This is a genomic window from Anabaena sp. UHCC 0187 (assembly GCF_009712035.1).
In the GTDB taxonomy this organism is placed as follows: Bacteria; Cyanobacteriota; Cyanobacteriia; order Cyanobacteriales; family Nostocaceae; genus Dolichospermum.
Window position 1 is genome coordinate 57,672 of record NZ_VILB01000003.1, and the last position, 57,671, is coordinate 115,342.

Genomic DNA, 57,671 nt, shown 5'->3' on the forward strand with positions numbered 1-57,671 from the left:
TTCGTCTATTTGTTTGGTTTTATAGTCGAGAAATTGAGCGATCTTTTCTTGTTCATTTAGTGGAGGAATTGTAATAAATAGATTACTATATTTTTCAGCACTAATATTTTGTATTGTTGCTTGTATAAAAATACTTTTAACCCAATCCCAATAAAGTTTTGATTGAAGGAATTTATAAATAAAATCACTATTATTTTGACCAGAAACACGCGCACGAATTAAGTATCCTGCATAAGCAGCCTTACCCCAAGATTTACGATAAATAAAAGTTTTCCCGACTGTTGCACCACTACGAGCTAATAAAATATCACTTTCTTCTAAAATATAATCTTTTGCAATTTCTTCAGGTAAAGAACGAAAAGTATCATCTCTTAAATTTCCATCGTCTTTTACATCGGTAATTCTTATGTATCGGGGCAAATTTGGATCATCTATTTCTGCTGCTTCATTTGCACCATATTTAAAAGGTTCAGATAGTAAAAACTTAAACCGTTTAACTTCCCAATGTTCTGGAATATCACCCAGCCACTCAACACCAGAATCTTTATACTTTTGATAACCCTGATAATTACCCATTATTCCCCCTCCCAATCTTCAATTTTTAACCCTTCAGTTCTGCTAAACTCTCTCACATTATGAGTCACTAATATTAAATTATTCGCTAAAGCAATAGCAGCAATTTGGATATCATTTGAACCAATAGGAGTTCCAGTATTTGCTAAATCAGCCCGAATCTTACCATGAATTTCTCCACAAGAATCATCAAAGGGTAAAGATACAAACTGCTGTAAAAATGATTTTTGAATCTTCAAACTTTTTTGAGGGTTATTACTCCTCATAGATCCATAAAATAACTCAGCTTTCACCACAGAACAGACTGCAATTTTATCAACCTCTAGATTGTCAATATAACGATTAATACTAAGGGATCTACCCTTGAGATACATGATACATACATTCGTATCTAGTAAATAAATCAAAGAATTATTACTCATCAAACACCCCAATTAAATCATCATCCATATCATCAGAAATTCCTAGATCATCTTCCTTAAACTCAATATCAGCACAAGCACCATATAAATTAAGTATCCCCTGAGAATGAAGCATATTTTTTTGCTTTAAAAATTCCTGGAAATCAGTCTCAGAAAAAAAGTTGAGCATATCTTTCATCTCATCAAAATTAATCAAGCCATCTTTAAAAGCATCTAATACAAGATTAGCCAAGATTTTTTGGGATAAATTACCCCATTCATCGGGTATTTTATCTGTTAAATTATCTGGTAAATCAATTGTAATTTGCATAATTTGAAAATCTCCTAACTCTATATTTCTATTTTAGTCCTTAAACTATTTCCGCTAACATCGCCATAATATCCGACTCTAACGCCTTAATATCATCCTCAATTACATCCAACGCACGGGGTGGCTGATATACATAAAAATGCCGATTTAAGGGAATTTCATAACCTACCTTAGTCTTATCAAAATCAATCCAAGCATCTGGAACATGGGGTAAAACTTCCTTTTTCAAATACTCCTGACAATGTTCCTTGACTAACTTAACTAACTCATCTGCACTCGTATCCTTGCCATAATCTAAAGGTAAAGGTAAAGCAATATCATCGGGTAAAGGAACAATTTCCGTGTCTCGCAAATTACTATCTGGTTCAGGATTCCCTTTACTATCTCTACAGATTTTCGCTTCTGGATCTGCTGCTCCCAATGCTGATAAAATCGCTTTTTTAACAGGTGCTTTTAAATTTAAACCTGCTTTTTTTAATACCTGATTTAATTCTTTGTCAAACTCATCACGGGACAAGTAAAGTTTATTTGCATCTATTTTCTGCAAAGCCTCAATAATCTGAGTTTGGATATTTTCACCCTCTAAAATTTCTAATTGTTGTACCTTTTCATCTTTGCGCTTTTTAGTGGTAGCTAAATTCTGAAAAGCTGTTTGTTCCCAAAGTAAAGCTAAACGTTCTGGACTAACTTGAAAATTTAACCTTAATGGACGTTCCACCGTAATCTTTAAAAATCCAAATTCCCGATTAGCAAAAATCTTAGAACAAATCGGATTTTCTATTTTGCCATCATTTTTAATTTCACTAATACCATTCTCCTCAAAATTCCCATACAGTCGCACCAGTTCGGTAATATGTTCAGGTGATAATTCATTGCGCTTATTACCTAAACTCTTTTTCATCTTTTGGAAATGGTGAGTACCATCAATAAGCTGCACTTTTCCCTGACGATTTAACCTTTTTTTATTGGTGACTAACCAAATATAAGTAAAAATTCCTGTGTTATAAAACATCTGGTCAGGTAAGGCAATAACCGCATCTAACCAGTCATTTTCAATAATCCAACGGCGGATATTACTTTCCCCACTTCCCGCGTCTCCTGTGAACAATGGAGAACCATTAAAGACAATGGCAATTCGTGAACCATCACCGCCATTTTCTGGAGAGGAGTGCATTTTGGAAATCATGTGTTGGAGAAACAACAATGAACCATCATTAATGCGTGGTAAACCTGCGCCAAATCTGCCATTAAATCCTAAGCTTTCATACTCATCTTTAATAAAATCTTCTTCTGGTTTCCATTCCACTCCAAACGGGGGGTTTGCAAACATATAATGAAATTGTTTATCAGGATGTCCGTCCTGGGGTAAGAAATTATTACTTTTACTTTTGGCGTTTTTAACTCCTAATGTGTCCCCATAAATAATATTGTCAATCGGTTCATCTTTAATCAATAAATCAGAACAACAAATAGCATAGGATTCGGGATTATATTCTTGACCAAATAGCCCTAAATTCGCATAACATTATTAGATACAACACAGAAAAAGTTTCCAATACCCTCTAATAAAAATTGTGTTTACTCTCTGCGTCTCTGCGCCTCTGCGTGCAAAAAAAAATTTATTCACCCAAAAAAAAGAAGCCCAGAAATAAATTTCGGGGCCTCTCATTTCCCATCTTTAGGGTGCAAGGGCGTTACCACGAATTAAGCTACCAAGGGTTTTGGCAGTAATTTTTAATTGAGTGAAGGGATTAGCAGGAACTACAGTTTTATAAAGATAACTATCAAAAGTTAGCTTTTGTACATCCATGTCATCACACATTTCTACAAATGCTTCACGGGTAGCATCGGAACGATAGAAGACGTTTTGGAGAATGTCTAATACTTTGTAGGTGAGTCCGTATTTCCTATCCCAACGCTTCAGGTATACCTTGAGGTCGGCTTCTGTGGGAATCCGCGCCCCACCGTTAGCTGCTTCCACAATGGCTTCAGCGCACATTCTGCCAGATTTAGCCGCAAAGTAAATACCTTCACCAGAGGACTTGGTAACATAACCAGCAGCATCCCCTACCAAGGCAATGCGGCCGACAACGCGACGGGGGCGGGGATGTTCAGGGATGGGGTGTGCCTCTATTTTGATGATTTCACCGCCGGCTAGTTTTTCAGAAGCACGGGTGCGAATACCAGCTTGGAATTGTTTGATTCTGGCTTTGTTGATGTGCATTGTGCCAGTACCTACCGCTACGTGATCATGTTTGGGGAATACCCAAGCGTAGAAGTCGGTAGAAACATCATCGCCAACGTACATTTCGGCGAGGTCGTTGTAATAGTCCATTTTGTCTTGGGGAAGACGAATGCGTTCTTGGAAAGCGATCGCATAATTGTAATCTCCAGCACCCATATCCTTAGCAATGCGGGAATTTGCCCCGTCAGCGCCAACGATTAAGTCTACCTTGAGGGTTTTTGTAACTCCCTGTACCCCTTCTCCTGAATGGTCAACGTAGTGGATTGTATAGGGGTCAGACTTGCCGGTAGGGATATCAACTTTATGAACAGTGGCGTTAATTAAATTTGCCCCTAATTTTGCCGCCCGGTCCCGCAAGAAACCATCTAGCACTTCTCGGCGGCACATTCCTATATATTCATCTTGATTTATCAAATTGATATCAACCTCACGATTAGAGGGAGAAATCATTTTCATCTTCCGCACCCGACGGTCAATAATTTCTGGAGGTAAGTCAAATTCACTCACCATACAGAGGGGAATAGCACCCCCGCAAGGCTTGGCGTAATCTAGCTTGCGCTCAAATAAATAGGTTTCAATTCCAGCTTTAGCTAGTGTTTCAGCAGCGCATGAACCCGCTGGGCCAGAACCAACAACAGCAACCCGTAGTGTCAAAGGTTTTCTCCCAATTATAAATATTTTCCCAAAGTATCCTATCACGGACTTTTGGCGGAATTCCCCCTTGGGCTTCAGGTTTTGCGAGAAATGCAATATTCCTTAACATTTCGACACAAAAACTGTATATTCTATATCTTATGAGTAAATATTAGTCAATGGTAACTAAAATAATAACTAATCATCAAATATGCAAACTTCTGTATTTGATAGTTTTTCCCGCCGTATAAGTATAACAGCTATTACGGGATATCAAAGATACATTTCCCCCCATAAAGGGTTTAGGTGCGCCCACCGTGTGTTACATGGTGGAGAATCTTGTTCTGGGTATGTAAAACGACAAATTACTGAACATGGGTTAAAAGCTGCTTTGATCAAGTCGCAACAAAGATTTATAGCTTGCAAACACGCAAATCAAATTTTGCACGCGCAAATTGAAACCCCCGAATTACCAGAAGAAAACGCAGAAATAGAAGCACAAAATCCTAAAAAAGCACCCATAAAAACTTCTCAAAATTCCTCATTCTTCAATACTAACCAGATTGATTGTGTGGATTTGGGTTGTAATTGTGCTGAATTATTAAATATAGTTCCTGATTGCAGTTTAGCTGATTGTAGCCTTCCTGATTTTGCTGCTGTTGATTGCAGTTCTCTAGATTGTGGTGCTGCTGATTGTAGTTTTTTAGATTGTGGAGGATGTAGTTGGTAAATTTAAAATTAAAAGCAGAAAATTAAAAGTCAATAAATTCCAAAATTTTTAAATTCAAAATTAAGCAGATTTTTCTTCTACTCCCTTTCCAGTCTTTCTTCTTTCTTATTCTGACTCCTGACTCCTAACTGGTCACTGAGCGAAGCCGAAGTGCTAACTCCTGACTCCTAAACTACTTATCTTCCTGCATACTTCTCACAATTTTTGTGACAATTTTCCTAGGAATAAATCTGACACATTTGGACATGAGTTTATTCATAAAACCAGGAATAACAATTGTTTTTCCCTGCATTAGAGCATCATAACCAATTTGGGCTACAGTTTCCGCATCCATCATCTTTTTACCCTTCAGCAGTTTAGAATCTGCCATTCCGGTTCTTTCATGAAATGCGGATGTAGTAGAACCTGGACAAAGAACAGTTACGGTTACACCTGTACCTTCTAATTCATTAGCAATCGCTTCTGAAAAAGATAAAATATAGGCTTTAGTCGCAAAATAAACTGCCATTAAAGGACCTGGTTGAAATGCAGCCGCAGAGGAAACATTTAAGATTTTACCATGACCTTGTTTAACCATTTCTCTGAGAAATAACTTGGTTAAATGAGTCAAACAAACTAAATTTACCTGCAACATTTCCAATTCAGTATTGAGGTTAGTTTCATTAAACAAACCATAAGTACCAAAACCTGCATTATTTACTAAAATATCAACTTTTATGCCTGCTTGTTGTAACTCTGTAAAAATTTCTTCTGGAGATGTGGATATAGATAAATCTTTAACAATAGGCTTGACAAAAATTCCAAACTCTTCTTCAAGTTCAACAGCTATTATTTTAAGTCTTTCTCCCATCCTATCTACCAAGACAAGATTATAATTTTCATGAGCAAAAATCCGGGCGAACTCATAACCAATACCACTAGCTGAACCCGTAATTAAAACAGTTTCTCGACATTTTACGTTCATTTTAAAAAAGTGAGTTTGTATTAATAAAATAGGCACGGATAAACCGTGCCAACACCATTAAGCAAGACTTAAGAACCCAGTTTGCACTAAATAAGATGTGTAAGTCATCAACAATTGAGAATCAATAGGAGGACAAACAATAGAACTGCCTTTGAGTGCTTCTAGAGTTTCTTCACAACTAATAATTGGTCTTCTCGCTTGTAAATACAAATCAGGAATAGTGATTTGTTCATCTGACCAACGTTCTAGTAAAAATGGCCGCAAAGTATATAAAGGATTGTCTTGAGATGTGACATTATTAATTAATTCTGCTTGCCATTCTTCGTAGGGAATCATCTTCAGTGAGAATCCGAAAGAACGTACCCAATCAACTAAAGATTTTAAGGAAGCAGGTTGAGGATGTTGTAAATGGAAAGCCTTACCTACAGATGTTTCTTGTCGAGAAAGATAAACAACTGATTTACTGACATAATCAACAGGAGACATATCTAACATATAATCTACATCAGGGAAAGAACCCATTTGTAGACAACCCTTAATCATCAAATTGATGAAATCATGGGTGTTGCAAATCCCAGTTTTACTATCTCCAGAAATTAACGGAGGTCTGTGAATTGTGATAGGTAATCCTCGACTACCAGCAATTTTTACTAATTTTTCTGCTACCCATTTAGTTTGGGAATAACCGAGGAAAATCCCTTCCCAGTCATGGAAATCATCATCTTCTTTAACTAACTTACCAGCATAGGCAGTTGATTCAAAAACAGCCACACTAGAAACATAATGAACTGGCTTAACTTTAGTTTGACAAGCTAACCGCAAAACTTCCTGTGTACCCAAAACATTCGCTGTTTTTAATGCTGAGTAAGGATAAACATAATTCAGTAAAGCTGCACTATGATAAATAGTATCAATATTAGCCGCTAGACTTTCAAATTGTTCTGCACTAATCCCCAAATGTGGCTGTGCTAAGTCACCAGTAATAGGGATAATTCGGCTACTATATTCATCTTGCCAAATGCCATATTGTTGCAAATTATTTTCTAATTTGCTTTTACCTTCTTCCAAATTACTAGCACGGACTAAGCAATAAAGAGTTGCGTCAGATACTTCTAGTAATTCCTTGATAATGAAAGCGCCTAAATAACCTGTTCCCCCGGTTAAAAAGATATTTTTAGGGTTAGTAACAGAAACAGCAGTACCTATGGGCTGAATAGTGGGGTCGAGGACAGCTTCCGCAGCTAAATCCAGAAGAGGAGGAGCAAAACTAACTGGAGAATTTGTCCCAGAACCTGCATCTTTCACTTGAGAATCATCACTTGATTCTTCTGACAACCGCTGAGAAAGGGCAGCAATGTTAGGATAATGCCAAAGTAAAATAGGAGAGGGTTTAAAACCTAGCAACCCTTCTAACTTACTAATAATCATCATGGCTTGAGCAGAATCCAAACCATAATTTTCTAAGTTTTCGTCAACGTCAATTTCTACGGTTTCAACTCCGACAACTTCCGCAAGATGAGAAACTAGAAATGCTTGAATACTTTCAGCATTATAAGACTGTTTTAAATTCATTTTTACTTCTCCAATGTAGAAGGAATTGGCTGATATTGACTGTAGTAAGTAGGCATTTGCAAACCCTGCATTTTTAAACTGTGGCTGCGGTATAAAAACCCTGCCCCTTTCATAATTTGGTCAGCAACATCAACCACATGACGCTGATTAGGTTCTGACAAATATGAACCACGCACCCAGTCATTAAAGCCACCCATAGCTGGTCCGCACCATATTTGATAATCGACTTCCCGACCTTTTTCACCAGTGCTAGACCAGCGAGAAGATAACCCTAAATACCAGCGAAAGATTACAGCCATTTTCAATTTAGGATTGTTAACTGCTTTACCCAATTTTTCCGGATTCTTTTGGGATAAATAAGCTGCTGCACTTTCCCAAACTTCCGCAAGACTTTTACGGAAAATTTGTTTTTCTAGTTTCTCTTTTTCTGCTAGAGGAATCTGTTCAATAGAGTCGTAAGTGCGGTACAATTCATACAGTTTTTGCGCTCGCATAGGGAACATTGTCCCCCGTTTGAGAACTTGTAATTTGACTCCCATTTCAAACATATCGGCTGCGGGAGCCATTGTCATATCTGCCATTTCTGCTTGTGCTAATAACTTTTTAGTATGTTCACAAGCACCAGATTCCACACAAGATTGATTAATTGAACCCGTGACTATATAAGCAGCACCCATCATAAAACCAGCTAATGCTGATTCTGGTGTACCAATGCCTCCAGCTACTCCGACTCTAATAGGAACTGAGTAATTATATTGCCCTTGAATTTCGTCTCTCAGGGCAATAATTGAAGGTAATAGACATACTAAAGGACGATTATCTGTATGACCACCAGAGTCAGCTTCAACGATAATATCATCAGCCATTGGCACTTGTCTCGCCAAATTGGCTTGCAATTCTGTAATGAGTCCTTGCTCAAGTAATTCCTTGAGAATTCTTTCTGGTGCAGGTTGCAAAAATTTAGTAGCAACTTCCCGACGGGAAATTTTAGCAATTACCTTATTTCTGATATCAATTTGATTAGCTGCATTTAATCTTAACCCCGCAACTCGATAATAAACGATGTTAGGAGTTAAGTCTAAAAATGCTGATGCTTCTACAGTTCTCACACCGTATTTCAAATATAAATCTACAGCCCGACGTTCAATAGCTGGTTCGTTAGGACTGTGAATTAAATTGAAAGCATAGGGACCATTAGGTAATGCTTCTTGAATACGATTAATTGCGGTTTCTAAGCGTTCTGGAAGCAAACCACCTGCACCAAAGGAACTTAAAATTTTCTCTTTTCCCAGAGCAATTACCATTTCTTCGGAAGCAATACCCCCAGCCATTGCTCCGGTCATATAGGCATACTTTACACCATAAGTAGCGAGAAAACTAGGGTCGCCAAGTTGTTGTAATCGTAGGGGAGGGAGTGAAATTAAAAGTTCTGCTTGTCCAAATGAACTATTATCACTAGGTGCTAAATAACCATCATTAGTAGCACCAATTCTCCCTGCTATTTTAATAATATGACAAGGTTGATCTAATGTTAATAGTTTATCTTTGATGGCACTTTTTTCAAAGCTAACACAATCTAATGAACCTTTCCAAATTTGGTTTTGATGATTACAGGTAAAAAAACCTAGTCCATTATCATGTTTATTTAGTACCGTCTCGATTGTTGTCACGGTAGTTATTCCTCAATTTATAAGCGAAGGATGTGAAATGAAGAATTTAGCTCACGCAGAGGCGCAGAGGTACAGAGAAAGAGCGTTGATCTTTTTACATCTCGATGTAATTTTCAGGCTATTTCTGAATACAATTTTTTCTTCCCTCTGTGTCCTCTGTGCCTCTGTGGTTAGTTAAAAAAGAGCTTTACACTTAACACTAAGTGGATTATTTCTCTTCGTTTAGTAGGTTCTGAGCGCAAGCTAGTTGCAATTGGATGATTTCGCTCATTTGTTGACTAAAATCTTGTCTAGCTGCTAAGAAACTTGTGTGCGTTTTAGTTAATTTCGCAGTGTTGTTACTCAGGTTTTGATACTGAGCAATTTTTAAATCATTCATGCTAATTTTTCCACTAGATTCTTGATTTATGTTTTGCTTAATGATTTTTGTTGACTCAAAGAATTTTAGTTTCTTTGACAATTCTAAACCGTTCTCCATGATCGTTTTCATGGTATTTTTCTGTGGTTTGGGTTGGGGTTTGGGGTAAATTTCTGTGGGTGCTATTTTCTCCGATGTCTGTAGGGAATTGATGATTTTATACTCTTGATGAGTAGGATTTGTTTGCTTGTGGTTATTAGCAAAAATTTGGCGATTTTCTGCATTCAAAATTGCAGAAGTCATGGAATTACCACCTAATGTAACTTTTCTCAGTGCAGCTTTTTTCTGTTGGGTGTTTTCTGAGGATAGGTTATATAAAGGAGCAAGATTCAAGTTTACTTGATGACTCAATAATTTTGCTAATGCTTTAATTAGGGAACTATGATCATCTGTACCCCGTCGGTTTAGGGATACGGTAAGATGTTCTTGATTACCTAAGTTTTTATCTATCCAGCGTGAACAAATACCACCAGCACCGGCTTCAATAAAGATTTTTGCTCCGTCACCATAGACGCGATTAACTAAGCGGGGAAAGTCGAGTTGTTGACATAATCCTGTGGCAATATTGTGGGCAATTTGGTTGCTTTCAATTTCAATTGATTGATATTCAGCCGCAGAATAAAACTTAATTTCGGGTATTTTTTGCGCTGGTATAGTGTATAATTTTTCCAATTCTTGAGACTCTGATTGCATTGCTTGACAATGAATCACATGATCAAAGGGAGCAGGAAAAGAATTACAACCCAGGGTTTTAATTACTCGTTCACAAGCTGCTGGTTCTCCGGCAATTAATACTTCTTCTGGGGTATTAATCTGTGTTAGGTAAACACGGGTTTCATTTTTTAAACATTCTCTAACTTGGGCTGGAGTAGCCATGAGAACGTAGTTAGCCCACAACTTATTCTCTGGATTTATGTCAGTTTTTGGTAGTCCCCAATACTCACGGACAGCATTTTTGGGTCCTGATAATCTATCTCCAAATAAAGCTGATGAATTGAAGGTATGACTAACTTCATAAAAATTGCTCCATACTCCTTGAGCAACCATCATGCTAGTTTCACCTAAACTATATCCGAAAATATATTTAGGTTTAATTTGAAAATCCTCGGTAATAATTGTGGAGATTAATCTGGTAAAAAGCACTTCTGCTTCAAACATTGCTAAGGAATCATCCAGCAATTTCTTTTCTAGGGTTTCTAATTGTCGAGTTGACAATTTACTCAAACTTCTCGGAAATACCAGTTTTTCAACATCTGCTGCTCGTTCGTCAAGACTTTTGATAATGACATCATCTAAGACTTTAGGAAATAAACGGAAAAGACTCCGACCAATTCCTAAATAAGTATTAACAGCAGCGGGATAAACAAAGGCAATTTCTCCATCTTTACCCAGGGGTTTGGGTGTGAAATAACTACCTATGGGAGTTTGCCAATCTTTGCCATTTGCAAAGGCATTAGTTACACCTTTTTTGGCGGAATTAATTTCTTTGATTAATTCTTTTTGGTTGCGTCCAGTTAGGGAAAGTGTATATTTGCTGTCAGAGTTTTGTTGAAATTTAACAAAGGTTTGACTAGCGATATCTTTGAGAGAATCAGCATTTTCAATTGTTGCTTGCAAATGATCCAATGCTGCTAATAAGCTAGATTGATCATCTGCCGCAATGGGTAATAAATGCAAAGGTCTGGATTCTAAATATGTGCTGGTGCGTTCTGGTTGTTGGGTTTCTTCTGATAAGATGATATGGGCAAAAGAACCGTCACAACCAATACTATTAATCGCGGAAATTCGAGATTTGACCTCTTTTTGCAAAAACCAAGGTCTGGACTCAGTAGCGACGTAGAAAGGACTACCTTCCCATACTTGCGGTGTTTTCACACCAGACCAATTGGGAGTTCCGGGAATATATCTGTGATAAATACTCAGTGCAGTTTTAATTAAACTGGCAATTCCGGACGCAACGAAGGTATGACCAATATTAGCTTTAACGCTACCTATAGCGCAGTGTAAACCATCTCCAACGGCAGGATAAGCTTGAAGAATACCGTTAATTTCGGCTTCGTCTTCTGCGGGAATACCACTAGCGCAGACTTCCAAATAATTAACTTTTGTGGGTTCAATTCCTGCTTGTTGAAAAGCCTGTTGACAGACTTGGGTAATGGTATGGCTATCTACAGCCATTGAGGGAGATTGACCAATGCTAATACCATCAATTACTGCATAGATTCGTTGATTATTTGCTAACGCCGTATCATGACGTTTAAGAACAACTGCACCTGCACCTTCTCCCACATTCCAACCATTAGCTTTTTCGTCAAAACTTAAAGTATTGACTCCTGTATTAATTGTCCCAAATTGACTTCGCAACAAGACATTTTCTACACCTCCTGCTAAGTCAACAGCACCCACAACTACAGCATCTACTTCATGAGTATCTAGCAGCATTTGCGCTAATTCTAAAGCTTTAAAAGCGGCTGTTTCGACGGCACTAATAGTAAAAGATGGGCCAGAGAAATTCCATAAAGAGGAAATCCGACTAGCCATAATATTGGTAACGTAACTCAGATATTCACTCAATTCAACTTGATGATGAATACTATCTTGAACAATGCCTTCTAATTGATTAACTTTTTCTGGTGATAAAGCAATTTCTGCCCCATTCAAACCATCTTTAATTTGCCAAGATGAATTCCATCTTTGCTGGAGTTGGTGTACAGATAATTCTGTATCTGCGGCAATAATTACCGCTACGTTACTATTAGGTGAAAGTCCCGCATCTTTGAGGGCGCGGTCAGCAACTCTTAATAATAAAAGTTGTTGAGAGTTGATTTTTTCAACTTCATTGGGAGGAATTTTGTAAGCTAAAGTATCAACTTCAAAATTATCAATATACGCTCCTTGTGGGACTTTTCCAGCTTCTAAACCATACTCGCGCAGTAAAGTTTCTTGCTGGTCAATACCATGCCATCTTGATTCTGGTAAGGTGACAAAATGCTGTTTTCCATCATAGATACTGTTCTCAAAGGCATCTAATTCTTGACATTCACCAAAAAAGGCATCCATTCCTACAATCGCCATTTTTGCAGTCTTATTTTGCTGAATATTCATTTGCTTACTTCCCCTGTTCTAAAATGATATGAGAGTTTGTTCCACCAAAACCAAACGCACTTAAAGCTACTCTTTTAGTTCCTTGACTCGGCCATTTCGTAGGCGTTCTGACAATGTTTTTTGGAGAGACAACATTGTTTTCAGCACCTATGGGTTGAGTCACATGAATAGTTGGAGGAATAACCCCATGAGACATACTTAAAATTGTCTTGGTTATGCCTACCATGCCAGCAGCAACTAATAAATGACCAACATTTGTTTTGGTTGAACCTACTAATGGTGCTGCTTTATATGGACTAAAAAAGCCTTCAATTGAGTTACATTCTGTGGTATCTCCCAATAGAGTGCCGGTAGCATGGCACTCTAAATAATCAATAGTTTGGGGGTTAAGTTCAGCCTCTGAATAAGCTCTTTGATATGCCAGAGTTTGCCCTTGAGGATTAGGACTAAGAAGGTGCTTACCTTTACCATCATTAGATAAACCATTGCCGCAAATCGTTGCCAAGATTTTGTCACCATCTCTCACAGCATCACTGTATCTTTTGAGCATTACCATTCCAATTCCTTCGGAGGTAATTAACCCGCGTGATGACTTATCTAGAGGACGACTAATGCCATTATCTGGATATCCTTGAATACCAGAAAACAACATTCTGATAAATAGTGGATCTGAACAACTAATTGCACCAGCTAACATCAAATCAGCTTTGCCAGATTGCAGATAATGGGATGCTAATTTAATGGCATAAAATGATGACGAACAGGCAGCATCTATACAGAAATGAGTTGCAGATAAAGAAAATGCTTTGGAAACTATAGCAGCGGGTAAACCGGAAACCATAGCATTGTATGGAGAGACTTTTGTGGAGGTTGATGAACCACTTAAATGAAAGTCTTTTTCCTGTAATAGTTCACCAATTGCAGGTTCAATATTTTGCTGATAAATAGGAGCAAATAGGCTATTAGAAGCTTTGGTTGGTAATCCCAAAGTTCCTAAAACTACGCCACATTTTGCCAGTGCAGTTTGATTTCCCCAATAACCACTTTGGACAATGGCTTGTTTGGCAGCATACAATGACCATTTAAAGGTATTATCTAGGCTTTCAACAAATGCCCCAGGTAAGTTATACTCGTTGGCATCAAATTTAAAGTCGCGGATAAATCCACCTTTTTGAAAGTAGAATTTTTCCGGTTTACCTTTGGTTTCATCGTAGAATATAGCGGGATCTATTCCCAAATCCGCTACAGTTATAGATGATGTTGAATCTTTTTCTGCGGTGAGATTCTGCCAAAATTCTTCAGGATTATTAGCATCGGGAAATAGGCAAGATAACCCGATGATTGCTATTTTTTCCAATTTGAAAATCCTCGTTGGGGCATAAGACGTGACTGAAAAGGATTTACGCTATTCCCCCAATCGGCAAGGATTAACAACTTGCGCTGTTATTCGGTAAAAATTCACGAATGAAACGAACCGCAGAGACGCAGAGGGCGCAGAGGTAGAGGATGAAGAGATGTTATTTATTCTGCATTTTTTTTACTTTTTATTTAACATTTTCATTGGCCAAATTACGGCTTTTGCTCCTAAGATTTTGGAGTAGATTTTTCCTTGACTATCATGGATAATGAAGTTCACGGTTGCACCTGTGTCGGTTTTGGTTATGATTTCACAGGAAACATAAAATGGGACGTTGAATGGTACTGCTAGATACTGTTCACAGTATGTTAATTGTCCTGGTAAACAAACTTCTTTATGGATATAATTTAACCATAGCCATAATGTTTGGGTACTCAAATCAATGATGTAAGGATTATGCCATTTTACGGGAAATTGTCCTTGTTCTTTGGCTGTGATTTCTTGCCAACAACATTCGGCTGTGAGTTTTTCTGGACTAATATTTAAAACTTTGGTAATTTTCTGGAAAGCTGGTCCATGAAATAGGGATAAATCACCATTTTGATAGAAGTCTTTGGCTGTATCAGTGACGATATTATCTTCTCTGAGATCCATTGCTTCATAAATGGGTGCTTCTGGCATATTTTTTACCAGTTTTATCAGAGAACTAAAGTGATAATGAGTTCTACCTTCGGGAGTTTTACTCAATATTTTGGTCTGAAATTCGACAAAATCACCATCAACTTTGGCAACTTCTTGAATTTCTAGAATATGTTCTTTAGCCAAGGTAGAATTAAAGGTTATTCCTTTTAAAACTTTGAAGTCTTGGCAACTGAAATATGTATAACCTGGATAAATTTCTTCACAGCCATTTACCATCCATGATTTAGCACAGGTTGCTGGTAAAACTGGTGAACCGGCAATTGTATGATCATGCAAAAATGGATTTTCTGCTAATGTCATTCTTCTGCGAATGCGATAGCTACGAAGTTCTGAACCTAAAGGAGCAGGTGGTAGTTTCATGGAACTACCAATGACAACTTGTGTATGATCTTGATAAGCTGGATGTAGTTCATTAACTAACATTTGTGTGCCAACTTCTACTGGAATAATACTAATTCCTCGTTCTGCAAATGCTTTTTTTAATTGTGGTGTTACCATGCCACTATCCCAACCTCCCCAGTTAATTGCCACTACATGACAATTGGGGTTATATTGTTTCATTAAATGGGCTGATTTACTGAGAATTTCGTTAGCGATCGCATAATCACTTTGACCGATATTACCATAAAATCCAGTCACGGAAGAAAACAATACTAAATGTTGTAACTGCTGAGGATTGACACAAGATAGGAGATTTTCTAAACCCTGAACCTTAGCAGTGTAAACTTTCTCAAAATCATCTTCTGTCTTTTTTTCAATTAACTTATCTGCTAAGTTACCAGCACCGTGAATAATTCCGGTAATTTGACCAACTTTTTGAGAAACTTCTTGAAGTTTAGCTTGCAAATTCACAGTATCAGTGACATCAACACTAATATATTCAGCCGTTCCTCCTGTCGCTTCAATAGCTGCTAAAGTCTTCTTAATTTCCCGACTAGAATTGATTTGATTAAATATCTTTTGTACCATCATGGGTGTTGGTTTCTCACCTTGAGAAATCAAATTTTCCATAATGCGTTTTTTTAAAGCGGAATCTTCCAAACAATCACGTACATATTCCGGTTCTCTAGTGATTTCCGAACGACCTAAAAGAATAAACTTACAAGGTTGTTGTTGTGCTAATTTAATAGTACATTGAGCAGTGATTCCCTTTGCGCCACCACTGACAACAAAGACAGAAGATGGACTAACTTGAACTGTTGCAGTCATAACTATGATTTATGGGATTTATTTGATTTGGATGATTAATTAGTCTTAACTATGATTTATGTGATTTGTTTGATGGGGATGATTTATTGATTGATGAGAAAATAAACAAGAAATGAATCCAGTAAACTCAGCAAATAATTCAATCAAAAAAATCAAACTAATCAAACAAATCACAGTTTAGACATTACTCACTTTTTGCCACCAGCGTTACCCGTCCTTGATCACCATAACCAACCTCGCCAATATAGCGATTAGAATCATGCAATTCAGCAACGATATATTCAGCAGATTCGTGAGGATCTAAAGTGGGATTCAGGTCAATTGCTCGGAAGAATACCTGTGGCCATTCCCAGCGCAAACTCTTCGTTAAACCAAACAACCCGGCACCAATTGCACTAAAATTACCTTCATGTCCTAAGCCAAATTCACCGTCCAGATGGGCAACTGTGCAAAAGCTTGTTCTTCCTGCTAATGATGCGGCATTATTCAAAGTTGCCTTCAGATGTTTAGCCATTAAAAACACTTGTTTAAGAATTGCCTTTTCTGCTTCTGGATAAGAAATATGCCCAGGTTTTTCAGGAGTAAATTGAGGATGTAAGTGAATAAATGCCCCAATCGGTCCATGTTTAGTAGTCACACTTTGCAATAATAATTGCAGATGTTGTTCACTCATGTTTGCCAAAGTTACACGGGTAACACCTAGAGGTAATGGCAATTGTTCGGGAACTAATGATTGGGGGAAACTCAAAACTACAACTTTCCAACCTTGTTCTATCAGTGCGTAGGCTAGTTTGGTGGTAGTTAAAGAACCATCATCAGTGATTAAACCAATGTGTCCTTCTGCTAACTGCGCTTCTAAAAAATCTGGTCTAGGTAAGGTTTTGAGTTGAGCGGGACGACGGGGAAGATTGGGGTCTACTATTGGTGGTGGGGTTAAATCAACCACATCTGGGCGGGGAGACCCCGCCCCTACGGTGGGTGGGATGAGGTCAACTACCGGGTTAACATCAATGTGCGGCTTTTTTTTTTCACCTCCCACCAGTGATTGGAGGTAGTTAACGATTTGTCCGATTGTCCGTAGGTCGCCTAATTCTTCTATATTAGGTTTGGGTAAGTCAGGATACGCTTCCTGCATTGCTCCCAGTATTTCTACCCGTTTGATGGAATCTATGCCTAAATCGGCTTCCATGTCCATGTCCAGTTCCAGCATTTCCACTGGATAACCTGTTTTTTCACTGGTGATGTTTAGCAGGGTTTGTCCTAAATCTTGGTACTGGGGACTGGAAACTGATTCTGGTATTACTTCCTCTATCACTTGTGTTTGGACTTGAGGAATTATCACTGGTTCAGGTATTACTTCCTCTTTCACCTCTACACTGTCACCTGTCACCTGTAACCTGTCACCTGTTCCCTGTCCTTGCAGATATTCGACAACTTGACCAATGGTGCGTTTTTCTGCCAGTTCTTCGAGGTTGGGTTTAGGTAAGTTGGGGTATAATTCTTGCAATCCTCCCAGAATTTCTACCCGTTTAATGGAATCAATACCTAAGTCTGCTTCCATATCCATATCGAGTTCTAGCATTTCGATAGGATAACCAGTTTTTTCGCTGGTGATACTTAATAGATTGTTAGCTAGATCATCAAGATTAAGATTGTTATTTGCAGGTGCAGGTTCTGGTATGAATGCAACTGGGGACTGGGGAATAATAATTGGTTCAGGTTCAATTACTGGTGCAGCAATTACAGGTTTTACAACTTCAATTACTGGGGGAACAGGTTCTTCTAATTGAACTTTTGGCTCAATTACTGGTACTGCTTGAGGGGGAATAATATTAACGGTGGGGGTAGGGCGGGGAGACCCCGCCCCTACAGAGGCGACTGCTTGGGTATCAGAAATGAGTTGAGAATATTCTTCTTGAATGAGTTGGAAAAAGTGTTTGGTATATTCTATCTGTTCCCGCAGATATTGTTCATGAATGCGGAGGGTTTCACCTTGTTGGGAATGAAACTGGATCATGCTACGCTCTAAGCTTTCCATGATCACTTGCTTAATTTGAGCGGCTTCAGCGGAAGATTTAGCATTAGCAAATAAGGTGTTTTGCTGCTGCATTAATTGGAAGAAGGTTTTCGCGTATTCTATTTGATGATTTAGATATGTGCTGTGAACTTCTAAATTCTCGCTTTGGTTATGTTGAAACTTACTCAGAAGTGTTTCTAAACTAGTGAGAATTTGTTGGCAATTTACAAGATTATCTGGTGTTTGCATCTTCTCTCTGGATTGCGGCGCGAAGAATTCTGGGTTGGGTTCTTTGGTGATGGTTGCAGTAGTCATTTGTGGCTGTAACTGGGTTTCAATGACGGGTGGTTTTTTATGTCCGTTACCGTTGCCGTTATGTCCGTTGGTTGGGGGAATTTTGGCAATTACGGGAGTCTCTATTTCTAAATTCTTGAATTCTTGAATTTCTGCCACATTGGGCGCGGAGACAGCGCCCCTACTGTCCTGAATTCCGGAAATTTTATGTCCGTCCGCTAATGCTTCTGGAAAGGCATTTTTGGTTTTATCGGAAACGTAGTTAATGCCGGTTAGTTTGACGCTAAGAGTCTTTTTGGTGGAAATGGGAGGCAATACGGCAGGGAGTTTATAGGGGTCAAGATTGCCCAAATTCATGCCGATAACTCGCAACTGCACTGCGGCTTCTCGCAAAGAGCGATCGCTGTTTTTGGAGGCACTAGGATTTAGAGATATGGTAAGATGGGGGCGATCTCCTAATGTATCTTTTACCAAGTTACTTAACACCCGTTTTGGTCCAAATTCTACGAAGCAATAACCACCAGCCGCATAGATATTTTCAATCTCTTGTTTGAACAGTACAGAACTAGCCAAATGGCTTTCTAAGTTCTTTTGAATTGCCGCTGCATTTTGTGGATAATGTTTACCAGTGACATTACTAAAAACCGGAATTTGGGGATTGTGGAAAGTTACCGATTTAGTCGCAATGGCAAAGGATTTTTGCGCGAATGCTATTAATGGAGTATGGAAAGCCGCAGACACAGGCAATAAAACCGCACTGTATCCTAACTTTTCGCAAGCAGCTTGAACTTTTTGAATTTCTAACTTTGGTCCCGCTAAAACAATTTGAGTAGGAGAATTAAAGTTAGCAATACTTACTTTTGGAAACTGCTTCAGTACCGGTTCAATTTTGCTGATATCTTCCTTCACCGCTAACATACTACCAGCATCATGATCTGGATCTTTGGGTGCGGCCATGGCCTGTCCTCTAGCTTTCACTAGGAACAAATAATCAGCCTCACTCAACACTCCCGCAGCCCACAAAGCGGTTAATTCACCAAAACTATGACCGGCGGCGAAATCTGCTTTAAAACCAGCCTGTTGCAAAATTCCATACAACCCGGCACTAAATACCCCAATTGCCGGCTGTGCATATTCCGTTCTTTGCAAAGTTGCAATTTGGGCTTTTTTCTCAACTTCATCAAAGCTAGAACGAGGGAAAACAACTTCAGAAACTGGTTGCAAATTACCTTGCTTGAACAGATGATCCATCTTGCCATATAACTGTCGCAAGCTGGGGAAATTCATCACTGCTTCTCTGCCCATTTCCAAGTATTGAGAACCTTGTCCAGAGAATAAAGCGACAACTTTTCCACCTAAATCCATACCAGAGGAACGGTAATAAATACCTTGAGGATGTTCCCAAGAAATTGCATCCGGCTTACTTTTGAGTAAACCAAGACTAACTTGCAGTAACTTACAAGCTTCTTGTAAATTCTCAGATACAAACCCAATTCTGAGGGCAGTTTTAGGGATAGCTAAAGATTGACAATCTAACAATAATTGAGAATAGAATCTTTCGCCCTCGTTAGCTTGCAAATTATTTAAAGTTGCTTCTAACTTGCTAATTAATTCAGCATGAGTAGCACTAAATAATAGCACTTCACCGGCTGCACCATGTAAACGATAGGAACTTTGTTGTTCTGGTTCGTATTCTTCCAAAACAACGTGATAATTTGTGCCACCAAAACCAAAGGCACTCACCCCCGCACGTCGGGGAGTTTCACCTTCTGCCTTTATCCAAGGTCTAGTTTGAGTATTAAGATAAAAGGAAGAATTTTCAATATTTAATTTGGGATTTGGTTCGGTAATATTGATAGTTGCTGGCAATACTTTATGATGCAATGCTAGGGCAGTTTTAATTAAACTAGCAGTACCAGCAGCGGCTTTTGTATGTCCAATTTGTGATTTTACACTTCCCAAAGCAATATGTTGTTTTTGGGTGTCATGTTTACCGAAGAAATCCTGTAAAGAACTAAATTCTACGGGATCTCCTGCCATTGTTCCTGTACCGTGTGCTTCCATTAAACCCACAGTTGCCGGAGAAAATCCAGCATCATCATAAGCCCGTTCTAAGGCTTTAACTTGTCCTTCTTTTCTAGGGGCATAAATACTCTTGTAGCGACCATCGCTAGAAGTACCAATTCCCTTGATTACCGCATAGATTTTATCCCCATCTTTTTGGGCATCTTCTAAGCGTTTGAGGAGAATCATCCCAATACCTTCACCTAACATCATCCCATCAGATTTAGCATCAAATGGTTTGACATTATCGCTAGGAGTTAGTGCAGGAGTTTTGCTAAAGGAAATGTAACCCATGATCGTGTTATCGGTGTCTACTCCACCGGTTAACATCATATTGCTACGATGTTCAACTAATTCACTAATGGCCATTTTTAATGCGCCAAAGGAACTAGCACAAGCCGCATCAACTACACAGTTTGTACCGCCAAAATTGAGGCGATTAGCAATTCTGCCAGCCACCACATTTGCTAACATTCCAGGGAAAGCATTTTCATCCCATTTCACATAAGCAGATTTAATTTTATCAACAATCTTTTTCGTATCTTCGTCAGATAAACCACTGCTTTTGAGAACCTTTTCCCAAACCGGATATTCTAATCTGGCAGTTAAGGGCATTCCCAATTGTTTGCCCATAGCTACACCCAAAATCACGCCGATATTTTCACGGTTAAATTCACGGGAGTCGCTATAACCAGCATCTTCCATTGTTTCTTTAGCAACTACTAAACTTAATAGTTGAGAAACATCGGTAACTTCTAAAATGCTAGGAGGAATACCAAATTCCATGGGGTTAAAATCAACTTCAGGAATAAAACCACCACGTTTACAATAGGTTTTATCTTCTGTTGTTCTGGGATTAGGATCGTAGTAATCTTCTACACTCCAATGGCTAGAAGGAACATCAGTAATACAGTCAATTTTATTAACAATATTTTGCCAGTAATCCCTTAATGTTCTCGATTGAGGCATTAAGGAAGCCATGCCAATAATAGCTATGGGAGTTGTGTGCAGTTTTCTATTAATTTCCTTAGTTGACATGGAATTTATCGAATTTTCTAAGTTTCCTGAATTCATTTTTCCTTCCTCTATAAACTTCAGCACAGCCTGTTCAAAACTATTAATTTGGGCTTCTAATTCCGTCAAAGAACTTTTTATTGTGTCTATCTTTTGAGGGGGGCAAGACATAGGACATAGACTAATTTTGAGTACCGTGAATTGTGCAGCAGGCTATCAACAGATAGTTAATCTGTATTCGCGCAGTTGCCGCAGGTAAGTTTAAATGCTTGACTTTACATCAACACCACAGGATATATACTGCCTTGTTTGTGGCAAATGTCGAGTTCCTGGGTGTTTGCTGGATGTTTTGCCGCAATTTTAGAACCTTATGTTCATGAATAAATACTAGACAATACTGGACTTTTGATATTGAAAAAGTGAAGATTACCTTGTGGTCATAACTGGCAAAAGGACATACTTAAGCTGAAGGATATGTATGAAGACAGAAGCGTTTTTATCTCTTAATCATTGAATGTTTTACCTATGGAAGAATAACGTTCTGTATGTTGATATAGCAGTTGCCAGTTTTTAAAGTCCAGGATAACCTATTTTAGATGATTAGACTGATAAAAGCTGCCAAAATCGTTACAAAATAATTAGCACTCTGTGGCAAATTCTATGAATAGTGAAAAAATACTTAAACAGCTTTTCAATAGTCTAGCAGTTTGTAACTTAGTGAGATCCAAAACCCCGGTTTATCAAGGTATAGGTTTTGTTTCTTTAGGCAATTCTGCTGTAAAAAGCTGAATAGATTTTAGTATTTCTTCTGTTTATAGAAATAAAATCAACAATTTATTTTTTGATTGATAAATGTTGAATTAATAAAAAGACTAGCACAGCTTATGAAAATGGAATAGTTCATTTTTGCTAATTTTTGGAGGAAAATATTTGTTAATTGATCTCCTTTTAAATAAAACATAATTGGGTGAGTATAATCTAGAACTGAATTTGTGAATAACATATCTTGGGTAATTACGGGTTGAACATCAATCTTTTCTTGATAATTCAAGGATTTTATGTAAATTGTCTCACAAGTAACAAATCAATAAATATACACAAGAAACATTTGAACATAATTGGGTGTTTTTTGAGCAAACTATCATAATCAAGTCTTAGTTTTTGATGAATTTATAAGATAACTCACCTTTTCTAGACAATTGGTTATTTATAAACCAAACATTAATTTGTTGGATGTTGATCATTAACCTGTAGATATATCAATTGTGATGAAATATGGACAATTGGCAGATATTAACCATGATTTGCTAAAAAAAGTACAGATTTTTAAATGAATTCATGAGTAATTAAATATAGTATGTAGTCAACGATTTTATTAATTGAAAAAACTAATTTTAGTTGACAATATCAAAGTTATTTGGGATAATTGCAGGTAAGTTTATTCATTCTCCTTAAGTTATTAGCATCATCACTACTTGGGAATTGAATATCTTTACTTTTCCCTAGAGCTATCGTATTTTAGGCTACTTAATTAAATGCCAATTCAAGATAAAACTGATAGCGGAGACTGGCGTTATACATGGATAATTGGAAGTAAAAACACCGCTAATTTAGGTATTTATAACAGCTAAGAATGCTGGCAACAATTCATACATAAATAATTAGACATATTCCTTCTATGAGAGCAATAAAGGATAAGTCTATAACCACTACCAGTATTTTCCGACATAACACCATTGGCATAAAAATATGGCAGTAAATAAAGAACGCCAATTATTCAAACTAGCTACGCTAAAGTGGAGAATAATTTTGGCAACTTCTCTAACTTTAGCGACAGGGTTAGTATGTTTCTACATTTTTCATCAGTTGAAAGTAAATTCTCAAACTCAAACTCCTTCTGTTCCGACTGTTAGTAAATCTCAACCTACCCCTATTAAAGTTGCTGTAACTGCCCTAGGAAGATTACAACCACAAGACAAAATTACTTATTTATCTGCTCCTAATTCTATCAACGGTGTCCGAGTAGAAAAACTGTTGGTAAAGGAAGGAGATAATGTTAAAAAAGGACAAGTATTAGCTTATCTAGAAAACTATGCTCGTTCTCAAGCAGCTATCCAACAAGCATTTGATCAATTGTTAATTGCCAGAACTAAACTTGCACAGGTACAAGCTGGAGCAAAAACTGGAGATATCAATGCTCAAAAAGCCACAATTACTCGCTTGAATTCCCAAGCAAAAGGAGATATTGCGGCTCAAACAGCAACAATTAACCGCATTAAAGCTGAAGTTGAAAATGCTCAAAAAGAGAGTAATCGCTATCAACAATTATCTAAAGATGGTGCTGTTTCTGCTTCCGTTGCCGATAGTAAAAATTTAGCCCTAAAAACTACACAACAGCAGTTAAAAGAAGCTGAAGCTACTCTCAAACGGACTCAAGATACTTTCCAAGATCAAGTCAAAGAAGGAAAATCCAAACTTAACAGTATTAAAGAAGTTAGGGTTGTAGATGTAGAGTTAGCAAAAAGTGAAGTTAAAAGTGCAGAAACGGCAATTCAACAGGCTAAAGCTGACCATGATTTAACTTACATTGCTGCTACTATAAATGGTACAATTTTGCGAATTCATGCCAGAAATGGCGAAGTAATTGGTACTTCTGGCTTTGCTGAAATTGGTAATACATCAAAAATGCAAGTTCTAGCAGAAGTGTATCAAACCGATATTCAAAATGTCCGAATTGGTCAAAAAGCTATCATTACCAGCACGACTTTTCCTGGTAAATTACAAGGAACTGTCCGAGAAATTGGTTGGCAAGTTGATAAACAAGGCATCTTTAGTATTAATCCTAATTCTGACGCAGACCGCAGAGTAATTGAAGTCAAAATATCTATTGATAATCCCAGCGATAGTCAAAAGATATCTCGCTTAACTAACTTGCAAGTTGATGTTGCAATCCAGATTTAGTCATTAGTTATGAGTCATTAGTTATTAGTTATTTTCAACAACTGACAACTGACAACTGACAACTGACAACTAACAACTAACAACTAACAACTAATATGAATTTCAAAATTCCTTTAGGGTGGCTACAGCTTGCCCAGCAAAAACTTCGTTTTGTCATCGCTGTAGCCGGAATTGGCTTTATTGTGCTGTTAATGTTTATTCAACTTGGTTTCCAAGATGCACTATATTCTAGTGCAACAGCACTACATCAACGATTGCACGGTGATTTATTTTTAGTTAGTTCTCAATATAAATCTTTAACAGCAATTCAAAGTTTTTCTCGCACTCGATTATACCAAACTTTAGGGTTTGATGGTGTTGATTCAGTTAGTTCAATTTATTTACAATTTGCAAAATTAAAAAATCCCGTTAGTGGTGAGAAGTATTCAATTTATGTCATTGGTTTTGACCCTGGAAAATCCGTACTAGATATTCCAGAAGTTCAACAAAATTTAGATAAACTCAAAATTTCTGATGTCATGCTATTTGATAGAGATGCCCGTCCAGAATTTGGACCAATAGCAGAATTATTTAATCAGGGAAATACTGAACAGCCAATTGAGATATTTCCCTTTGATGCTGTTAAAGGTTATCGGGTGAGAGTTGGTGGTTTATTTAGTTTAGGTCCATCCTTCGGTGTAGATGGTAATTTAATTGTTAGTGACTCAACTTTTTTAAGAATAAATCCTAATAGTCGTCCAGTTGAAAAAATAGATATGGGGGTAATTAAACTCAAAGACAATGCTGATATAAAACAGGTTTTAGCCAATTTAAAAGCCAATCTACCAAAAGATGTAAAAATATTCACTCGTCAAGAGTTTATTGATTTTGAAAAACAATATTGGTCAGTAAGAACCCCCATTGGTTTTATTCTTAATCTGATGCTAATTATGGCTTCTGTTGTCGGTGTGGTAATTGTTTATCAAATTCTCTATAGCAATATTGCTACTCAATTTATTGCCTACGCAACTTTAAAAGCCATTGGTTATGCTAATGGATATTTATTGAATGTTGTTTTCCAACAAGCATTAATCTTAGCATTGTTAGGTTATATTCCTGGTTTTATTGTTTCCATTGGTTTATACGATTTTGCCATGAAAGCAACTAAATTACCCATCATGATGACAACTAATAATGCCTTACTTGTCTTAATATCTACAGTCTTAATTTGCATTACCTCTGGAGCATTAGCTATCAATAAACTCCGTTCTGCTGATCCGGCTGATAGTTTTTAAGAATTTGTTGCATTTCAATTTATCAAATTCTGCCAAATATTCTCTAAACTAAAACCAACCAAAGATAGAAGTTTAATGTTATTAACAACAGTAAAATTCTCTAGCGAGTACAACAGTTCATAGTTGCATTTTATCGCAATTATTAAACTTAGATTGTATAACTTTGTCAAGTGTACGGCTACCCCCACGCTATCACAAAACACCTATCTATATCCCCATGAACTTCCAAAACAAAACTCTGCTGATTACTGGAATTGACGAATTTATTGGTTTACGTGCAGCCGAATTAGCTATAGCTCAAGGCATGAAAGTTAGAGGTATACAAAGTTCCCAAGTTAAGGATCAAACAGCGCAAAAGTTAGGTGTAGAAATTTTCGTTGGTAATATCACTGACCCAGCAATTTGCTCGAAAGCTTGTCAGGGAGTAGATATGGTTTTACACAATGCTCAACTTGCCGAAGAAGCTGGGGATATTAAACATTTCCGAGAAATCAATGTTAGCGGGACTATTAACATCGCCAAAGCTGCTAAACAAGCAGGAGTGAAAACATTTGTCCATCTTTCTACCGCTTTAGTATATGGGTTTGATTACCCTGAGAAAGTCACAGAATCAGGTGCGCTTTCTGGTGAAAATAATGCTTATTGTCAAACTAAAATTGAAGCAGAAATTGAAGTCTTAAAACTGAATAATGCCCCAGAATTTGGAGTAATTGTCATTCGGGCTGGAGATGTTTATGGGCCAGGAAGTCTTCCTTGGATTGTACGGCCAATTCACATGATGCGACAAAAATTATTTGCCTATGCTAATGAAGGCAAAGGTGTGATGAATCATCTATATGTAGATAACTTAATTGATGCCATCTTTTTAGCTATAGAAAAATCAGCTTATGGAGAGGTTTTCAACATTACCGACGGTAAAGAAACTTCCTGGAAAGATTATTTTATTCATCTCGCTTCACTAGAAGGTTTACCAGCACCAATGTCTTTACCTAAAGAAGAAATGAAATTATTCCTCCGGGTGCGTCTTCAAGGACAAAAACTATTTCGTAAAAAAGCTGATATTCTTCCAGAATCAGTTGATTTCATGAGTCGTCCTTATGCCTATTCTATTGCAAAGGCGCAAAATATTTTGAATTACCAAGCAAAAATTGATTTAGCAGAAGGAATGCGCCGCACCAATGAATGGTTGCAAAAAACTGACATTCAAAAACTGATGAAATAGATCAAATTTCCCACAAGTAAATTTTCACAAAAAGGAAGTATTGACTAATGTTGAAAATTGTGAATCTGTTAATTGCTACTTTACTAACTATTAGCTTCACCGAAGTAGCCCAGGCTGAAACAACAACATCTTTAACTGTAGTTGTTAATGGCATTCGTAATAAAACAGGGGAAATTTGCATGAGAGTTTATAACTCTGAAAAAGGATTTCCTGATAGTGCTAAAAGTGAAGTCAAAAGCGGTTGTACTAAAATTACAGGCAATTCCGTAAAGCAGGTATTTTCTGGCTTAAAACCTGGTAATTATGCTGTAGCTGTAGTTGATGATCAAAATGGTGATCACAAACTCAATAAAGACTTTTTTGGCATTCCTAAAGAGGGTTTTGGTATTTCCAAAAATCCTACCGTTTCCATTAGCACTGGAACACCTAAGTTCAATAATGCTAGTTTTAAGCTGGACAAGAATACTACCATTAATATCTTTTTGAAGTATTCTCTTGACCCCTAATTAAAAATTGGGAATTGGGGATTAGCGATTACTTGTTGCGTAGGGTGGGCAATGCCCACCAGCATTGAGTAGAAATTACAAATTACCGAATTATATTCTGTCTAAGACTATAGAGATAATGCCAGATTTCATAATATTTCTATCTAAGTCTTTGTTCGGTTGGCTGGTAATTCAAAGTTGTTTAACGTTAGTATTTTTATGGTATTTGCGTTCATACAAACCCAAATTATTACCAGATGAACAGTTACCAAAAACGGCTGTAATTCTTTGTTTACGTGGTGCTGATCCTTTTTTACCTAATTCTTTGCGATCGCTCTTACAACAAAATTACCCAGAATATGACTTAAAGCTGATCATTGATAGTAAAGAAGATCCAGCTTTTAAAATTGCCACTGAAACAATTAATCAACTGGGTGCAACTAACGTCCAAATTAGCACATTAAGAGCAGTTCGTCATAATTGTAGTCTTAAATGTAGTTCTCTAATCCAAGCTGTTTCTGATTTGGATAATGCTTATCCAATTATAGCTTTTATAGATGCTGATACTGTCGCTCATCCTAATTGGTTACGAGAATTAGTTACTCCTCTCATTGATGATCAAGTTGGACTAACAACAGGAAATCGTTGGTATGTTCCCACAGGTAATTATTGGGGTTCATTAGTTCGCTACTCCGGTAATGTTTCCACAGTTGTGCAAATGTTTCTCTTTCAGATTCCTTGGGGTGGAACATTAGCTATCAAAACAGAAGTGTTAAACCGCATCAAACTTTTAGATAAGTGGGGAGAAGTATTAACAGATGATATGCTTCTTCATAAACTTATCAAACAACAGAAGTTACAAATTAAATTTGTGCCTTCTTTATTGATGCTAAATCGGGAAGAAAGTAGTTTACATAACTTACAAGAATCATTAAAACGTTTAATAATTGGTTCTAAACTTTATCACCCCCGGTGGTTAGCTATAGTCAGTGAAGCATATTCTAGTATTATTGTCCCCAATGTAGTCATCATCGTTATTTTTCAGCTATTATTTGAGGCTCAATGGTACGCGGCAGCTTTACTATTTTCTACCTATATTTCCTATACCATTGGCTTAGTCTTACTAATGCTATTAATGGAATTCGGAATACATAAAATCTTGCACAATCAAGGTGAAAAAATACCTAAACTATCGCCTTTAATTATCCTCAAAATGTTGATAGTAATTCCCTTGACACAGTGGGTCTATGGGTTAATCATGCTATCTTCTTTGTGGACATCAAGTATTACCTGGCGGGGAATTACTTATCGCATTAAAGGACGTGAAAATATTCGGTTAATTGAATACCGTTCTTACCAATGGTTAGATCAACCAATTGATCCAAAAGCTTCTCTTTAAATAATATTGCTCGGTTAACTAAATGTAGGTTGGGTTAAGGAACGAAACCCAACATTATCAACTAGCCTTTCATTACTTTTTAGCCTTAACCAAGCAGTATTATCTATTTAAGAGAATGGGGAAGAATTTTAGATTTTCACTTCAATATCTAAAATCTCCAAGCTAATAATTATTATAAACCAGCGCATCAGTAATCTATTTTTGTAGAAAATTTCCCTCAAAATCATGAACAAAAAACCTCTTCGTATCGCCCTATTTACAGGACTATATGCTCCATTTTTAACAGGAGTTTCTGTTGCTGTTCATCAACGAGTTCACTGGCTATTAAAACAAGGACATGAAGTTTTTCTAGTTCACCCAGAAATTAATGATAAATACCCAAAACAAGTTGGTAATCGTCCCATGTCGGGAATAGAAGAATTAGAAACTTTTATCAATTTTTCTTCCTATTCATTTCCTACCGAACCACTGATATTTTATAAATCCTTACCCCAACCATTAAACCATCGTCATTGGAGTGATACAAAATTACTTAGTCACTTTCAACCTGATATTATTGTTGTCGAAGAAGCCCCACAAATGAGAGGTTTATATTCTGGCTTTTTACAAGGTTATGGGCGTTCTGTGGGAGTAGAATATGCAAAAAAAACTAACACCCCCATTATTTCAATTTTCCATACAGATATTATTGCCTATATCCAATATTATTTCGGAAATAAGTTCTTTAATTTAGTCCGTCCTCTACTGCCAATTTTAGTTAAACAATTTAGTGAAACTTACGATTTAAGTTTATTTTCTTCCCGCGAACAATTAACTAAATACCAAAAACTAAAAGCACAACGCAGCGAATATTTACCCTATCAAGGAATTGATTGCGAAAAATTTCACCCCCGCAATATTTGTTATGATCCAATTCCTGAGGATAAACGCCCAACTATTTTATTTGTGGGACGCATTACTCCAGAAAAAAATGTTAATCAACTCTTAGATATTTATCCTCTCATTGCTGCTAAAATTCCTGATGTGCATTTAGTAATTGTGGGTAGCGGTCCATTAGATGCAGAAATTCGTCGTCGGGCTGAAAATTTCCCCAATGGTGTCACAATTTGGGGTGAATCTCATGGTAAAGAACTTTTGGGTTGGTTTGCGAAAGCAGATATATTTGTCAACCCTTCAGTTACGGAAAATTTCTGTACTACAACTAACGAAGCTTTAGCTTCTGGAACTCCCGTAGTGGCTGTTGTTGCCCCTTCCACCGCTGAACAGGTTATTTCTGGAGTTAATGGTTTTCTAGCTGCACCTAATAACCCTGAAGATTTTGCCCAAAAGGTAATTACAATTCTCGAAAATCCTGACCTCAAAAACCAACTAACTGCACAAGCACGTCCTTCAATTCTTGAATTTGATTGGTCAGCTTGTACCCAAAAGTTTGAAAATAAGCTTTATGAATTAGTTAACATCCGTCAAAAGGTAGATGTTATTTAATTCTGTTCCCTCTCCTTTCTCAAGGGAGGGTTAGGGTGGGGTAATTCTGTATTTTGTTCATTAAAAAAAACGCCAACTTGGCTACTTAGATAGAAATACCTCTGCTACAGTATTTAAGTAGTTGACCTGTGGGCTTTTAGGTTCTTAGTTTGAGACGCTGACAAAGCTATTTGGTTATCAGTCGAAAGATTGCCTACTCCAACTGATAACAAGATTGCTATTGTTCTCAATTGTTCCTAAAACTCTTTATACCTCAGAAGTTTTTACTTCTGGGGTTTTTGTTATTTTGGTAATTGCCAATTATAAATTTTTACCTTTTCCTCTTTCAGTAAAAAAATCTCAGACAAAACAATCTTAATTATGTCCGCAATTTTGAATATTTCCTACCTGTTCAAGCAATGGGAGATATGCAACTGTAACAATAATCATCAATAAACCCCTTTTTTCCCAGACATAAATATAGGAATTATGTCCTAACTCTTAAATCAAACCACTTGATTTTCTCAAATTAATTAGTAAAAATGTAAATAAGTCTAACATCTTGTAGGCTCTCTTGGTGACAACTTAACCTTATCCAATGTCCAGAGTCCGCTAACGCGGACTTTTTTATTTATCTTGATATCCTCTACATTTTTACCTCAGTTTTTAACTTTTCAATTCGTTTAGTAAAGTATGCTTCTTGATATTTAAGTTGTTGGGCTATTGCTAATCCTTTCTCAAATGCTGTTAATGCTTGGCTATATTCTCGGCGTTCTAAATATATCTCACCAATTTGGTCATAAGCTGACATTAAACCATAAGAATTGTTAGCTAAGGTTTGTGTTTCCATGAGAATTTGGCTAGTTTGTAAAGCTGCATCTATTTGTTTCTGTGAACGGTAAAAAGCAATTAATTTCTCTAATGCTTCTGCTGCCTTAGCGTACTGCTCTGATTGCCATGCAGTAGTATAAGCTTGTTGATAATTATCAAAAGCCTGTTGTTTTAAATTGGGATTTTCTTGAGCTAGGGATTCATAATTTGCAGCTATAGCTAATTTCAAAGCTGGAATTGGCATCAGATTTTGTTGACTAGTATAAATTTGGGCTAATTTGTTTAATATATCTATTGCCGCTTGGGGTTGTTTTCCTTGAGCGTAGATATAAGCTAATTGTTGTAAATATGCTAATTCATTAGTTCTATCACCCTGATTAATTGCCAAATTTAACAGTTTTTCGTAAGTATTAGCAGCTTGAGGATAATCAAACCAACTTAAATGTAATTCTCCAATATTCTTTAAAGTCTCTATTTCTCCAGATGAATCTTGTTGTTGTTTGACTAAGATTAAAATTTGTTCATAAACTGATATTCCCAATTTAGGAAGACGGATTTTTTGATAAGCATTCCCAAGGGATTGCCATAATTGCAAATCGGTACTTTTTTGTTTCCCCATCTCGCTTTGAATTACTTGTAATCGCTGACTAATATATTGAACCTCTTCCCGTTCATTTTCATTCCAAGCGATTTCTCCCACCCGTGATAACGCTTCTACCTCAGCCAATATACCTAAATACCGTCTTAATCTTAGTTCACGGTTCCAAATCTCAAAGGCTTTCTTTTTATCTTCTCCTTGTAACATCACCTGCGCCTCTTGATTTAACCCATCTAAATCCGTCTTCAATTTTTGCAATTCTCCTGATGTTAATTCGCGTTTATCTGGTAAATTTGGTAACAGTGGATCTGGTAGAGTCACTTCTAAGGGGTTGGGAGGAAACTTATCCAAATTTTCAACTTTTTTATCCTTTGCAACTGTGCCAGAAATACACAAATGCCAGACAATGATAGTAGTGATAATTAAAATAAAACGCTGTAGCATGGTGGATTTACCTTTGTTACATTAATTAAATGCAATATTGCAGATCAATAGAGGATCTAATTCAGGTTATAAGCAAATATCAATTTTTACAAGTATTCTTCCCTCTTCTCTCTTCTTCTTAACTCCTAACTCCTTTTTTATGAATATGAGTAAAATAATTCCTGCCATTAGTGTCAAAAATTTTAGTTTTTACTACGACAAGCAAAAAATTCTTGACAGTATTTCTATGGATATTCCCCAAAATAAAATTATTGCCATCATGGGACCTAGTGGTTGTGGCAAGTCTACTTTTTTAAAGTCTCTCAACCGCATGAGTGACTTAGAGGGAGAAGTCCAAACTGAAGGAAAAATAGAATTTTTTGGGCAAAATATTTACGAACGACGGATTAATCTCAATCGTCTCCGTCGGCAAATTAGTACAATTTACTCCACACCTAATCTTTTCCCCATGAGCATTTATGATAACGTTGCTTACGGTGTAAAATTAATTGGCTGGCGACCAAAACCAGAATTAGATGATATTGTGGAATTAGGTCTGAAATCTGCTGATATTTGGGAAGAAGTCAAAAATAAACTCCATAAACCTGCTTTAGAACTATCTTGTGGACAACAACAACGGCTGTGTATTGCTCGCGCTTTAGCCGTGAAACCGCAAGTTATTCTGATGGATGAACTTTGCTCTGGACTTGATCCTATTACCACCGCTAAAATTGAAGAACTAATTGAGTGTTTGCGTTCTGAACTAACAATTATATTCATCTCTCAAAATATCCAACAAGTCTCTCGGCTCGCAGATTTTACAGCTTTATTTCAATACAATGAACATCATGTGGGACAATTACGAGAGTTTGCATCAACCAAAAAAGTTTTAGCTCAATTTATGGATTATCGAATTCGTGATTATGCTGATAGTTATTCCCGATAATTACAGCAAAAGTAACCGAGTCAGGAAACATTTCCCCTACTCCCTGCTCCCTGCTCCCTGCTCCCTGCTCCCTGCTCCCTGCTCCCTGCTCCCTGCTCCCTGCTCCCTGCTCCCTGCTCCCCATTCCCTACTTTAAAAATGAACGCAACAGGAAAAAACTAGCAATAGATTTAGCATCTATCGGTTCTCCCTCCAAAATCGCTTTTTCCAACTCTTCAGGAGAGAGTAAGACTGTTTCGATATCTTCATCTTCGTCTTTTTCTGGTGGTGTTTCCAGCTTTTCTAAATCTCTAGCGATAAAAGCATAGATGATTTCATCAGAATAACCAGGAGCAAGGAAAAATTCGCCTAACTTATCCCACTGACGAGCATGATAGCCAGTTTCCTCTTCAATTTCCCGTTTAACTGTCTCTAAAGGACTTTCATTGGGTTCTACAGTCCCAGCCGGAAATTCTAATAATCTTCCCTGCACAGCAAACCGATATTGACGGACAAGTACCAGTTTACCCTCTGCGGTGATGGGTATAGCCACAGCACCACCGGGATGACGAATACATTCCCATTCCCCTTCGGCTTTGTTGGGTAAACGCAAGCGATTAACTTCAAAGTTAAATTTGCGTCCTTTATAAAATAAGCGTTGCTTAAGTAACTGTGGTAATTCTCTACCTAATGGCATAGTAAAATTCTACCGTTTGTAAATACAGAGAACGTATACGGGGGTTTTGTGTTGTGATCAGTTCTTTTTGGGTGGCAAAATGGTAATTTCTTCACCCACTACAATAAATGTACATCAGAAGTGTCTATCTTTAGAAGTAAATCTTGAATTGCCCGTTGAGATTCGGGTTCTATCCAATCCGCAGCAATTTCCGCTAAAGGGACTAAGACAAAAGCTCGTTCAACCATGCGAGGATGGGGAATTTGGAGATTTGGCTGATGCAAAATTAAGTCATCATATAATAATAAATCTAAATCTAGGGTGCGTGGTCCCCAATGCTCCTGACGCACACGTCCAAACTCCTGTTCAATTACTAGTAAATGTGTTAATAAAGCCTGGGGTGACATTTGGACAGATAATATCGCGCAACCATTTAAGTAATCCGGTTGAGTTGGACCCACAGCCTTAGTACAATACCAACTAGATCTGGCTTCTATAGTTATTCCTGATGTTTGGGCTAAAGCTTCTAAAGCTCCCTCTAAAATGGCTGGGGAATTACCCATGTTGCTACCGAGAGCAATTGCAGTTCTAGCAGCAGTCTTTAGCATCCTAGTCAGACTCCTTTTTAATTTTTAAACAACCCCGCTCAATCTATACCTTACCTTGCTTGAATACCTTCGCCAAATTGAAAAAAGCCTTAATTCGTAGGTTGGATTGAGCGAAGCAAAACCCAACAAATGCCTTGGGTTTCGTATTGTTGCTTATTTTCTATTTCTATGCTTTTGATGTTTTGCAATATTATGCAATAATTACATTATTTAATTGTGAGAATTACATTAATGTCCATAACTAGTTTTACAGAAAACATATATTAGCGCTGAATTAAGTTAATAATTTATGGGGTATTATATAGGATATTATATTAACGCCAATATATTGCGCTCAAACCAAACAGGAGAAACTGCTATTGCCATTAGGTAATCATCAACAAAATGACGAGTCCGAAAATGAAAAATTACTACCGGGAATGCAGGTGAAGGCAAAGCAGTTATTAAATCAGATGACAACTATATCATCTGGAATCTTGGGCAAAATTGCCAGCAACGATAAACCCTTTTATCGTCGTTTTTGGTTTTGGGCAAGTTTAGGTTTAGGTGGTGGGATCATTGCTTTCCACTACACAATCTTAGAAATAGATAAAAATTTACCAGATCAGTCTGCACTTAAAGCAGTAGCAAGAGAGCAAACACTGACCATTAAAGCTGGTGATGGTAGTGTACTACAACAGCAAGGTGAAGCCACCAGAGAAGTGCTGACAATAGAACAAATACCAGATAATTTGAAAAAAGCTTTTATTGCTTCAGAAGACCGCAGATTTAATCAACATAATGGAGTTGATACCCAGGGAATTGCCAGAGCAGTTATTAGTAATTTGCGATCGCAAAATGTGGTAGAAGGTGGTAGTACCATCACCCAACAAGTAGCACGAATTCTCTTTCTCAAACAAGAAAAAACCTTTTGGCGGAAACTCAAAGAAGTTCGGTTAGCCCAAAAAATAGAGCAGCAACTGACTAAAGATCAGATTCTTGAACGTTATCTAAATCTTGTTTATTTAGGCTCTGGAGCTTACGGTGTGGGCGATGCAGCTTGGGTTTACTTTAGTAAATCCATAGATCAATTGACCTTATCAGAAATGGCCACCTTAGCTGGTTTAGCTCCAGCACCTAACGTCTATGCTCCCGACAAAAATCCCAAAGCAGCTACAGAACGGCGAAATTTGGTGTTACAGCGGATGGCAGAAGATGGAGTTATTACACCAGCACAAAGACAAGCCGCTACCCAGGAAGCATTAACAGTTAACAGCAGTTTACCCAAACGGTTACAAGTAGAATTTCCCTACTTTACCACCTACATTCAAAAGGAATTACCAAAACTCGTTTCCGCCGATGTCTTAGCTAGTGGTGGTTTAATGGTAGAAACTACCTTAAACCCAACTTGGCAAACAGCCGCAGAAGCCGCAGTTGCCAAAATCTTAAAAAATGAAGGGCGTTGGCAAAACTTTAAACAAGCAGCAATAGTTGCCATAGATCCTCGCAATGGCGAAATTCAGGCGATGGTGGGAGGTAAAGACTTTGGTAAAAACCAGTTTAATCGCGTGACACAAGCCCAGCGGCAACCAGGATCAACCTTTAAAGGGTTTGTCTATGCTACAGTGATCGCTACTGGTAAGAGTCCCTACGATAGCTATCTAGATGCACCTTTAGTAGTAGATGGTTATGAGCCAAAAAACTCCCATAAAAAATTCTCTGGCTGGTTGAATATGAAAGATGCTCTTACCCAATCTGTGAATACAATTGCGGTAAAAGTATTAATAGAAGTGGGCTTTAATCCGGTGATTAAACTTGCCCATGATATGGGAATTAAATCAGAACTCAAACCTAACTATTCTTTGGCGCTTGGTTCTAATGAAGTCAACTTGCTAGAATTAACCAGTGCTTATGGTACATTCGCCCATCAGGGAAATCATACAGATGTGCATGGGATTCGTCGCATCCTCAACCGGGAAGGGAATGTAATTTGGTCAGCCAAGTATGAACCTAAACAAGTTTTAGATGCTGATAGTAGCGCCATCATGACTTGGATGTTAAGAAATGTTGTTACCGATGGAACTGGTGCTGCGGCTCAATTAGATGATAGACAAGTTGCGGGCAAAACAGGCACTACCGATGAATCCCGTGATTTATGGTTTATTGGTTATATTCCTCAATTAGTCGCTGGTGTGTGGTTGGGCAATGATGATAACAGCCCTACCTATGGTAATAGTGGTAGTGCTGCCTATGCCTGGCATCAATTTATGGCAAAAGCAGTAGAGGGAATGCCTGTAGAAAAGTTTCCCTCCCGGCCTAAATTAGAAGGTCGCAAAGGTACTATTAAAGCCGAACCTTTCAAACCCAAAAAACTGATTAATCGCGCTGTTGATGATAGTGATCAGAAATCAGATGAGGCTAATACCAACAATTCTGATTCATCAACTAGACGCAGACGGAGAAAAACCTATAATCAATCGGAAGATTCTTCAGAAAGTACACCAAGACGGAGACGACGCTACAGTCAGGAAAATAATGATACATCTTCTTCTACCCGTCGGAGAAGAAGACGCAGCAGCAGCGAAGAATCTAATAGCAACTCTACTCCTAAATCATCTCGTTCACGACGCAGTAGCAGCGAACAATCACGTCCTGCAAAGTCATCCTCTTCAGCGGGAGAGAATAATTCTGGAGGATCTTCATCATCACCACCTTCTTGGAGGGAAAGACTTAAACCTAATTCTTCACCAGAATAATTAATCTTATGCCTTTGAATACAGCAAAGATTTTTCCTGGGGTAGATGTAGGTGATTCGATCAGTTTATACTTTGTTAAGAAGTGTAACCTACATTAGCCGAATATAATCATGAGTTATTTATTGCTCCAAGTCCCAGTGCAAGATACTGGAAATCACTTTCCCTTAGCTTTTACTTTGGTGTATGTAGTGGGTTTTATCGCTGCTGTCACCATTGGTTCAATTGCCTGGTACAACTCCAAACGTCCCCCAGGTTGGGAAAATAAAGAACGTCCCGACATTATCCCCAAAGTTGAAAAGGAGTAAATTTGGTGATTGGTGATTGGTAATTGGTAATTGGTAATTGGTAATTGGTAAGAATGTTTTACCCAATCCCCAGTCCCCAGTCCCCAGTCCCCAGTCCCCAGTCCCCAGTCCCCAGTCCCCAGTCCCCAATCCCCTAATTCTGTACATCAACCCAACGACGGTAAAGCTTTCTAATTTGCTTAAGCAATGTTGTGTGGGTTGATAAATTAGCTTCACTAGACTTGCTTAACTCTTCCAATTGGCAGAGAAGTCTGGCTTCTTCAGTGGCTACATCACCGTCACTATAAATTAAGCCACTAATGGCTTCAATTAAATTCTCGTAATCTTCCTGAGTTGGGCGATCGCCTAAATACTCTTTAACCCATTCATAACATTCCTTGGGTCTTACTGGCACTAATTCATACAGCCAGGGCTTGATTTCTGGATCATTAGCTAAACCTTTAACTTGAGCTATTTCCCGCAAATATTGCCGTTCTTCCGGCTGAATTTTCCCATCAATCCAAGCTGCTCCAATCAGGATTTTTACTAGTTTTTTTTCATGGAAATTATTAACCATCACTGCCTCCTCTGGTAGATTCGGGCTTTGATTAAATCTTACAATCACTATTAGTATTCACTCGGAATCCTTAGTTTTTCTTAAGCGCACCATAAAAAATCCATCCATATCCTGTTGATGAGGCCAGACTTTTAACCACCCTGGGGAAGAAATATCAACTAAATTAAAACTGGGAGGCTCAATTTGCCAATGGGGATTTGCTGCCAAAAACTCGGAAATTACCTGTTCATTCTCCGCTGGATGCAGTGTACAAGTTGCATACACTAAAACGCCCCCAGTCTTGACAAAACTTGCATTATGTGAAAGCAGTTCTTTTTGGAGTTGGGAAAGTTCCTGTACAGAAACCGGTGTTTGTCGCCAACGCGCATCGGCGTGACGGTGCATAGTTCCCAACCCAGAACAAGGAGCATCAAGTAATACACAGTCAGCAGAATTATAAAATTGCGGTAGGTTACGACTATCTCCCGTACAAATTTCGATAGATTGTAAATTTAGACGTTGGGCGTTTTCCTTTAATTTACGTAACCGGGAAGCAGTTTTATCACAAGCCCAAACTTTGCCCTTATCGCCCATTAATTCAGCAATATGGGTAGTTTTCCCCCCTGGTGCAGCACAGACATCAATCACCACATCACCCGGCTGAGGGTCAAGCAAATGCCCAACTAATTGGGCGCTACTATCTTGAACAGTCCACCAACCTTCAGCAAAACCAGGTAAATTTTGAATTGCGCCGTTATTACCAATTAATCGTAAAGCTTGGGGTAAATGGGGAATTGGTTTCACCACAACACCAGCAGATTCAAAAGCTAATTGTACCTCTTCTAAAGAACTGCGAAGAATATTTACCCGTAAATCAATTGTCGGGGTTTGATTCATCCAGATACACAGTTTTTCTGTTTCTTCAAAACCCAATTCTGCTAACCAAACCTCAATTATCCAATTAGGAAAACTGTGGATAATTCCCAATCTTTCTACAGGATTTTCCGGTAACTGTAAAGGTTCTGATGACTTTTCTGCAATTCGGAGATATTGACGTAATAACCCATTAACAAAACCCGTTAAACCAGGAAAACCATTTTCCTTTGCCAATTCGACGGTAGTATTTACAGCCGCAGAAGGGGGGATTCTTTCTTGATAACGGAGTTGATAAAAACCGAGATGTAAAATAGTGCGGAGGTCTTTTGGTTGTTGTTGGTTTTTCTTAGTAGCAAGTTGATCAATGATAGCATCTAGGGTACGTTGTCTTCTCACGCTACCATAGACTAATTCTGTCATTAACCGGCGGTCATTGTCGGGTAACTTAAACTTTTGTAGCACTCGATCTAAAGCAACATCAGCATAAGCTCCTTTATGAACTTCCTTGAGGGCGATAAATGCAACTTGACGGGGATTGGTCATGATAATACACTAAACACGGCTGCGAGATAGACTTGATAAGATCACAAAAAATTACAGGTAGGGCTGACATTGCCCACCCTACACTATTTAACTCTGTGAATGCCCATCTCCCCCGAAATTTTTCTCTATCCATATAGATAGATAAAAAAATCCTAGCGCGTTTTTACCGTTTTCTAAGTTATCCTAATTTTTGCAATTTAAGCATCGTAATACATATCATCAGCCACAAAAAACCAACTCCATAACCATTAAGGGAGCTAAACGAGGATGTAGATGACGCAACCAGAAATTAGAAATTTGTCGAATCATACTTTTTCAATTATCAAAATTCTCATAGTTATAGTAAAATTTTTTGGATTGATAAAATCACCTAAAATTTCACTACCTTGATCCGATATTTGTGAAGTTTGATTACACAAACTACTTTAGTAGTCGTTATAAATCACAAAATCGGTCATTCTTCTCAGTATCAAACTCTCCAAAACTAATTAAATCTAAATATTCAGGATTTCGCACTAGTTCTTTGGCTAATAAAAAACCTGTAACTGTCCAAGTTTGATATCTTCTTGCGTCTTTACCAATTAATGATCCACTTGTACTATCGTAATATTCTGGCCATTCATCTTCACTCAGCCTTGCTTGAGCAATTTCAATAGCCCGGTTACTAATATTGGTTCTACCTGTTTTTTGAGCAGCAGCAGCTAAAAACCATAACAAAACTGGCCAGCTACCACCATTATGGTATGACCAGGCGATATTTTTAGGATCACAACCAGTAAAGATTTTATATTCTTCTTTTTCTAAAGCTGGAAAACAAATTTTCATGGGCATTTCTCCCACCAAATCATCCCATTGTTCTTCAATCAAATTCATAATGGCTTGGGATTGACGTTCATTAGTAAGAGAACAAATAATAGCCATTAAATTTCCTAACGAGAAGAAACGAACATCTAACTGAGATGGGCCGACATTTCCCGCTAGATAACCCCCATGTTTTGGCAACCAAACGGATAAATCGGCGTATGGAATGGAATCTGGATAGATGTTGAATGGATTTACTGCGGTGTGTCCATATTCTTCACTTTTAAACCGATAGATAATATTCAGACTTTTCATATCTATCCAATAATGATGGCGGATATGATCTCTTAATAAGGGTAAGCGATTATCAATAGCTGTAACAACTTCTTCGTTACCTGCACAAATTAATAATTTACGAGATGCTCGTAAAGCTCCATAAAATAAAGATTGAATTTCTAAAGGATAGCCATAAATGCCCATGCGACGGTAAATCATACAAGCACCATCAGGAACTAATAGCATAGGGTTCATATCAAACCGAGTTGCTAAACAAAGTTCCATTATTAAGATAATGCCTTGCTGAAATTGCGGCTGCATGGCAAATTTCACATCTTTTGTAGCTTTAACATAAGCGTGTAAAAGAATAATCCACCAGAGACAAGAATCCACCGGTGTAACTCTAGCTATGGCTTTTTCACCAAAATCTGCTTCTAAAGATTCTTCTCCATCTATTGATACAACTTTAAAACTGGCTGGTATTAAACCTTTACAAGGTGTATAAGCATCAAATTGGTTTTTTTTCGGTTGTAATTTTAAAGTTTCTTCTAGAAAGTTACGCACAATATCATGTCTACCTTTCATCAGAAAAAGTAAGGCTGATGGTACAAAATCCCGAATAAAGCAATGATCAAAATTTAATCCAGATTGTGTTTGATCACAAACAGTTATAGTTCCTATAGGATAACCTTTATAATAAATAATTGATTTTTCTAGAAGTTCCCAAGCCTGGGTATCTAGAGTATTTAATATTGATATTTTCTCTTTTGTCATAGGGTAACTACTCCATTTTCATGAGATTGTTTAGGAAATCACAATTTACCTAGTGAATAAAAAAACTTTTCAATTTGTTGTTTTTTCCTAGTCTTTTATTATGATATCCTTTTTAACTGGTTACTGACAGCTATTTATCCACAAAATTAAAAAGCCCCGTATTTTCTCATAGGGGCTAAAAAGATGTTGTCTACCTTGGACAGTTTTTCAGATTACTAGAATTACAACGATTGAAGATTGCTATTCCTGTCAAAGAGACATATAAGGATCTACACTACCAACTTCAAATTCACAAGCTCTAGAAATGGTTTCTGGAGGTAATTTATCAAAACTAACTAATGGCAAGAATTCAGGATGATCCATCAGTTCTTTCGCTAATAAATAGCCGGCAATTGTCCAAGTTTGATATTTTCTCGCTTGTTTACCAATTAATCTCCCTTTTTTGCCATCGTAATACTCTGGCCATTCATCTTCATATATACGTGCTTTGGCAATTTCAAAAGCTTTCTCTGCTAACTGTGGTTTTTTCGTTTTCACTGCTGCTGCGGCTAACATCCACATTAAAACAGGCCAACTTCCTGCATTATGATATGACCAAGGGATGTTTTTAGGATCACATCCTGTGACAACTCTATACTCTTCATTTTCTAAGGCAGGAAAACAGATTTTCATGGGCATATCTCCCACTAAGTCTTCCCATCTTTCTTCAATCAAAGTCATAATCGCTTGGGATTGTGCCTCTGTAGAAAGATCGGAAATAATAGCCATTAAATTTCCCAGAGAAAAGAAGCGGGTATCTAACTGGGATGGACCAACATTACCTGCTAAATAACCACCTTTTTTGGGTAGCCATTTATCTAATTCATAATAAGGCAAAGAATCTACATAAATGTTAAATAGATTTACGGCCGCTTTACCATATTCTTCACTCTTGAACCGATAAATTGCATTCAAGCGAGAAATATCTATCCAATAATGTTTACGAATATGACCACATAACAAAGGCAAGCGATTATTAATTGCCTCCATAATATCTTGGTTGCCTTCACAAATTAGTAGTTCCCGCGCTACACGCAAGGCAGCAAAAAAGAGAACTTGAATTTCTAGAGGATGGCCATATATCCCCATCCGCCTATCAATCATGCAAGCTCCATCAGGCACTAATAGGGTTGGATACATATCAAAGCGATTAGCTAAACAGATTTCCATAATTAACCGGATACCTGTTTGGAATTCCGGCTGATAAGCAATGGAATAATCATCAGTAGCAATTACATAGGCACGTAATAAAATCAGCCACCACAAACAAGAATCTACTGGTGTGACTCTAGCGATCGCGTGTTCGCCAAAATCAGCTTCTAAATGTTCTTCGCCATTGATAGATACAACTTTAAAGCTGGCTGGGATTAAACCCCTACCGGGTTTATATGCGTCCAATGCTCTTTCTTTCGGCTGTAACTTTAATGTTTCTTCTAGGAAATTTTTAACAATATCTGTTCTCCCTTTAATGAGAAAAATTAGGGCAGAAGATACAAAATCTCTGACAAAGCACTGGTCATAATTCAAAGCTTCTACAGATGGATCATAGGCAGCTAAAGTACCAATAGGACGACCTTTATAGTAGAGAATTGAATTCTCTAATACTTGCCATGCTTCATTTTCTATATTGTTACTTGTCTCTAATTCGTTTAGTTGCATTACCAGACTAACTCCATTTAGATAGTAGATTTTTTGGGAGTAGATGCACCTTTAACTATTATTTATGCCATTTTTATCATAACTTTGAAATAGCAAATATCAATCCAGTCAAAATACTAAAACTCAGTCAATATAAAAAACTAACTGCATCATGTTTAGCAGCTTTTTCAATTCCTAAAAATACAGCTTATTCTGTATGTAGAATCACTTGAATATAGTATATCTACTTGTTCAGAAATTGGCTATTGAGATGACAAAATAAATTATTCCCCTACAACTTAACAATTTATAACGTTTTTTCAGAATATGCAACATAAACAGTTAAAGTTTTTTCGGAGATTAATACTGATGAAGGGATATATATATTACAAGTCATTCACAAGCTGAAACTTTTGATATGCTTGATTAACTGCTTGTATGGCAGTTTTAGCACTGCTAGAAGTGTTAATATCAGGATGATATAATCTTGCTAATCGCAGATAGGCAAGTTTGACATCTTTGGGGTGGGTTTTCGGTTCTACGCCTAAAATTTCCCACCATTCCCCAGTTGAGGGTAAATGATCACCGCTGTGAACCTGTTGCCAAATCTTGAGAGTTCCACCTTTACCACCACTAATCAAGATTCTACCATCTGCACTAAAAGTTAGGGGACTAAATCCCGAAATAGTTTCTATTAATTCCCCAGTTGCGATATTCCAAAGCTTGATGATTCCATCTTCACTACTACTAGCAATAATTTTACCATCGGGGTGAAGAGCAATAGCAGAAATAGCCGTTGAGTATTTCTGCAAAGTGTAGCGTAATTCCCCTGTATGGAGATTCCAGAATTTAATTGTACTATCGGTACTGCCACTAATTAAAGTTTGATTATCGGGAGTAATTGCTAATGTATTGACTGCTGCTAAATGCTGATTAATAATATAACGGGTTTCACCAGTTTGTAAATTCCAAATTCTGATAGTTTTATCAGCACTACCACTAACAAGAGTTGTACAATCAGGACTAATAGCAACAGATAAAACTGCATCCATGTGTCCATTTAAAGTGCGTTTAATTGTTCCCGAATAACTTCCCCAAATTCTAATAGTTTTATCCGTACTACCACTAACAATAATATTACCATTAGGACTATAAACAAGTGCATTTATAAAACCATTATGACTATAGGGAGAACTTAAATAAGAGAATGTGCGGTTATATCTTTTTGTTTCTAATTCCCAACTACTGATTTTCCGATCTACACTACCACTAATTAACTGTTTTCCGTCGGGACTAATAGCCACAGATAACACAGCTTCAGCTTGTCCAGAAAAAGTATATAGCAATTTTCCAGTTTGTAAATTCCATAAATTAACTTGTCTGTCATTGCTACCACTAACTAAGGTTTGGTTATCAGGATGAATAGCTACTGCATTCACAGTGGCGGTGTGTCCTTTGAGAGTTTTTACACATTGCCAAATTCCCGTTATTTGAGGAGTTATATTTAATATTTTTGGTTTGATTTTTGGAGGTTCAACATTTATTTTAGCTTTTAATTTATTTAACTCATTGTCAACTTCTAAAGCTGTAAATTTGGCATTTATATCATCACCAGATAATTCTAATAATGCTTCAAAATAATAATCATTTTGTAAAACTTTTGCTTCCATACGTTCAAAAAGCTGTATGGGAGGTTCTTTAAATTCCGAATCATCTAATAATTTAGCCACACCATAAGCAGCAAGTCCTAAAACAGCACCAATTCCCGCCATTGGTACAGTACCAATACCAAAAGCTAAACCAATTTTAGGCGCAACAAATCCTATTCCACCAACAATATTAGAAACGCCAACACCACCTACAGCACCTATACCCATTGCACCATAAGCTACTGTATCCCCTTCCGTGATTCCTTTGAAAGCACCATAAACAGCAGCGCCAACAACCGCACCCGCAGCGGTTACAGAAGCAGCACCTATTCCCACACCCCCAAAGCTTCCAGCTATTCCAATACCTCCGACTGTGGAGGAAATAGTCGCACCTGTTAATGTTCCGGTGGTGATAAATGCTGCACCTGTTTGGGATGTTGCTTTCATGGTTATTGTCAGAATCAGGATTTACAGGATTTAAGGATTGAGAGGATATTTATTTGTGTCATCTAATAATCTATTATTCCCGATAATAGCACCTATGAATTTTTTATTAATCAGTTCCACCCCAAGTCCACACAGGATTACCTATTTTCATTCCTTGTTTGAGAACTATTAAAGGATAATCATTAGCATCAAAACCACCTGCTAAATCAAGCATAAAATAAACTTTACCTTTAACAAAATGCAGCCGCAAATGATTAGTAGTTCCAGTATATTTTTCACCATCAATTTTGGTGATTCCAGCAGAAGCAAAACATTTTGCATATTTGGGTTTTAATGTTCCTACCCATGTAGTGCTAAAGCTATTATTTGCGCTGACAGAAATATTATTTGCGTACTCACTTAAATTCACAGAACCGTCGGTAGCAAAACTACCTTCTTGATAAGGACGGGGAATTTCAGTGACAATAACTTTATCTGGACAACTTTGTTTTCGCTCGTTTTGATTATAAACTTTGAGTTCAATTTTATTTGCTACCTTTTGCGCTTGAACGTTAAAGGAGGGGAATAGGGAAAGTAAAATAATACTTATTCCAATGGTTAAAGATTGGGGGGGAATATTACGCATGGGGTTATTAAATGTGTTTGTAAGTTTATTTGCGGTGTAAGATTTTTTCAGAAAATACGATTTTACTATCAAAGATAACACTAAAAAGGTAATTATCTGTATGAGTTTATCTCACGCAGAGGCGCAGAGTCACAGAGAGAAATCAAGAGTGTGGTATAAATATCAGGCTAAAAGTGACACTATAGTGATACTATATGTATAATTCACTTTGTAGTAGTTATGACTAAGCCAAAAACGAACAAATTTACTTGGACAGAGTGGTTTCCATATCCTAGTTCCTGGTTAAAAGCCTTTATTTTAGCCTTATTTTTAGGAATTATTATCAGAATTATCTCATTTACTGGAGAGATAAGCTATAAAATAGCTAATTTTGCTAATAGTCCAGAATTATTTGTTATATTTACAATTTTGCTAATCATATCACCAATTGTCCTAATTACTTTTACTCACCACATATTTCATATAATTATCGGAAAAATTTTTCCTAAAATACAATCTCCAGAGATGCAAAATATTCAAGGATATATACCAGGAATAGTAAGTATTTGGGAAGGTTTATATGGTTGGCTAGTGATTGCTTTATCGTCATTTATATTATTGTTAATCACTGCATTAATAAGCCCTGTATTTGATATAAAATTCCATGAAACCACCAAAATTTATAACGATTATGAAAAAACCATAATATGTATATTTGGATTTACTTGGATAACTACTGGTGCATTTATTTATCAAATTGATTTTTTATTTAAAAGACATTTATTATCAATCTCCCTAGCCAATAGTAATGACAAAAAAGAATCTCAAATTGATCAAGTAGAAGTACAACTAAATACGTTAAAAGGAGATCATGGTTTAACTGAAATGAAAGATACAAAAAAATCACTAACAACTTCCCAATTATCTCCAATTGCACAACAAAAAGATGAGTTTACAGAAGCCATAATTTTAGCTAAAAAGGCAGCACAAATAACTCGCTTTGCTAAAACTAAAGCTGAGTGGTATCAAGTAGGTATTGCATGGCAAAAAACCATAGAAATGATGAAAACTGTACCAATTTCTGATCCGAATTATAAAGCAGCACAACAAAAAATCATTGATTATCAGAAATACATAAATTGTGCTAAAAAAGCAGTGAATAGTCAAAATATTAACTAAACATTAAAATAAATTACTTCCTTCCGCGTTCTTCTTTGCGCCTGGAGCGTCTCTGCGTGAAAAAAAACTCTTATCCAAATCAAAACACCCACATCACATCCCCAAACGGTAAGGTAATAAAAGCCATATTTAGTAAAAATAAACAAAATAGATGACATCCATAGAATCCCACAAAAAAGCCAAAGCCCTCAAACCCGGAAGCGTGCGCCCCGCCAAAGAACTATGTAGCGAATGCGGACTATGCGACACCTACTATATCCACTACGTCAAAGAAGCGTGCGCCTTCATTACCCAAAGAATAGACGAACTAGAAACCACCACCCATAAACGCCCCCGCAACCTCGAAGACGAAAACGAACTCTACTTTGGAGTTCATCAAGAAATGATGTCCGCCAGAAAACAACAACCCATAGAAGGCGCACAATGGACAGGAATAGTTAGCAGCATAGCCATAGAAATGCTCAATCGTGGCTTAGTAGAAGGCGTAGTCTGTGTGCAAAACACCAAAGAAGACCGCTTTCAACCCATGCCCATCATCGCCCGTACACCCGAAGAAATACTAGCAGCTAAAGTCAATAAACCTACCCTATCCCCCAACCTCTCCGTATTAGAAGAAATCGAAAAATCAGGAATGAAACGGTTATTAGTCATCGGTGTAGGTTGTCAAATCCAAGCATTACGCGCTGTAGAGAAAAAACTTGGCTTAGAAAAACTCTATGTACTGGGAACACCATGCGTAGATAACGTTACCCGCGCCGGACTGCAAAAATTCCTAGAAACCACCAGCCGTTCCCCCCAAACAGTCGTCAGCTACGAATTTATGCAAGACTTCCGAGTCCACTTTAAACACGAAGACGGTTCAGAAGAAACAGTCCCCTTCTTCGGCTTAAAAACCAACGTCCTCAAAGACATCTTCGCACCATCATGTATGAGTTGCTTCGATTACGTCAACTCCCTCGCTGATATCGTCGTTGGGTATATGGGCGCACCCTACCAATGGCAATGGATAGTAGTTAGAAACGATACAGGCAAAGAAATGCTCGAACTTGTCAAAGACCAACTCCACACCCAGCCCGTCATGTCCCAAGGAAACCGGAAACCCGCCGTACAGCAAAGCATACCAGCTTACGATCAAGCAGTTACCTTACCCATGTGGGCAGCGAAATTAATGGGAGTCGTGATAGATAAAATTGGCCCCAAAGGACTGGAATATGCGAGATTTTCCATAGATTCCCACTTTGCGAGAAATTATTTATATGTGAAGCGGAATCATGGAGAGAAATTAGAAGCTCATGTACCGGAGTTTGCGAAGCGGATAGTGGGGCAGTATAAGTTACCGAAATGATGGCTCACGCAGAGGCGCAGAGACACAGAGAGTTTTCAGAGGCCGTTGACTACTCGTGTGATGCCGTCTTTGATGAGTGGGACGTTAAAGTTGATTAGTAGTCCGACTTTTTTATTAGCAAGGCGTAAATAGGTTAATAGCTGCTTTTTGTGTACAGGATGAACTGTTTCCACTGATTTGAGTTCGACAATCACCTTGTCTTCAACTATCAAATCAGCCCGAAAACCTTCCTCCAAAACCACACCTTCATAGAAGATAGGAATAATTACCTGTCTTCTCACCTCCAACTTTCGCCTTCTCAACTCAACATCCATCACCGTCTCATAAACCGACTCCAACAAACCAGGTCCCAAAGTAGTGTGAACCTTGAAAGCCACATCAACAATCATTCCCGAAATCTCATTCTCAATCATACTCTCTGTGCCTCTGCGTCTCTGCGTGCAAAAATCTTACCTCATAAAGTCCCCACAGCCTCAATAGCTGCTTGTAAAGCTATAGATACATGAGTCCAATGAGTCCCACCCTGGCAATAAACCACATAAGGCTCACGTAATGGACCATCTGCCGATAACTCTAAGGTACTCCCCTCAATAAATGTCCCCCCAGCCATGACTACCTGGCTTTCGTAGCCGGGCATATCGTCGGGGATGGGGTCGAGATAAGAGCCTATGGGTGAATACTGTTGAATGGCTTTGCAGAAGGCGATCAGTTTTTTGGCTGAACCGAGTTTAATCGCCTGAATGACATCTCCTCTGGGCACTAATGGTGGGGGGTTGACTGGATAACCAAGTTTGTCAAAGACATATCCTGTTAGGTATGTTCCTTTCATGGCTTCCCCTACCATCTGCGGGGCTAAAAATAATCCTTGGAATAAGAGGCGGTTTTGATCAAAGGTTGCTCCTCCTTCGCTACCAATTCCGGGGGCTGTGAGTCTACAAGCTGCTGCTTCTACTAGGTCGGCGCGTCCGGCTATGTACCCCCCTGCACTGACAATTGTACCCCCAGGATTTTTAATCAATGAACCAGCCATTAAGTCAGCACCAACATGGGTGGGTTCTTGGGTTTCGATAAATTCCCCATAGCAGTTGTCTACAAAACAAACTGTGTCGGGATTTTGCTGTTTGACTATGTTAACAATTTTCTCTATGTCGGCTATGGAGAGGCTTGGCCGCCATGAATATCCGCAGGAACGTTGAATCAATACTAACTTTGTGTTGTCGGTAATGCTAGTATTCAAGGTCTGCCAATCTATTTTTCCTTGATCAGTTAATTCCAATTGGCGGTATTTTATGCCAAAATCAATTAGAGAACCTTGGCCTTGTCCTCTCAAGCCAATTACCTCTTCCAAAGTATCGTAGGGAGAACCGACTACTGCTAACATTTCATCCCCAGGACGAAGTACACCATACAACGCACAAGCGATCGCATGAGTTCCCGAAACAAACTGCACTCGCACCACAGCAGCTTCAGCACCCATCACTTGGGCAAAAACTTTATCTAAAGTTTCTCGTCCTAGATCGTCGTGTCCGTAGCCACTTACACCTGCAAAATGATGTGCGCCTACTCGGTGATGACGGAAGGCATCTAATACTCTTTTAAGATTATGCTTGACCTGAGCGTCAATACCAGAAAAAATTTCTAATAGCGCCTGTTCTGCTTCCCGCAGCCGTTCAAAGCTGTTCATCATTTCCTCATTCAAAAACATAAAATAGATATGCGGATTTTAGGATCTCGCAGATTAGGCTGAACAATTTCTATTCAGGTTACTGCATGACAATTGCTACTTCTAAACCTCCCATTAACTGGGTTAATACCCTATTTTTCGTTTCATTGCACGTCGGCGCTCTATTTGCCTTAATTCCGAGCAATTTTAGCTGGAAGGCAATTGGTGTTGCTTTATTGCTTTACTGGGTGACTGGAGGTTTAGGTATTACTTTGGGATATCACCGTCTTGTCACTCACCGTAGTTTTCAAACGCCTAAATGGCTAGAGTATGTCTTGGTAATCTTTGGGACACTATCTTGTGAAGGTGGTCCAATTGAATGGGTCGGTACACATCGGATTCACCACTTACATTCTGATACTGAATCTGATCCCCATGATTCAAATCAAGGTTTCTGGTGGAGTCACATGGGTTGGATGATTCATTTTGCTCCCGCTCACAGTCAAGTTCCTCGCTTCACTAAAGACATTATTGATGACCCAGTTTATCAGTTTTTACAGAAAAATTTCATTTTATTACAAGTTGCCTTGGGCATAGTCCTGTATTTCTTCGGTGGCTGGTCAATGGTAGTTTGGGGAATTTTCGCGCGGATTATTTGGGTTTATCACTGTACTTGGTTGGTAAATAGTGCTACTCATAAGTTTGGTTACCGCACTTATGATTCTGGTGACCAGTCAACTAATTGTTGGTGGGTGGCTATTCTCGTATTTGGTGAAGGTTGGCACAATAACCACCACGCTTTTCAATACTCTGCTCGTCATGGTTTGGAATGGTGGGAAATTGATATGACTTGGATGACAATTCAGTTATTACAATTACTAGGTCTAGCGACAAACGTAAAGCTGGCAGAGAAAAAGGCATAATACAGATTTCATGCTCAAAGTCAATAGTTTTATAGTCAATTTTTGGCTTAAGACTATTGACTTTTTGTGTGTAAATAAAGCAATTTTAAATTTATTTTTTTTAATTGCTGACTAACTATCCTAAGTTGTTGTTAAGTTGCTATAATCTCAGAAATTAATGTTACAAAACTTTGTAGCAAGTTACTTTTTTTAGTAAGCTTGTGTGCAGTCTGTTGTTTTTCAGGTATTCATGACTACATCAATCATCAAAAGTCAGGAAATAGCGGTCTCCACAGACCTTGGTAAAGACCAAATAAAACTAAAACATATTATCAAAAGTCTGCCCAAGGAATGTTTTCAGAAAAATAGCCGCAAAGCATGGACAACTGTAATCCTCAGTTTATCTATGGCTACATTAGGCTATTATTTTATAGCAATTTCCCCTTGGTTTCTTTTACCCCTGGCTTGGATTTTTACAGGAACTGCTTTAACAGGTTTTTTCGTTATTGGCCATGATTGCGCTCATCGTTCATTTGCAAACCGTCGCTGGGTAAATGATTTAGTGGGACATTTCTTCATGATGTTCTTAATTTACCCTTTTCATAGCTGGCGCATTAAACATAATCATCACCATAAACATACTAACAAGCTAGATGAAGATAATGCTTGGCATCCTATTAGAACAGAAGTTTTTGCAAGTTGGTCTAAAAATAGACAGTCCGCTTTTCAGTTTTTCATGAGTAAACGTCTCTGGTGGGTAGGTTCTATTGGCCATTGGGCAGTTGTGCATTTTGATTGGCGCAATTTCCAGAAAAAAGAACAAGCTAGTGTCAAACTTTCTGTGGCTGTAGTAGTTGCTTTTGCGGCTATTGTTTTCCCAAGTTTGATTATTACAACTGGTGTTTGGGGTTTTCTTAAATTCTGGGTTATTCCTTGGATGGTTTACCATTTCTGGATGAGTACCTTCACCATTGTTCACCACACTCTTCCAGATGTTCCTTTCAAAACTGCTGATAAATGGAATGAGGCTTTAGCACAGTTATTTGGAACTGTTCATTGTGATTATCCTCGTTGGGTAGAAATTCTTTGTCACGATATTAATGTTCATGTTCCCCATCATATTTCTACTGCAATTCCTTCCTATAATTTGCGGTTAGCTTACAGCAGCATCAAAGAAAATTGGGGTCCTCTTCTCCATGATGAATATAAATTCTCTTGGGATTTGATGAAAGAAATTACTAATCAATGTCAACTCTACAAAACTGATATTGGTTATACTACTTTTGACGAATATCGAGCAGAGAGATAATAAAACATCAATTATGAACTTTGAAGTATGAATTTATTAATGACTTCTAATTTCATAACCAATTTTTTTAGTTTGGCAATGAACCAAATCTGAAAGGGTTTAGGTAATTTGCCAATATTTCTCAGGTTAAATTCCAGAGGTAACTAAAGATTACTTCACAGTTAATTGATAATTTACAATCAACCAATCCAGTGCAATTAGATACCATCCAGTTCAATCAAGATCCTAGTTCTGCATCTTCTGAAGGTCAAGAAAAATTACCGTTTACTCTTCAGGATTTAAAAGCCGCAATTCCCGCTGAATGTTTTCAGCCTAGTGTGACTAAATCACTCTATTATTTTTTTCGTGATGTTCTGATTGTGGGACTGCTCTATGCAGCGGCCAATTATCTCGATTCTTGGTATTTTTGGCCAGTTTTCTGGGTAATGCAGGGAACAATGTTTTGGGCTTTATTTGTCGTTGGCCATGACTGCGGACACCAATCTTTTTCTAAACATAAATGGTTGAATGATTTGGTTGGTCATATTACCCATACTTTCATTCTCGTTCCTTATCATGGTTGGAGAATTAGCCACAGAACTCACCACAAGAATACAGGCAGCCTGGAAAATGATGAAAGCTGGTATCCTGTCTCTGAATCTGAGTATGATGAAATGCCCTTAGCGCAAAGAATAGGGCGTTTCTATCTGTTCTTATTGGCTTATCCCGTGTATTTGTTCAAGCGTTCTCCTGGTAAAGAAGGTTCTCACTTTTCACCTAGTAGTCCGCTGTTTAAGCCTTCAGAAAAATGGGACATTATCACTAGCACCACCCTGTGGATTAGTATGGTGGCTTTGCTAGGATTGTTTACCTATCAATTTGGTTGGATGGCGTTCTTAAAATACTACGCTGCACCTTACATTGTCTTTATCATTTGGTTGGACTTGGTGACTTTCTTGCACCACACTGAACCTGGTATTCCTTGGTATCGTGGGGAAGAATGGACTTTCCTGAAAGGGGCAATTTCTAGCGTTGACCGAGATTATGGAATTTTTAACCATATTCACCATGATATCGGTACTCATGTTGCCCACCACATTTTCTTGAATATGCCTCATTACAATTTGCTGAAAGCAACTGAGGCAATTAAACCAATTATGGGTGAGTATTTCCACGAATCCAAAGAACCAGTTTGGAAGTCCTTATGGAATTCTGCTATTGGTTGTCATTTTGTTCCAAATACAGGTAGTAAGGTTTACTACACTTCTAAGAGTCAGAATGGGAATTAATGGGTAGATTATTCCCATAAACGAAGTCCGCCCAGGCGGGCTTTTTTTATTTCTGATCGTCTATGATCACAAAATAGGTGATTCAGGTGGACATTAAAAAAATGCCAGAAATAGAAGATTTAGGGGTTACTGTAGAAGAATATTTAGAGGGAATGGCAACAGGTATAGATGTTTTAGTTAGGGAACAACTCAAGGCTTGAGTAGGAACATTTATATTAATCATAGTTTTAAGTTAAAAAAAGGTGAATTTTAAATTTGTCTACTCCATTACAATTAATTGGGCGTTCCGGAGAATTTCAGCGGATTATTGAAATACTTGCCAAAGATGGTGATTTGTTAATTACTGGAGTTCCTGGTAGTGGGAGACGAACTTTAGTTAGAGGTGCAGCACAGGAAGTGAATACAGTTATCTTAGAAATAGACTGCATTCGCGCTACAGAAGCCGAAAGATTTGTACAACTATTAGCAGAAGCGATTAGTCAAAACTGGGAAGCAGAGAAAATTCAAATCTGGTTAAATGAAAATACTTCAGCATTTTTTACTTTTAATTCTGAAAGTCAATTAAGACTAATTCGTTCTTTGGAACAAGAACAACTATGGCAAGCTTTCGCCAATTTGTTAGACTTATTAGAAATCATGGCGGTTGATTTAAATCACCGCATATTGCTAATTTTAGAAAGTTTTCCCCATATTCGTTCTTGGGATCGTCAAGGTTTATGGGAAACTAAATTTAGGAAAGAAATTAAGACTTACCCTCATGTTAGTTATGTACTAATAGCCACAATAGCTGAATCTAGCCAACATCCAGATGATACTAATTATCCCCTAGAAACTATTCAATTAGCTCCTTTAGCTAAGGATGTTGTCGCCTTGTGGGCGAGAGAAATTTTACATAGGGAAGGTTTCACATTTGATTGTCATAGTCAAGCTTTGCAGCTATTTCTAGAGGCGGTACAGGGACATATTGGCGATGGGATGGCGATTATTCGGCGTTTATCTGCGTCGCGCTGTGCAGATGGGTTAATTCGGGAGGAAGATGTTCAAAAAGCGATAGCAGGATTACTGAAAGATTTATCAATGACTTATGAATCTTTGCTGATGTTATTACCTGCAAATCAGGTACATTTACTAGAATCTTTAGCCATTGATCCTACTGATAAACCCCAGAGTAAGGAGTATATTCAAAAGCATGGACTTTCACGGGGTGGGAGTCTGCAAGGTGCTTTGACTGGGTTACAGCACAAGGGTTTAATTTATAATGCTGAACATGGTTATCGGTTAGCTTTGCCTTTGTTGGCTTTGTGGTTACGAGAAAGATTGGGTTGATAAGGTTTGTTAAATTTATCACCTTAATTTGAGGAAAGTTTTTCTCAATACCCGCCACTTGATTAATACTGGCTTTGCCCAGAGCAAGCTAATTGAATCATGGAGAATTGTGTAAAAGCAGGGAATAATAAATAGGGTTAGTATTGTTGCTAAAGATAAACCGGAAAAGACGACTACACCCAAAGGTTGGAGAAATTCCGATCCTTCCCCAACTCCTAAAGCGATGGGAAACATCCCTAAAACAGTGGTAATAGTAGTCATTAAAATTGGTCTAAGCCGTTGGGGTGCAGCTTGTAAAATAGCGGTGCGACGGTCAATTTTTTCCTGTTCCCGCAGTTGGTTAGCCAGTTCAATCATAATAATGGCGTTGTTAACAACAATACCAACTAAGAGAACTGCACCAACTATCACAGTTGCGCCAATGGGGGTTTTAGTAATATAAAGCCCGAAAATACCCCCAGCTAATGCCAAAGGAATGGTGAACATAATTACTAAAGGGTCAACCAGGGAATTATATTGTACAGCCATAACTACAAAGACTAAAAAGGCAGCTAGTCCTCCTAGAAGTTGCAGAGATTTTTGTAATTGTTGATTAGATTCAACGGCTGCACTGGGAAGAATGCTGACACCTTGAGGTAAATCTACACTACTGAGAACTTGATTTACTTGGGAGATAGCCTCACCCAAACTAGCACCTTCTGTTAAGTTCCCCGCAATTAAAAATACCTGACGTTGGTTAATACGTTGAATTTCTCCCGGCGCTTGACCTTGTGTAATTTTGGCGACATCACTCAAGCGAATTTGATAATTGTCATCAACAAACAACGGTAATCTTTCTAATTGGGAAGTTGTTTGTAATGATGCTTCATTCAACTGGACGCGCACATCTACCAAGCGGTTGGCGCGTTGTAGTTGGGTGGGAATACTACCTGTAATTGCAGTTTGAATGGTGTCCCCAATACTTTTAGCATTCAAACCGACATTGGCGACTCGTTCCCAATCTGGTAATATCTGAATTTCTGGTTGACGAGTATCTGCATCAGGACGGAATCTCACCGAGGTAATTTGCTCGTCTAAAGCTGCTAATACCTGACTACCGGCTGCGTCTAAAGTTTCTGAGTCATTTCCCTGAATGATGATATCAACGTCAGCACCGCGAATGGGAGAGTTATTCAGAAATAAACCCCGGACTTGTCCAGGAAACAGACGGAGACGAATATCTACTAAGTTGAGTTTTTTTAGCTGGTTGGTAACTCGTTCTATATAACCATCCATGTTGCTACCAGATTTGAGAGTAATGGTGCTGGAAGCTCGTAGGGGGTTAGCATTGGTATTACTACCAAAAAGAGAACCACCAATGGTGGAAAATACATAGGCTGTTTCTGGTTGACTGCGGAGAACTTCGTCTACCGCTTTCATGACCTTTTGGTTAGTTTCTAGGGGTGTACCGGGGGGAAACTGAGCCGATAAGGTAGCTTGTCCGGTGTTAATGCGGGGGAGAATTTCTTGGGGAATTTGGGGAGCTAACCAGAGACTACCACCTCCTAAGATGATAATAGCGATCGCAATTGTTAAGAACCGCCAACGTAATATCCCACCTAAAAACTGTCCATATAATCTTGTAGCAGCATCAAACTGACGATTAAATTGTCGCAGTGGCCAAAAATCATTTAAAGAACTAGAAAATTTGATTCCCAATAATTGAGATGTCATCATGGGGACAACAGTTACAGCCACTAAAATAGAAGCTGCGACCGCAAAACTAATGGTGAGAATTAACTCATTAAATAATAAGGAGATAAAACCACCAATTAATAAAAATGGTAATACCGCAACTAAGTTTGTACTTGTAGAAGCTAACAAAGCTGATTCTACTTCACGGCTACTTTTTTCTGATTGTTGAAGAACGGATAATTGGGAATTTTTCACCCCGTGGGAAATATTCTCTAGCATGACAATGGAATTATCTACCACAATTCCCACACCCAAGGCTAAACCACCTAGGCTGAAAACGTTGAGAGATAAACCAAATAATCCCATTAAAATAATAGCGGCTAAAGATGCTAGAGGAATCGCCAAAACAATAATGAAAGTTTGGCGCAGAGAACCTAAAAACAGTAACACAGCTATGGCTGCCAATCCCGTACCAATCAATCCAGAAGTGGTAACGTTCGCAATGGAATTACGGATGAATTTTGACTCATCTAAAGTCGGTGTTAGGGTGGCTTCTAAAGGAATTACACCAGCTTGTTGTAGTTCTTCTAATCGTTTTTTAATCGCATCAACTACATTAATAGTGTTAGCATCTGGTTGTTTTTGAATACTGAGTTTTACCGATTCTTCTCCATTCAGCAAAACGTATATTCGTTGATTTTCTGAACCATCAATAACTTCAGCAAAGTCACGCAAATAAACCCGATTTTTAAGATTAGAGTTAGGAACAGAAACTTCAAATAACAGATTTTTAATTTCTTCAGCAGTTTGAAAGCGTCCTACAGTTCTAGTTAAAGCTTCCGAATTCTGTCCTAAAATTCGCCCCCCAGAAATATCCTGATTTCGGGTTCTTAATTCATCGAGAACATCATTTAAACCTACTCCTAAAGACTGCAATCTTTCTAAATTAATATTGACTCTAACTTCTTCTTTTACTCCTCCTGATACATCTACTACTGCCACTCCTGGAACTACATTTAATTCACGGGCTAATTCTTCTTCTGCAAATACTCGTAAATCAACACCCTTGAGGGTAGGTGAGGTAATGGCAAATTCATAAACTGGTAATTGAGAAGGATCAAACTTGAATATCCGGGGTTCTTGAATTGTATCTGGTAATCTAGTTCTAGCCCGGTTAAAGGTGGCTGTAGCATCATTCAGCGCTTGGTCAATATTTCCCCCTGGTTGGAAGTATAAATCTAAACTGATATTACCCTCACGGGTTTGGGAAAAAACCTGTAGTACCCCTTCAGTTGCACTAAAGGATTCTTCTAGACGCTTGGTAATTTCATTAACTGCTACCTCTGGAGAAATTCCCGGTGCTTCTATGCGGACACCAATCCGAGGATAGGTAATTGATGGTAATAAATCTACTGGTAATCGCAGAATGAAAAATACACCTATGACCACTATGGCTAAGGTGAGCATGAGTGTACCAATATGGCGACGTATGGAAATACCACTCAAACTAAATCCACTATTTATGTTTGGTTGCTGCATATAATAATCTGATTTTGTTTGTAAATTTATTAGTAATGGGTAATTGGTAAGAGGGAGAAGATTTCTTCTATTGACAACT

At 37.9% G+C, this 57,671-nt stretch carries 39 protein-coding genes and 1 pseudogene (1 of these 40 only partly in view); 16 read left to right on the forward strand and 24 right to left on the reverse strand.

The window, feature by feature from the left end; genetic code table 11:
* The 5 genes and pseudogenes from FJR11_RS02815 to chlP form a co-directional block, all read right to left on the reverse strand.
* On the reverse strand, window positions 1-579 hold the 5' end (the start) of the coding sequence (locus FJR11_RS02815; RefSeq protein WP_371417443.1) for a restriction endonuclease subunit S. Its footprint begins 765 nt before the window's first position; the window shows 579 of its 1,344 coding nt (coding positions 1-579); its start codon is at window positions 577-579; the stop codon falls past the left edge of the window.
* Complete coding sequence (locus FJR11_RS02820) at window positions 576-995, reverse strand: type II toxin-antitoxin system VapC family toxin (protein WP_168502215.1); 420 nt, start codon at window positions 993-995, stop codon at window positions 576-578. Before FJR11_RS02820 ends, FJR11_RS02815 begins: the two co-directional genes overlap by 4 nt.
* Entirely contained in the window at window positions 988-1,305 is a 318-nt protein-coding gene (locus FJR11_RS02825; RefSeq protein ID WP_168502216.1) for a hypothetical protein, read from the reverse strand. The genes FJR11_RS02820 and FJR11_RS02825 overlap by 8 nt, the downstream gene beginning before the upstream one ends.
* Window positions 1,306-1,345: 40 nt before the next feature.
* A pseudogene (locus FJR11_RS02830) lies at window positions 1,346-2,809 on the reverse strand (class I SAM-dependent DNA methyltransferase); the annotation flags it as partial.
* A gap of 174 nt (window positions 2,810-2,983) precedes the next feature.
* On the reverse strand, window positions 2,984-4,204 hold the full coding sequence (gene chlP, locus FJR11_RS02835) for a geranylgeranyl reductase (protein WP_168502217.1): 1,221 nt from the start codon (window positions 4,202-4,204) through the stop codon (window positions 2,984-2,986).
* Between the two features lie 190 nt (window positions 4,205-4,394).
* Between chlP and yidD the strand changes: the two genes are divergently transcribed.
* Complete coding sequence (yidD, locus tag FJR11_RS02840) at window positions 4,395-4,913, forward strand: membrane protein insertion efficiency factor YidD (protein WP_168502218.1); 519 nt, start codon at window positions 4,395-4,397, stop codon at window positions 4,911-4,913.
* A gap of 172 nt (window positions 4,914-5,085) precedes the next feature.
* Here the strand turns inward: yidD and FJR11_RS02845 are convergent, their stop codons facing one another.
* The 7 genes from FJR11_RS02845 to FJR11_RS02875 form a co-directional block, all read right to left on the reverse strand.
* Window positions 5,086-5,877, reverse strand: a complete 792-nt coding sequence (locus FJR11_RS02845) for an SDR family oxidoreductase (RefSeq protein WP_168502219.1) — start codon at window positions 5,875-5,877, stop codon at window positions 5,086-5,088.
* Window positions 5,878-5,934: 57 nt separating this feature from the next.
* On the reverse strand, window positions 5,935-7,449 hold the full coding sequence (locus FJR11_RS02850) for a thioester reductase domain-containing protein (RefSeq protein WP_168502220.1): 1,515 nt from the start codon (window positions 7,447-7,449) through the stop codon (window positions 5,935-5,937).
* A 2-nt stretch (window positions 7,450-7,451) separates the two neighbouring features.
* Window positions 7,452-9,119, reverse strand: a complete 1,668-nt coding sequence (locus FJR11_RS02855; RefSeq protein WP_168502221.1) for a PfaD family polyunsaturated fatty acid/polyketide biosynthesis protein — start codon at window positions 9,117-9,119, stop codon at window positions 7,452-7,454.
* 208 nt (window positions 9,120-9,327) lie between these two features.
* Window positions 9,328-12,642, reverse strand: coding sequence for a type I polyketide synthase (locus tag FJR11_RS02860; protein ID WP_168502222.1), 3,315 nt, complete (start codon window positions 12,640-12,642; stop codon window positions 9,328-9,330).
* A gap of 4 nt (window positions 12,643-12,646) precedes the next feature.
* Window positions 12,647-13,999: a polyketide synthase gene (locus tag FJR11_RS02865; protein WP_168502223.1), complete on the reverse strand. Its 1,353-nt coding sequence runs from the start codon at window positions 13,997-13,999 to the stop codon at window positions 12,647-12,649.
* A gap of 180 nt (window positions 14,000-14,179) precedes the next feature.
* Window positions 14,180-15,910 (reverse strand): SDR family NAD(P)-dependent oxidoreductase, encoded by a 1,731-nt coding sequence (locus tag FJR11_RS02870; RefSeq protein ID WP_168502224.1) that lies wholly within the window; start codon window positions 15,908-15,910, stop codon window positions 14,180-14,182.
* 184 nt (window positions 15,911-16,094) lie between these two features.
* The gene (locus tag FJR11_RS02875; RefSeq protein WP_168502225.1) at window positions 16,095-21,470 is read right to left on the reverse strand and encodes a type I polyketide synthase; all 5,376 of its coding nucleotides are present in this window, start codon (window positions 21,468-21,470) and stop codon (window positions 16,095-16,097) included.
* A 1,578-nt stretch (window positions 21,471-23,048) separates the two neighbouring features.
* On the opposite strand from FJR11_RS02875, the gene FJR11_RS02880 reads away from it, so the two are divergent.
* The 6 genes from FJR11_RS02880 to FJR11_RS02905 all read left to right on the forward strand — a co-directional run bounded on the left by FJR11_RS02880 (window position 23,049) and on the right by FJR11_RS02905 (window position 30,125).
* Complete coding sequence (locus tag FJR11_RS02880) at window positions 23,049-24,260, forward strand: ABC exporter membrane fusion protein (protein WP_168502226.1); 1,212 nt, start codon at window positions 23,049-23,051, stop codon at window positions 24,258-24,260.
* Between the two features lie 95 nt (window positions 24,261-24,355).
* On the forward strand, window positions 24,356-25,534 hold the full coding sequence (gene devC, locus FJR11_RS02885) for an ABC transporter permease DevC (protein ID WP_168502227.1): 1,179 nt from the start codon (window positions 24,356-24,358) through the stop codon (window positions 25,532-25,534).
* A 217-nt stretch (window positions 25,535-25,751) separates the two neighbouring features.
* Window positions 25,752-26,756, forward strand: a complete 1,005-nt coding sequence (locus tag FJR11_RS02890) for an NAD(P)-dependent oxidoreductase (protein WP_168502228.1) — start codon at window positions 25,752-25,754, stop codon at window positions 26,754-26,756.
* A gap of 47 nt (window positions 26,757-26,803) precedes the next feature.
* Complete coding sequence (locus FJR11_RS02895; RefSeq protein WP_168502229.1) at window positions 26,804-27,262, forward strand: DUF2141 domain-containing protein; 459 nt, start codon at window positions 26,804-26,806, stop codon at window positions 27,260-27,262.
* Window positions 27,263-27,380: 118 nt separating this feature from the next.
* Window positions 27,381-28,640: a glycosyltransferase family 2 protein gene (locus FJR11_RS02900; protein ID WP_168502230.1), complete on the forward strand. Its 1,260-nt coding sequence runs from the start codon at window positions 27,381-27,383 to the stop codon at window positions 28,638-28,640.
* A 225-nt stretch (window positions 28,641-28,865) separates the two neighbouring features.
* Window positions 28,866-30,125 carry a glycosyltransferase gene (locus FJR11_RS02905; RefSeq protein WP_168502231.1) on the forward strand — a complete coding sequence of 420 codons (1,260 nt, stop codon included), beginning with the start codon at window positions 28,866-28,868 and terminating at the stop codon, window positions 30,123-30,125.
* Between the two features lie 625 nt (window positions 30,126-30,750).
* Here FJR11_RS02905 and FJR11_RS02910 read toward each other — a convergent pair.
* Window positions 30,751-31,977 carry a lipopolysaccharide assembly protein LapB gene (locus FJR11_RS02910; RefSeq protein WP_168502232.1) on the reverse strand — a complete coding sequence of 409 codons (1,227 nt, stop codon included), beginning with the start codon at window positions 31,975-31,977 and terminating at the stop codon, window positions 30,751-30,753.
* A gap of 145 nt (window positions 31,978-32,122) precedes the next feature.
* Between FJR11_RS02910 and FJR11_RS02915 the strand changes: the two genes are divergently transcribed.
* The gene (locus FJR11_RS02915; RefSeq protein WP_168502233.1) at window positions 32,123-32,902 is read left to right on the forward strand and encodes a phosphate ABC transporter ATP-binding protein; all 780 of its coding nucleotides are present in this window, start codon (window positions 32,123-32,125) and stop codon (window positions 32,900-32,902) included.
* Window positions 32,903-33,029: 127 nt separating this feature from the next.
* Here FJR11_RS02915 and FJR11_RS02920 read toward each other — a convergent pair whose 3' ends face one another.
* Both FJR11_RS02920 and folK read right to left on the reverse strand, forming a co-directional pair.
* Entirely contained in the window at window positions 33,030-33,578 is a 549-nt protein-coding gene (locus FJR11_RS02920; RefSeq protein ID WP_168502234.1) for an NUDIX hydrolase, read from the reverse strand.
* 98 nt (window positions 33,579-33,676) lie between these two features.
* The gene (gene folK, locus FJR11_RS02925) at window positions 33,677-34,165 is read right to left on the reverse strand and encodes a 2-amino-4-hydroxy-6-hydroxymethyldihydropteridine diphosphokinase (protein ID WP_168502235.1); all 489 of its coding nucleotides are present in this window, start codon (window positions 34,163-34,165) and stop codon (window positions 33,677-33,679) included.
* A 419-nt stretch (window positions 34,166-34,584) separates the two neighbouring features.
* On the opposite strand from folK, the gene FJR11_RS02930 reads away from it, so the two are divergent.
* Complete coding sequence (locus FJR11_RS02930; protein WP_168502373.1) at window positions 34,585-36,900, forward strand: transglycosylase domain-containing protein; 2,316 nt, start codon at window positions 34,585-34,587, stop codon at window positions 36,898-36,900.
* A gap of 110 nt (window positions 36,901-37,010) precedes the next feature.
* A complete protein-coding gene (psb35, locus tag FJR11_RS02935; protein WP_168502236.1) occupies window positions 37,011-37,205 on the forward strand; it encodes a photosystem II assembly protein Psb35 in 195 nt (64 codons plus the stop codon).
* 133 nt (window positions 37,206-37,338) lie between these two features.
* On the opposite strand, the gene FJR11_RS02940 is transcribed toward psb35, so the two are convergent.
* The 6 genes from FJR11_RS02940 to FJR11_RS02965 form a co-directional block, all read right to left on the reverse strand.
* A complete protein-coding gene (locus FJR11_RS02940; RefSeq protein ID WP_168502237.1) occupies window positions 37,339-37,761 on the reverse strand; it encodes a TerB family tellurite resistance protein in 423 nt (140 codons plus the stop codon).
* A 57-nt stretch (window positions 37,762-37,818) separates the two neighbouring features.
* Window positions 37,819-39,159: a 16S rRNA (cytosine(967)-C(5))-methyltransferase gene (locus FJR11_RS02945; RefSeq protein ID WP_168502238.1), complete on the reverse strand. Its 1,341-nt coding sequence runs from the start codon at window positions 39,157-39,159 to the stop codon at window positions 37,819-37,821.
* Between the two features lie 435 nt (window positions 39,160-39,594).
* Window positions 39,595-41,010 (reverse strand): glycoside hydrolase 100 family protein, encoded by a 1,416-nt coding sequence (locus FJR11_RS02950; protein WP_168502239.1) that lies wholly within the window; start codon window positions 41,008-41,010, stop codon window positions 39,595-39,597.
* A 249-nt stretch (window positions 41,011-41,259) separates the two neighbouring features.
* Complete coding sequence (locus tag FJR11_RS02955) at window positions 41,260-42,708, reverse strand: glycoside hydrolase 100 family protein (RefSeq protein WP_168502240.1); 1,449 nt, start codon at window positions 42,706-42,708, stop codon at window positions 41,260-41,262.
* Window positions 42,709-43,073: 365 nt separating this feature from the next.
* Window positions 43,074-44,783, reverse strand: coding sequence for a DnaJ domain-containing protein (locus tag FJR11_RS02960; RefSeq protein WP_168502241.1), 1,710 nt, complete (start codon window positions 44,781-44,783; stop codon window positions 43,074-43,076).
* Window positions 44,784-44,889: 106 nt separating this feature from the next.
* Window positions 44,890-45,408 carry a hypothetical protein gene (locus FJR11_RS02965; RefSeq protein ID WP_168502242.1) on the reverse strand — a complete coding sequence of 173 codons (519 nt, stop codon included), beginning with the start codon at window positions 45,406-45,408 and terminating at the stop codon, window positions 44,890-44,892.
* Between the two features lie 219 nt (window positions 45,409-45,627).
* Between FJR11_RS02965 and FJR11_RS02970 the strand changes: the two genes are divergently transcribed.
* Together FJR11_RS02970 and FJR11_RS02975 are read left to right on the forward strand one after the other, a co-directional pair.
* Window positions 45,628-46,566: a hypothetical protein gene (locus tag FJR11_RS02970; RefSeq protein ID WP_168502243.1), complete on the forward strand. Its 939-nt coding sequence runs from the start codon at window positions 45,628-45,630 to the stop codon at window positions 46,564-46,566.
* 151 nt (window positions 46,567-46,717) lie between these two features.
* A complete protein-coding gene (locus FJR11_RS02975; RefSeq protein ID WP_168502244.1) occupies window positions 46,718-47,911 on the forward strand; it encodes a Coenzyme F420 hydrogenase/dehydrogenase, beta subunit C-terminal domain in 1,194 nt (397 codons plus the stop codon).
* A 35-nt stretch (window positions 47,912-47,946) separates the two neighbouring features.
* On the opposite strand, the gene FJR11_RS02980 is transcribed toward FJR11_RS02975, so the two are convergent.
* Window positions 47,947-48,324 carry a GxxExxY protein gene (locus FJR11_RS02980; protein ID WP_168502245.1) on the reverse strand — a complete coding sequence of 126 codons (378 nt, stop codon included), beginning with the start codon at window positions 48,322-48,324 and terminating at the stop codon, window positions 47,947-47,949.
* A 41-nt stretch (window positions 48,325-48,365) separates the two neighbouring features.
* A complete protein-coding gene (locus FJR11_RS02985; protein ID WP_168502374.1) occupies window positions 48,366-49,595 on the reverse strand; it encodes a methionine gamma-lyase family protein in 1,230 nt (409 codons plus the stop codon).
* An 86-nt stretch (window positions 49,596-49,681) separates the two neighbouring features.
* On the opposite strand from FJR11_RS02985, the gene FJR11_RS02990 reads away from it, so the two are divergent.
* The 4 genes from FJR11_RS02990 (at window position 49,682) to FJR11_RS03005 (ending at window position 54,379) form a co-directional block, all read left to right on the forward strand.
* Entirely contained in the window at window positions 49,682-50,497 is an 816-nt protein-coding gene (locus FJR11_RS02990) for an acyl-CoA desaturase (RefSeq protein ID WP_168502246.1), read from the forward strand.
* A 229-nt stretch (window positions 50,498-50,726) separates the two neighbouring features.
* A complete protein-coding gene (locus FJR11_RS02995; protein ID WP_168502247.1) occupies window positions 50,727-51,785 on the forward strand; it encodes a fatty acid desaturase in 1,059 nt (352 codons plus the stop codon).
* A 191-nt stretch (window positions 51,786-51,976) separates the two neighbouring features.
* Window positions 51,977-53,053, forward strand: a complete 1,077-nt coding sequence (locus FJR11_RS03000) for a fatty acid desaturase (RefSeq protein WP_168502248.1) — start codon at window positions 51,977-51,979, stop codon at window positions 53,051-53,053.
* 246 nt (window positions 53,054-53,299) lie between these two features.
* Window positions 53,300-54,379: an ATP-binding protein gene (locus tag FJR11_RS03005; RefSeq protein ID WP_168502375.1), complete on the forward strand. Its 1,080-nt coding sequence runs from the start codon at window positions 53,300-53,302 to the stop codon at window positions 54,377-54,379.
* A gap of 18 nt (window positions 54,380-54,397) precedes the next feature.
* Here the strand turns inward: FJR11_RS03005 and FJR11_RS03010 are convergent, their stop codons facing one another.
* Window positions 54,398-57,592: an efflux RND transporter permease subunit gene (locus FJR11_RS03010; RefSeq protein ID WP_168502249.1), complete on the reverse strand. Its 3,195-nt coding sequence runs from the start codon at window positions 57,590-57,592 to the stop codon at window positions 54,398-54,400.
* Window positions 57,593-57,671: the final 79 nt, after the last annotated feature.

What these genes read in the sequence shown, in the direction of transcription:
- FJR11_RS02820 (WP_168502215.1), bottom strand. Translation starts at nt 995, where the DNA reads ATGAGTAATAATTCTTTGATTTATTTACTAGATACGAATGTATGTATC.
- FJR11_RS02825 (WP_168502216.1), bottom strand. Translation starts at nt 1,305, where the DNA reads ATGCAAATTACAATTGATTTACCAGATAATTTAACAGATAAAATACCC.
- yidD (WP_168502218.1), top strand. Translation starts at nt 4,395, where the DNA reads ATGCAAACTTCTGTATTTGATAGTTTTTCCCGCCGTATAAGTATAACA.
- FJR11_RS02845 (WP_168502219.1), bottom strand. Translation starts at nt 5,877, where the DNA reads ATGAACGTAAAATGTCGAGAAACTGTTTTAATTACGGGTTCAGCTAGT.
- FJR11_RS02850 (WP_168502220.1), bottom strand. Translation starts at nt 7,449, where the DNA reads ATGAATTTAAAACAGTCTTATAATGCTGAAAGTATTCAAGCATTTCTA.
- FJR11_RS02860 (WP_168502222.1), bottom strand. Translation starts at nt 12,642, where the DNA reads ATGAATATTCAGCAAAATAAGACTGCAAAAATGGCGATTGTAGGAATG.
- FJR11_RS02870 (WP_168502224.1), bottom strand. Translation starts at nt 15,910, where the DNA reads ATGACTGCAACAGTTCAAGTTAGTCCATCTTCTGTCTTTGTTGTCAGT.
- FJR11_RS02875 (WP_168502225.1), bottom strand. Translation starts at nt 21,470, where the DNA reads ATGTCTTGCCCCCCTCAAAAGATAGACACAATAAAAAGTTCTTTGACG.
- FJR11_RS02880 (WP_168502226.1), top strand. Translation starts at nt 23,049, where the DNA reads ATGGCAGTAAATAAAGAACGCCAATTATTCAAACTAGCTACGCTAAAG.
- devC (WP_168502227.1), top strand. Translation starts at nt 24,356, where the DNA reads ATGAATTTCAAAATTCCTTTAGGGTGGCTACAGCTTGCCCAGCAAAAA.
- FJR11_RS02890 (WP_168502228.1), top strand. Translation starts at nt 25,752, where the DNA reads ATGAACTTCCAAAACAAAACTCTGCTGATTACTGGAATTGACGAATTT.
- FJR11_RS02895 (WP_168502229.1), top strand. Translation starts at nt 26,804, where the DNA reads ATGTTGAAAATTGTGAATCTGTTAATTGCTACTTTACTAACTATTAGC.
- FJR11_RS02900 (WP_168502230.1), top strand. Translation starts at nt 27,381, where the DNA reads ATGCCAGATTTCATAATATTTCTATCTAAGTCTTTGTTCGGTTGGCTG.
- FJR11_RS02905 (WP_168502231.1), top strand. Translation starts at nt 28,866, where the DNA reads ATGAACAAAAAACCTCTTCGTATCGCCCTATTTACAGGACTATATGCT.
- FJR11_RS02910 (WP_168502232.1), bottom strand. Translation starts at nt 31,977, where the DNA reads ATGCTACAGCGTTTTATTTTAATTATCACTACTATCATTGTCTGGCAT.
- FJR11_RS02915 (WP_168502233.1), top strand. Translation starts at nt 32,123, where the DNA reads ATGAGTAAAATAATTCCTGCCATTAGTGTCAAAAATTTTAGTTTTTAC.
- FJR11_RS02920 (WP_168502234.1), bottom strand. Translation starts at nt 33,578, where the DNA reads ATGCCATTAGGTAGAGAATTACCACAGTTACTTAAGCAACGCTTATTT.
- folK (WP_168502235.1), bottom strand. Translation starts at nt 34,165, where the DNA reads ATGCTAAAGACTGCTGCTAGAACTGCAATTGCTCTCGGTAGCAACATG.
- FJR11_RS02930 (WP_168502373.1), top strand. Translation starts at nt 34,585, where the DNA reads ATGCAGGTGAAGGCAAAGCAGTTATTAAATCAGATGACAACTATATCA.
- psb35 (WP_168502236.1), top strand. Translation starts at nt 37,011, where the DNA reads ATGAGTTATTTATTGCTCCAAGTCCCAGTGCAAGATACTGGAAATCAC.
- FJR11_RS02940 (WP_168502237.1), bottom strand. Translation starts at nt 37,761, where the DNA reads ATGGTTAATAATTTCCATGAAAAAAAACTAGTAAAAATCCTGATTGGA.
- FJR11_RS02945 (WP_168502238.1), bottom strand. Translation starts at nt 39,159, where the DNA reads ATGACCAATCCCCGTCAAGTTGCATTTATCGCCCTCAAGGAAGTTCAT.
- FJR11_RS02950 (WP_168502239.1), bottom strand. Translation starts at nt 41,010, where the DNA reads ATGACAAAAGAGAAAATATCAATATTAAATACTCTAGATACCCAGGCT.
- FJR11_RS02955 (WP_168502240.1), bottom strand. Translation starts at nt 42,708, where the DNA reads ATGCAACTAAACGAATTAGAGACAAGTAACAATATAGAAAATGAAGCA.
- FJR11_RS02960 (WP_168502241.1), bottom strand. Translation starts at nt 44,783, where the DNA reads ATGAAAGCAACATCCCAAACAGGTGCAGCATTTATCACCACCGGAACA.
- FJR11_RS02965 (WP_168502242.1), bottom strand. Translation starts at nt 45,408, where the DNA reads ATGCGTAATATTCCCCCCCAATCTTTAACCATTGGAATAAGTATTATT.
- FJR11_RS02970 (WP_168502243.1), top strand. Translation starts at nt 45,628, where the DNA reads ATGACTAAGCCAAAAACGAACAAATTTACTTGGACAGAGTGGTTTCCA.
- FJR11_RS02975 (WP_168502244.1), top strand. Translation starts at nt 46,718, where the DNA reads ATGACATCCATAGAATCCCACAAAAAAGCCAAAGCCCTCAAACCCGGA.
- FJR11_RS02980 (WP_168502245.1), bottom strand. Translation starts at nt 48,324, where the DNA reads ATGATTGAGAATGAGATTTCGGGAATGATTGTTGATGTGGCTTTCAAG.
- FJR11_RS02985 (WP_168502374.1), bottom strand. Translation starts at nt 49,595, where the DNA reads ATGAACAGCTTTGAACGGCTGCGGGAAGCAGAACAGGCGCTATTAGAA.
- FJR11_RS02990 (WP_168502246.1), top strand. Translation starts at nt 49,682, where the DNA reads ATGACAATTGCTACTTCTAAACCTCCCATTAACTGGGTTAATACCCTA.
- FJR11_RS02995 (WP_168502247.1), top strand. Translation starts at nt 50,727, where the DNA reads ATGACTACATCAATCATCAAAAGTCAGGAAATAGCGGTCTCCACAGAC.
- FJR11_RS03010 (WP_168502249.1), bottom strand. Translation starts at nt 57,592, where the DNA reads ATGCAGCAACCAAACATAAATAGTGGATTTAGTTTGAGTGGTATTTCC.